This window comes from Paenibacillus sp. E222, from assembly GCF_013401555.1.
Taxonomy (GTDB): domain Bacteria; phylum Bacillota; class Bacilli; order Paenibacillales; family Paenibacillaceae; genus Paenibacillus.
Genome location: NZ_CP058552.1, coordinates 5132239 through 5189909 on the forward strand (window position 1 = coordinate 5132239; position 57671 = coordinate 5189909).

Genomic DNA, 57671 nt, shown 5'->3' on the forward strand with positions numbered 1-57671 from the left:
CAGGCAGATCATTTCCGTCCGCGGAATCATAATTTCACGGGCGGTTGTTGCCGTAAAATCAAATATATTATCAACAAGCGCCAATTCAGTATTGTCAATTAAACCGCTCTTATTGCTTTCTTTCATCAGAATGCGTATTTCATCTTCACTATGCGCTGAGTCATGCTCCGAGGCCGGTGCCATGCGAAATACTCTCAGCAGGCTGTTCGCCATACCATTCAATGCCCATATAAAGGGATACATTAATTTGTAAAAGAACGTAAGCAGCGCCGCAGACCATAACGTGATCGTCTCTGATTTGCGGATAGCCATCGTCTTGGGAGCAAGTTCCCCGAGTACAATATGCAAAATCGTAATAATAACAAAAGCAATCGCAATGGAGATGCCGTGTACGTATACTGGACCCAGTCCAAATGCAGTAAACATGGGCTCTAACAGGTGAGCAATCGCTGGCTCTCCCAGCCACCCGAGTCCAAGTGAAGCAAGCGTTATACCCAATTGGCACGCGGACAGATAAGCATCCAGGTTGCGTACAATATTGGAAGCATAAATCGCATTTTTATTACCTGTCTCCACCAAAGCTTCAATCCGGCTGCCACGAACTTTGACCATCGCGAATTCTGCCGAGACAAAGAAACCATTCATCAATACAAGCAAAGCAATTAAAAATAAATTTAATATACTCGGTAAGGGGTCACTCAAATTATCATCCTATTCGCCGTCATTCTTCGGCAAATAGGTCCACCTCCTTCGAAAATGTAGGATATTTGCCATTCTGCCGCTCATATGCAGTTTCAACTTCCCAATGCGTTCACCTCCACCTTCTTCTGTCGAATAACAAGGATATGCTTCTTTTATTATATTATTCTACACTACACAGTCAATCCGTGTCCTATGACAACGAAATGATGCATACGGGCTATTTCGTTAACAAATGTATCGAATACGCCGTTTTTTTTACGTTTTACTAACAAATATATGCATCTTCTTGCTTACGGTTTAATTTTTCTCTTACGCTCAGTTAATCATTCAGCTATATACTTCCAAATAGAACAACAAATTGATCTCGGAGGTATGTTCATGAAAAGCCATCATGCTATGAAATGGAATGCTCTACTACTCAGCGCGGCTGTTGCGATTACAGCCTTGCCTTGGCAGGTCAATGCTGAACCCGTATCTGCCCAGCAACAGACGGCCCCCGCCGCATTTACCATTTTACCTATTGACCGCGCTCAGATTCTGGCAGGCCAGAAGCTCGATTTTCGGGTTGAGCTGAACGGTGCCAAGCTGAAATCGAATGACATTAAAATCCAGGTTAATGGCTTGTCTCCGGACAAATACTTCGGCAAGTCCGGAACGTGGACAAGCAGCACCGACTTGAGCACGGAATACACCATCCGGGATGTTACTTTTAAAGAGAGCGATTCCATTGTGGTAACCGCGGAAACGATTGCTACAGGCAAGCGTACATATTCAAGGGTCGTATACCAAGTGTTTGATCCTTCCAAAGACACGGCCCTACTAACAAACGGTGAGCAAGCCAAAAATGTCGTTCTGATGATTGGCGATGGCATGAGTGCCAATATTCGCACCGCCGCTCGTGTTGTATCCAGGGGTATTAACGAAGGCAAATTCAAGGGTTGGCTGGAGATGGAGCAAATGGATGCTATGGGCATGGTCACGACGTCTGGTATGGATTCCATCGTCACCGATTCGGCCAATAGTGCTTCCGCTTATGCAACTGGCCACAAAACGGCAGTCAATGCCGAGGGGGTCTACCCGGACAATACACCAGACCCTTTTGACGATCCGAAGGTGGAAAACATCGTTGAGCTGGTCAAACGCACCCGTGGCATGGCTACTGGCCTTGTAACGACTGCGGATGTGACAGATGCAACACCTGCTGCAATGGCTGTACATACACGTAAGCGCGGTGAACAAGAAGCGATCGCAAGTATGTATCTGAATGAAGCGAATCGACCAGATGTTATTCTGGGCGGTGGACTGGAGTGGTTCCTTCCAGCAGCTGACGGCGGAAAACGCAAAGATGGACGCAATATTGTGGAGGAGTTCAAAAAAGAAGGATATACCTATGTTACAGATGCAACGAATCTGGACAAGTCTGCCTCTACCAAATCTTTGCTGGGATTATTCCGCAAAGGCAACATGAACGTATATTATGACAGAGAATACACGAAGCCCAACAATACCGATATTGTGGGCAAGGACACGGACCAACCTACATTGATGGAAATGACCGACACAGCCCTTCAGGTACTGGAACAGAATAAAAACGGATTTTTCCTGATGGTCGAAGGTGCATCGATTGATAAACAGGCTCACACGATGGATTTTGAACGTTCCGTATGGGATGCAATTGAATTCGATCAAACGGTGGGTCGGGTTAAGGAATATGCGAAAAAACACCCGGATACGCTCGTCATCGTCACATCCGACCACGGTCACTCTCTTACCCTCAACGGAACGTATAATACGGAAGCCGCCAAAGGTAAATCGGGCGACGAACTCCGTGAGTTGATCGGCACATATGCTGACTCCAAGTTCCCGACGTACGTGGATGCAAACGGAGATGGCTTCCCGGACAATCCGGATTCCGAATGGAAGATTGCTGTTGGCTGGGGCAATATGCCGGATAACAATGAGGACTATCTCGCTAATCCGGTACCAATCAGTCCTACCATCCAGGACCCTAATGTGAAGGACAAAACATGGTATATCGCTAACCCGGACAAAGATCCGGACGGTGTTCACTACACGGGTAATCTGCCTCATGATGAAGGTCAGGAAGTCCACACATTCGACGATGTGCCAATCAATGCCTCGGGACCCGGGTCACGCCTGTTCTCAGGCTATCACGATAATACGGACGTGTTCCGCAAAATGGTAACCGCATTGAAGTTGGATGCGTCCAAGTAGAATACGGTTGAACTAACAAAAGAGTATCCTAGCTCATGCTCAGGCATGGCGGGATACTCTTTTTTCATGATTTTATGGATAATGAGATCAGATGCATGTTAGCTTACCAATTAATGTTCACTGCCACTACTGCTTTTACTGCTTTTACTGCTTTTACTGCTTCTATTGCTTTTATTCAGTTTCTGATTGCATCCATCATTCTCTATAAAATCACTACGTTCTCATTAACGGTGTCCCAGCGCCACGGCGTGTCTTCCCCTTCGCCTATTTGAAGACCGCCAATCCAGGATCTATCTTGTCTTAATCGTGCCCAATCTGCTTCCCCGCTCAGCACCTGAATACCGAATTCGGTCAAAGACAAGACACCATGGCGGAATTCGTCATGATGCTGCTGGAAGGTAGGAAAAGCTTGTACACCCCTTATTTGAAGTAAAGCATGAGGTTCCTCCGTCATTCTCTTCAGATGAGCCCAGTACTCCAGATCACCCATTCCCAAGATATGCAATTGATCTCCAACATGCTTGAATAATGAATAAGGGCTACCCACGCCCTCTCTTACGGCCTCCAGTGTGGATTGCTCAATTATGCCCAGTCCGTTCGATACAGAAGGCAGACGGGACAGGTGGGCCTTGAATGCAGCATGTGCAAAAGGGAGCACCGATGTATTTTTCAGCAAGTAGTCCTTGTGATCCTGAATGTCAGATGATGCATACGCTGTCCAAAACTCACTGCCAGCCTGAATTTCCTCTGCCCCCATCACGTGCCAGGTACCTGATAAACGTCCGATCTGTGAGGGTGTAAGCTGCCCAAGCCCCCGAAAATGTTCTATTTCCGGATAGGTATCGATGCATAACAGATTCAGCTTGCTATTCTTCAGGTCCTGTCCCTTGAAATAGTGCAGCAAGTACGATAGCATTGCCTGATCATAGAGGTCATACTCAAACCACAGGACGATCTCCTCATATTGATGGAAAGAGCGAAGTGTCTGCTCAAGTTCCTTGATTTTCAGATATTCCGTCTGCGGAATGCCCAAGTGCTGCTCCAAATATTGTGCACGTTCACTTCGATCCTTCTCATTCCTCATATTTCTCGTTATCGGTCCAAATGAATAGAGCTCTCGCCAGACCAAAATTTCACCTTGAATTCCGCTTTGTCTTAATCGTTCTGCCGCATGATCACCATTCATAATGTGAAGCATTCCTTTTCCTCCTTCGTATAAATCACTAAATACTGAAATCACATCCGCCACAGGCAATGCACGTCTGAGCCTGGATCTGGCGTCATACAACCGTTTCTTTAGAGCCGGAACATGAACCCCGAGGAATTCCGACATCTCCTTGAGGGAGTAGCCCTGAAAATAAAACAGTTCAACAGCAAGCTGCATGGAGGTTGGCAAAATGGAAATCGAATCTCGCAGAAGGCGATGCACCTCTCCTTTCAAAGCCTGTTCTTCGGGATTATGAGTCTGATCCTCTTCTTGAATTACATCCTGAATCTCCAGAACCGGGACAGTGCCATGCTGCTTACGCCTCATTAGACGGTAACACTGTCTCTCCACGATAACTTTGAACCACCCGGGAAAAGCATCGGGATTGTCCAGTTTGGACAAATTCGCAAAGGCCTCTGTGAACGCCTCTTGTACCACATCTTCGGCCAGGAACGTATCCCCTAATTTTTGATAGGCGACAGCCAGTGCCATCCCGCGAAATTGCGTCACCAGCTGTTCATAAGCCTCGGCTTGCCCCTGGATTGCTCCCTCGATCCATGTCTTCAATATGTTTTGCTCCTTCCTGTGCGCTTGCTGCTTGATGTATTTATCTTTAAGTGCCTTGATTTGAGAAAAAGGTTACTTCTGTTTAGGTTCATTTTTTATTTGTTTATTTGTTTATTTGTTTATTTCTTTAATGCTCTATACCATCATATAGGAAAAGCTGCCCCGTTTGCGTAATAACATCCGCATTCGAGACAGCCTGTGTATGGCCGTATTATATTATGTTCTCTTTTCCCTGCTAATTAACGTCTGCTTGGTTGTTGCGGATAGTTCCCGATCACACCTGGATATTGATACAACAACGGCTCATCGAATGTGGCGTAGTCGAAATTGACCATCAAAAGCATGATCCGTTTTCCAGTGTTCGGGTCACTGATAATGATATGGTCACGACCAGCTGCTTCCAGAATACCTTGGAAAATGCGGGCATTCCACTCTTTGTTTCCTTCGTAAGTCATGTAGAATGTTCCACATTTACCCAGGTTAAGCCGTAAAATATTTTCGATGTAGGATTGTTCAAACTGTGGCGCAGTTGTGGTTGCAACTCCACCCGTAGGTGTCATTGGAGCACCGCTTGATACGAGCGGAGGTACGCTTGTGGAGCTAGGTGAAACCATGCCTGGAGTTGGCGACATCATCGGCATTCCGTTACCAATTTTATAGGATGTTCCTTGGACTTGCGAATTGGCCTGTTGGCCCATAACCTGTGTTGGTTGATAAGGCTGGTTAATCATCATGATTCCTCCCAAAATTTAATATACGGATGGACAGTCTTCGCCTGTCGGACTGAAGAAACAATGCGCCTTGAAGCGGCCTGTATTTTGCTGGTTATACCAGGTTGGAGGGCATTCCCCCACGGGACGGAAAAACCACAGAGAGTTGCTGGCTGGCCAGAAGCGTTCACCATTAATGACACGCTGTGCCAAGCGTATTTCTGATTGTCTTGCCCGTTGGTAGAAGTACCCTTTTTGCGTAGACTCGAAGCCACCCGGATTCTGAAACACCATTCGATTAATGTCCCGAATATCACCGAAATCCAAGCAATCACCAAGCACCCGGTTTACCCCTACATTGCCTACAAGCAGCATGCCTTGTTCGCCGTCACCTTCAGCCTCCGCTCTCATCAGTCTAGCGAGCAGCTTGACGTCTTCCGAGTTGGCTTTAATAACAGCCATATCCTGTTTCCTCCCTTGTTGAACCTCTTCATCACCGTATATAATATTGTGCAGATGCCCATTCGGTGACACGATTTTATTTTTTTACCATAAAAAAAGCCCGGAACCTCACCTTATGTGAAGTCCCGAGACATAACATTTCCTATATAACCTGCCTATTCAGGGCTTGGCTTGAATCCAGTAATCGTATGCATGTACAATATTGCCTTTGTAGGCTTTATACTCGCTTAACAGATCTGGAAGCAGTGCCAGCTGACGCTCCATCTCCGCTGCTCCCTTATCATAAAATGAAATATGTCTACCTTCAAAATTCTCTTTCATCTCCACCGAGATCAACAGCGGTTTACCCAAACGATCCGCAATTTTCATTTCCTGACTGACCACGTCGGCAATTCCATTGGAGCCTTCGGCAATGTTGCGGAATGCCATCAGAGAGACGTGATCCAGCGTTGTGATCATGTATTCACTGACAGACATGTCTCTTCCCGGTAACGGGAACGTATCCAGCCAAACGGCCAGATCGGCACTCGTTTCCAGATCACTGTCCTTTTTCGTCTCTTCATGGAAATAAGCAATATTGGCAGCCCATTCGGTCAGCAGCGTATCCCGATCATTTTCCCATTCAGGTAAGGTGTATGGCTCAATATCGAGATGGATTCCCTTAAAACGTTCATCCGGTTCCGATTCGGCGTTATAATTTTTCACATAGTCGATCAAGCGTTGTATCCGTGGCCGATTTTCCTTTTTACCCCAGATTGGATGGCCGCCCATAGCGTGAACCTCAATACCTTGAGCCTGTGCACGTTTCACAAAACTACGATAGCTGGAATACGGTTGATCCAAATCAAGCCGGACGTATAACCAATTAATGTTTTGCGCTTTGGCGAACTCCAGAATGTGATCTCCACCGTCATTCGTAACCTGAGAAGCCTGCCAGATATAGGTTCCTCGGATTTCAGGTTGATTGGATGGATTCTCTGGTAATGGTACTTCCCCTGGCTCCAGCTGCCCCCAGTACACGATGTCATGCACAGCTGAACCTGCATAGGAAGCATGATCTGTGAATGCAGATGCCACTTCACTTAAGACACTCTCCAATTGCGCCGCACCTTTGCCAGCAAAAGTCGTGAACTCTTCTCCAGGCATCGGCTTGGTGTTTACGCCAACGGTAATCGAGCCATTTCTGGCGTCAGCCCATATCATTTCTTGTTCTACCAAACGTATAATTCCATTGTTTCCTTGCGCACTGTCACGGTAAGCGAGCAGCGTAATATGATCAAATTGTCCGATAAACCAGTGTGACAACGACTCGTTATCCGCATCGTCAGTCGTTCTGCTACCCGTCACCGTGTAAGAATCCAGCCAAAAAGGCAAGTCGACATTCACTTCAACCCCATCCTGTTTCACCTGTTCCAGCAAGAGCTTCATATTGACCACCCAGGACTGGACCAGTGGCTCGGCATCTTCTTTCCACTGTGGCAATACATAAGGTTTGATATCCAGGTGGATGGCGTCAAATCGCTCTTCCGGCTTTGCAGCCAGGTTATAATTGCTCACCCAGGACGCCAATTTGAGCATTGGACCTTCACGACCACTCACTGCCCATGAAGGATCTCCGCCAAGAGCTTCAACTGCGATTCCCGCCTTGCTGGCTTTGGATATAAACGTATGATAGACCTCTTCTGACAGATTCATATCCACATTCACATATAGTCTGTTAATCTTATGTTTAGCCGCATTGTCCAGCAGCTCATTTCCTCCATCACTGACAGACTTGGCCTGCCATACCCAGGCTGCTCGTATATCTGCGTCAGCTTCAGCAGTAGATTCAAAGCCTGTCATTATAATCCCTCCAATCAGCAGTAATAGCCAAAACACTTTCCGGGATGAGTTCCCGAACATAATCTCCCTCCATTCCTGTACTGTGGTAAAATCACATTTATTATAGCAACCGAGTTATCAAAATCAAATAAGCCCAAGTGCTTAACTTGGGCTTATTTCTGCTATGTTTTCAAAAGTTTACAATTGACCGGAGAAATCCCGGTACTAGTCCTCATATATCATTTTTCGGGTCATGCCCCCATCAATAATCAGGTTGGTCCCTGTGACAAAGGTATTGCTCGGATCGGACAAATATAAACAAGCACGGGAGATATCCGAAGGAACGCCTACACGTCCTGCCGGGTGCTGTTCATGGTCCTCTGGCTTCAATTTTTCAACATTGCCTGTCTCAATCCATCCCGGACTGATACAATTGACCCGAATTTTGTCCTTACCCAAGGAGACCGCCATCGCATGCGTCAACGCCACGATCGCACCCTTGGATGCAGCATAGGCCTCTGTTTCCGGCTCTGACATGAAGGCACGTGTTGAGGACATGTTCACAATCGCTCCACCATTTTCGTTGTGCTTCATATGTTTGGCTGCTTCCCGACTTGCGAGAAAGCAACTTCGCACATTGGTATTGAGTATATCGTCCCACTCTTCCAGCGTTAACTCATAGGGAGATTTCCATCTGGAGACACCTGCATTGTTTATGAGCACATCAATCTTCTTGAATTCATCCATTGTCGTTTGAATGAGGTTCGTTATATCCTTCTCTTGACGTACATCACATTGAACAAAAATCGCTTCTCCACCTTCATTGCGAATCGAAGCTGCCGCCGCAGCCCCTTCCGCTTCCTCATAGTCGGCAAGTACGACTTTAGCCCCTGCAACCGCATAGGCCTCAGCTACACTTCGACCGATTCCTTGAGCTGCTCCCGTCACAACCACGACTTGATCTGTAAATGACATCATTAGTTCCTCCTCTATTGGGATGGTCCATTCATCATATAAGTCTACATCGACTCACCGAATATGAACCATAATATGAATAAAGTCTCTTCTTATATACAAACATGTTAGCCCCATTAAGAAACGCTTGTCCATAAAAGAATATTAAAAAAAGCTTACGCCACTATGGCGCAAGCCAGCCGGTTTATCCGCGTACACGCTCTGAATACAAACGATTGTAGCGTTCAAAGCCTACATAACGCGTTCCCTTGAAAGAGAGTCGACCTTCATCTCCCTCGGCGCACAAGCCGTACTCATCACCATTCACCTTGAATTCGAGCCGATCCCCGCTCTCCACTTCAAAAGTGATGTAATAAAGCGTACGGGCTGTACTTCCTGGTTCGGAGTGCGACTGACTCATCTGCATTCTCCTGCTGGTAATCCGTGAAGGTACAGTAAGCAGAGGCTCTGAGTTATTGCGTCCCCATCTCCATACCTCTTTCCCTACCGACAGAAGAACAATACCTATAATCAGGACAAATACTACCGGAAAGACGGTTCCAAAAAAATCAAACATCCAGGATGATTCAATGCCCATGTCTCTCCCCTCCGTTCATCAAACCTAGGACAGCCGGAGTCTTGACCCGTCTCCTGTAATATATATGCACGTTAACAGGGAACTTGTTATTCCGATTCAAATTGACGGGAGATCTGATTAACCTATACGTCTTTGTTCAAACCAAATGAAGCCAGTTATGTAGCCAGATCATCTCGTTCAGCTTTCCTTAAAGATCCAACGTTGGCTCCAACTGAGATAACAGCCTGATGAAAGACCGGTATCTCAGTCAAGCTAACCGATGTTATCATTCTGAATGGCGATCTAAGCAGATCCCAGACAAGCAATATAGATTTTGATCAAGTTTAAGCTAATTGTGTGATGACAAGATGTGCCGATACCGGTCTTGTTCCGCCTGCAAGAGGAGTAATCGTTAACGCTGTTGAATTACCCGCGGGGTTCCGTACGGTCAGTATTGAGTTAATAACGGTTGTTTGTACTAAGGCTACCCCTACAATCTGAGATGTTCCTGTTGCACGTCCAACGACCGTTGGAGCCAAGTCAGCACCATTGAGGGTTAGTATGAGTTGCCCCGCTTCATTGATACTCACTTGAAATAGTACTTGATAAGTGCCTATCGCTGCCAGATTGAATGAGCTAGGTCCCGTACGAGTAATTGTCGTTCCACTAGTTGGACCATCTTGGGGAAAACTTACATCCGTACCTGGAGCAACCGTTGCGGCATTATCAGGGGGCATCAGTGCAAAGAAATCAGCAAATCCCAGAACACCTCCGGCTGCACCTGTAGCTCCAGTAACACCTGTAGCTCCGGTGGCACCCGCTGGACCCGCAGCACCAGCTGCGCCTGTGACTCCGGTGGCACCCGCTGGACCCGCAGCACCAGCTGCGCCTGTGACTCCGGTGGCACCCGCTGGACCCGCAGCGCCGGCTGCGCCTGTCACCCCAGTAGGCCCCGCTGGACCTGCCACTCCTGCCACTCCTGCCACTCCCGTAGCTCCAGTGACACCGGCTGGACCCGCAACACCAGCTGCGCCCGTGGCCCCAGTCGCACCAGGAAAGCCTTGCGGTCCAATAGCGCCAGCTGGGCCGGGCACACCCTGAGGTCCTTGTGGACCCACAAGTCCTTGTTCCCCAGGAATACCCTGCACGCCCATCGGTCCGGCTGGACCAGCCAGTCCCTGTGGACCCATGGCTCCCGCTGGTCCCGGTTGACCTTGAGGTCCTTGTGGACCTGGAGGGCCTCCGGCTGGACCCTGAGCTCCAGGTGGTCCTTGCACCCCTTGCTGGCCCTGAATTCCCTGTACGCCCTGAATTCCCGGAATTCCCTGTGGTCCTGTGGGACCAGTAACCGTAGGCGTAATAATTTTCACTTTAGGCGGCGGACATTTAACCTTAACTAATTTCTTTGCCACCTTCACTTTGCAATTTTTTCTTTTAGATTTGCAAGGATATACCGTTACCTTTTTTCTCCTAGATCGCTTCTTTTCTTCTGAACTGCTCATCGTTTGGACACCTCCCTATAGACATAGTTTAATGTACGTATGTCGTTAGTTTAGTGTATGGACGGAAAACCATTCTCAACTAAACTACAACCTATATTTAGGAAAAAAAGGCTATTTGCTTGGTAGATTAGCCCTTTTTAAGAGGAATAATGCAAAAAAAGACTCTGACAGCGTTAGCCGACAGAGGTATAACATTCCATATTAATAAAGCCAAGCCTGTATAGAGTTGGCTGCGGAAAGGCCTCTACACAATCCAAATTTATAACAATTCATATGAGCTTATCTGAGAAGTAAACAAGCAGTGACACTCAAGCTTATTGTTTATTCAAACACCCAAAAAGAAACGTCCCCGTTTAGAGACGTTTCTTAATGAATTGACGGTAATATTAAGAATATTGGATACTCATCCTATGAGTCTAAGCGTACATCAGATCCATCTTACTGCTCTTTTCTATCTGAATTCAACTGTAGTCTTCATCACCACGTACAAGTTTAACTCGTCTGCTTTGCCTGTCGATTGATTCCACTACTCCCTTTATCTCTTCATCGTCGAACGGATTGAATACAGTCAATTTGATTGACCTGCGTTCCTGATACGATTCGAAGATAGCTTCTTCAATGAGCTGGATCTCCTGTTCGTCCGGTACCGGCTTTCCTCGTCTTTCCTGCACAACTCATTTCCTGAAGAAAGGCCTCACGATGTTCGGGAAGAATAATTCGAGATCCTTCAAAAATACCGTTACCTGTCAATTTACTAGCCATACTACACACGCCCCTTAATACTCAGTCCAGTAATTTATATTCGATGAATTGGTTGGCGACATTGCCTTGGGCAGCTTAGGCTTTTTCCTCTTCTCGCTCCCATCCCTCCAGGATCACAATATTGGCCGTATTAGACTTATCCTCCCAGCGTATGGATACGTCGTTTTGTGATCTTGCCGCTTTGATCCTCATAAATAATCTCAACCAACCCAAGTATTTAACTGGCATGTTCATCCTTTCGATAAGAACATTTGTTTGCATTATATGCGAACTCACGTTCTTTATACAACAAGAAAAAAGCCCCATTAACTTAGAGCTACTACGATGTAAGTTTCGCTCTAAATTATATGTGACAAGGATAATAATATTGTGGGCTAATCCTATTTATACATCATTATTTGCCAACTAAGACCCAAAGTAAACATCGAGCTTCCCAGTAGGAGGAGTTGTTGCCATCCAAACTGCTGCCAGATTGTCCGGAGCATATGTTGTAGCAGTAATATAATCTCCTATCAACACAGTCGGTACTGGAGAATTGCCATTGGGATTAAATGAGGTTGTCGTGAGTCTGCGGTTCGCAAAGGTAGCTCCTCCGTCAAATGATTCAGCAACATAAACGTCTAAAAGAAACCCATTGATTTGATTCGAATAATAAATGACCCTTATTGTTCCCGTGAATGGCGACACAGTAATGGATGGAAAGAAATTTTGTGAACCTGCTGGTGCTCCGGTAATACTAACGGGATCTGACCATAAAAGTCCATCTGGAGATTTACACAAGAAAATATCGGTGTATCCATTCCTTGCATCGTTCCAGGTCGCATAAACAGAACCACTGTTTGGCCCATTGGATATATCAGCACCCAAACTCAAATTTGTCTGCACTCGAAAAGCATAATCGGGAACGGGTAATGGCGAAGGTGCGGGTACCACGGAAGAAATTAATGTAGATTGTCGATTAACCGGCGGTTGGAATGAAGCTCCTCCATCATAAGAGATTCTTAATAAAGCATACGGAGTATCCGGGCCTGTAGTAATATATCCTGCGTATACTTCGCCACTAAATCCAACTGCAATAGCCGCTCTATCATGAAAACCTCTGGGGCTTGAAATTCGGCTTGGAGTTTCCCATGTTACTCCCTGGTTCAAAGATCTTTGCAAAAAAATAGATGAGGCCAACGTAGCAAGAGGGGTGTAGCCAACATAAGCATTCCCTCTGTACGGACTCCCTGGAGAGCGATCTACTGCAATAAAAGGCTCATCATTATGAACAATAAGGCCATATCCCTTGTTCACAAATACTGGAGGTGACCAAGTCACTCCATCATCCAGGGATGTATAGCTAATAATCGTACCATCATTGTCTCCGTTAAATATGTGAACCGTCACAATAAACGTGCTCGGAAAGGTATAATCAATGGTTGGGGCTTCTGCACCAGCATATCCTGCAGGCTGCTGTAAAATAGTAGTCGACCATGTCTGTCCAGTATCGGTAGAGCGATAAAACCCTATAAGTGTAGGGCCTGTACTTGTATCAACAGCAACGGCACACATAATATTAGGAAGTAACTCGTTGGAAGCGATCGAGGGTTCAAATTGATTCCCACCGAGTGCACCTGTAATATTAACAACTGGCAAATCGCTTACCTCCATTTCGTTAATTAAGGGATGTTGGTAAATCTATCAACCCATATCATTTCAGACTGTAACACACGTTGAATAACTCCACCTGTTGAATCTACACCGTATACATGAATAATTGTACTCGTAGCACTAAAGTAGTCACTTTGAACTTCATAAAACGCTGCTGTAATGAGCGGGTAAACAAGTGTCCGGGAGACCTGAGGTCCAATTTGGAATAAATCATGACCGATAGGAACTCTTGCATTTTGAGTTGTATCCCATTTAAATACTTCTAGTTCAATGTTTGCAGGAATATTAAGAGAGTCGTTTATACAAGTTACAATAATCTGGGTGGCCATACTTCCACTTGTTGGCGAGTTATAAATCAATCCCGTAGAGTTTGGCATTGGAATTAACCTCCTCTCATTTGAAAAAATGAGAATTTTATTACAATAATATTGTACGTCAACATTCATTTGAGTGGCTCGGCTTCTGTATAGATACAGTATTTAAATACCCCCTGCTATCCCTGTAGGGGGGCATGCTCACAAGTACAAGTAGGAGGTAGACCCATGAATTAAATATATGTTAAAAAAATTTAAAAGTGCCACAAATTTTTAGATTGGGAATGCAACTACCTTGAAGTACAACAGCACAGGAGACATCACTTACATTTATGTGAAGTAGGGCAGATAAATATTATCAAGCGGTCCAGATCCTCAAACGATTACTGGGCCGCAAAGCTGCAGCTGAGCTGCGGTCAAACAAGCACCGGACGCGTTATGTGATTAAACAATACATGTAGAAAAAAATGGCCATCTCCCAAGATACCGTCCACCAAGTGCCCAACCGCGACCATGGCAAAAATAAAGACCTTCGGGCAATCCCGATAAGGCCAATTTTACTCTTAAGTTTTCCAGTAGCTCCACCTGCAGCAACACCCGTCAAATAATCAAGTATTACAAAGAACAGCAATACTCCACGCACAGCAGACCAACCCCCAAATTATGCCGCTATTGAAGCTGTGCGTTTCATCATAACCAAGTCAATAGTCAGTACATCTTAAATCTAAAAGTATGATTTATATGCTATTTAGCGTCCATCATTTTGTTGATGAAGCATAAATTAGTTTTATAGTTCAATGAAACTTCTTGCCTTTAAGCGGATAACTCTTTCAAACCAGAAACATATGATATTTCAAAATAATAGATTGGAGGAAAACATTATGGTTCGTACGCTTGACGCCCGGACTTCGCTTGGGTCTAACGGCGTTGCTCCGTTTAATGTCCCGCTCGTTCCAAATACTCCTACTTTGGTGGGTATCGTTGGTCTGAACATTGTTAATCCAGGATTAGTTATTCGCACTCAATTTAACGGAACCTATCGGATTTCGGTAGCAGATTTGTCCTCACAACCTTCTTCCATTCGATTTGAAATATTCAGAGGCTCGACTCATACAGGTACCCCGATTTATGTCGTTTCCCAACCTATATTTCCTTCTGAGGGAAGCATACTGGCAAGCTTCGATGGTTCTGATTTCAATGTGCCTCCTCCTCCTACCGGGCAGCTTATCTATTCTTGTTTTGTGACATTTGTTCCGGCATCTCCATCAGAGCAAGCCAGCCGCGTTGGCCCAGAATGCTTCAATGCGGTTGTATACAGCGACGATTAACTCAATGCTAAAAGGACTCTATGAAAATAAGGAAGGAGGAAATTTCATGGTTAAAACGTTAGATGCACGGACTTCCCAAGGCTCCAACGGACAGAACATTGTAACCCCCAGCTTTACGAATGGAGTCCCACAATTATTCGCTCAGGTTGGACTACAGGTAAATAATCCAGGGATGGTTATCCGGACGTTTTTTTCGGGTATTGTTGAAGTTACTGCCGATCAACTGCCTGTTAACGGAAATCTTGTCATAGAAGTTTACCGAGGATTGGGTAGTTCTCAGCAGCTTGTTTATCGTGCGGGTACAATCGTTCTGGACAACCCATTTTTCAGTCCTTGCGTGTTAAGCTTTTCCGGTTCAGATTATAATGTGACACCACCCGTGAATGGGCAGCTTGTCTATTCTGTGTACGCTATATTCACTTATAATCCAATTTACAATGTTAGCAACCTGCGCCTAGGACCTGAAAGTTTCAATGCTACAGTTTATTCCAACGATTAATATAAATTTCAATAATAGTTAGGAGTTAATTTCGCGATCATTTTCTCACTTTGTATTTATTAGTTCTAAAAAGGAGAGCTGAACTCATTATCTCTCCTTTATACTGTAATTCATTTTCTAACAAACAGATTCCTTACTAAACTCAATGTCTTTCAATAATTCTAACGCCAATGCGGTTGCTAAGATTTTAATTGCCCCAAGCTTAATTCTTCTCAATTGATTTTGCAACGAGTGGGTCATCGAGATGAAAAAAATAACTCTGGGATTATATACTCATGTCACTCAGAAAATGCAAAATAATGCGGACCAAAAATTAAAAAAACATTTTGCTGAAGTGTTAAAAATGAGTGTGCTGCAGGAAATGTGATTTTTTTTAGTGATTTTTTAAAATAAGAAAGCCCCCTGTTGGGGGCAAAACGTTGATATATCAGCTTTTTTTGATCAGTTTTGATAACTAAGCGTACATCAGATCCATGAACCCTCGGGTTACTTCCCCACCATCCGTCTGCTCCGGTTCATCTGCCTGTGCGTATTTCGCCATGCAGGCTTTAACTTCTTCCTCGGTGGTACAACGGTTGGCATCATCACATGTGTAGCATAATTGGAGCATGTATCTGGTTAACTCGTCCGCTTGCGTGAATTGAGCTTGTTCATTCGTTCTCATGTTCATCACTCCCATCTCTTCTTGAATTCAATATAACATCATTTGAAGGGATTTATTGTGATTTAATTCACAAGGTAAGTGAAATGAAAAGAAACCCGCAGGTTCCTCTTCTAAAGACGTTCTATTCTAGAGCAATTATAGTACTTTCCAGCGCACACCGCCGTCTACGGTTTGCAGCAACAGCGATCTTTTGGCATCCGTATTTTCGACCAAAATCCAGCCTAGTTTCGAAGAAACCATTTGGAGCTTGACGATCTCCGGGTATTCTTTGAGAATGTTTTCCAATACTTGACTTGCAGGAAGTGCCTTCCATGTCTTGCCAGCATCTTTCGTATAATAAGTCTTTTCATTCTGCATGACCCAGCCTTCCGAAGAATTCAGAAATGTAGGAGTCAGACCACGATTGATTCCGGTTTGTTTATTCAAACTGAACGTTGATAACTGCCAGCTCTCTCCACCATTGGTTGTGAAAAAACCGTTGAATTTGGTGCTTTCCCCTTGAGAACAGGATATCGACATCCAAGCTGTTTGAGCTTCCCGTCCAAAAAACTGTGGAGAGCTGATATTAAAATTACCACATCCGTTAAATTTGTTTCGGTCAAAGAACGACGGTCCCGCCTTCCAATGCTGGCCACCGTCCGCTGTAACGTACAATTTTGGCGTACCGAACTCTAGAGCGGTCAAGAACCCGTGATCCGCGTCCGAGAAAGTCAACCCAGTCGTATACCCCCGTGTAGGGATCTCCGCAGATGCTGGTTTGCCGTCCTCGTCACTGGATGTCATCTGATTCCAGGTAATACCGCCATCTTCTGTAAGATAGAGTTTCTTGTCTTGCTTGCCTATGGAAGTATCCACTGTAGTCAATATCCAGCCTTTTTCAGGAGAAACAAATGTAATGGCCGTCACCTTATCCGTCTTCGACAAAGAGGACAGGCTCCAGCTCGCTCCTCCGTTGTTCGTGCGCAGCACCATTGTATCTGTTCCGCCCATTCCTTCACGAACAATCCATCCATGTGTACGATCTACAAAATAAATGCTTTGTCCATATTGCGGATTAGCAGGAAACTGTACATTTTCCGAAGGTGAGATGTTAGTCCAGGTACTTCCCTGATCCTGAGTATAATACAGACGCAGGGCGTTCCGCGTCACTCCCCATGCTAATCCACCGTTACCATTAAGCAACTGGAAATCGGTTAAACGGGTCTGAATTTGATATTTGGCTGTATCCGCAGCTTGTGTACTGTTTGCGGGGGGAACAACAGTTAAGGTCTGGCCCATATTCCCGTTATCTTCTTGCTCCTGCGGAGGCTCTGCCACCGGGGTCTCTACCGAATCGGTGCAAGCCGCGAGCAGTGCAGCTATGCCGATAAACAGCAGTGCTGTCTGCGCGATTTTGATCCATTGCGAACGCAAGTGGTTTCCACCTCTCTCATCCAATAAGCAGGCGCGCATGCCTGTCCATTCATGTTGTTTTTACGATTCATCTGAATCCACTTCTCCTATTCTACCACAAACGATGTCGAAAAGGTTCATCTCCACTCCCTGGAAGCAGACAGCGATCTTTTTGCTGCATCTGTTTTTTCTATAAAACATAAACCAGGTTTTCGACGAAATTTTCCGTAAAAAGACATGAAATGTGAAAAAGTTTATAGACACGACTCGCTTTTCGCACGCTTTTCCCTTAATATGAATGGAAGTATACCCCAAAAAGGAGAGGATATGAAAATGGTAAACAGTGCAGCGCTCAAACCAAGTCGTGTCGTTATTGTAGGCATGGGTGCGGTGGGAACAACAACAGGATACACGCTGATGTTAAGACAGCGTTCGTCCGAGTTGGTATTTGTGGATGTGAATCATGATAAGGCTACTGGCGAAATGCTGGATATGAACCACGGTCTCCCTTTTACCGGAGGCGTTAAAGTCTGGGCAGGCGATTACTCCGACTGCAAAGACGCAGACATCATTATTATTACAGCGGGTGCTTCCCAGAAACCAGGAGAAACTCGCATTGATCTGCTGAAGAAAAATGCAAGCATTTTCAAAGAGATCATTGAACGTATTACTGAAGTTAATTCCCATGGTATTCTTTTGATTGCAACGAATCCTGTAGATATTTTGTCCTATACCTCATGGAAACAAAGCGGATGGCCTGCTTCTCGCGTAATTGGTTCCGGTACGTTACTGGACAGTGCACGTTTCCGTTACCTGATTGGTAAAAACAAAGGAATTGATCCACGCAGCATTCACGCTCATATTATCGGGGAGCATGGCGATTCTGAAGTACCCGTATGGAGTCTCGCCAACGTTGCAGGAACGAATCTGGAGCTGGATGAAGAAACACAACAAGATATCTTCGACCGGACCAAAAATGCGGCTTATGAGATTATTAATGCCAAAGGAGCCACTTCCTATGCAATTGCGCTTGCTTTGGACCGAATTGTAGCTGCCATTCTGGGCAACGAAGGCTCCGTACTGAACGTATCCACATTGCTGGAAGATTATAATGGCGTATCAGATGTATATCTGGGTGTTCCATGTGTGGTTGATCGCAACGGCGTGCGTGAGATTCTGCCACTGCCTTTGAATGAGACGGAGAAAGTCGCTTTCCAGGCCTCTGCTAACAAATTAAAAGAACAAATCGCTGGATTGGAATAGTATACTTAAAAACCAGTAAGCACCTGAATTCCCTTAATAACGGATATTCAGGTGCTTACTATTCATATAATCCACAAATAAGTTTACATAATATATCTTTTGTTAATCTTTAATTTATATATTTTTGTTCCCTCCTAATTATCAAGATGCTACCACACTGTAGCTGATAATATTTACCAACTCTCAGTTACTCTAAATACCACATCAACTGTGTTCGAACCTGCACCACCAATATTCGATACGGCTAAAGTTACAACCTGATTTTCCGGAAGAGTGAAATTCAAAAGTTCTGAAGAGGCCAATATTCTGGTATTCCCTGCTCCCCCTCCTGTAATGCCTTGAAACACCACTTCTCCTCCTGTAATTGTTGTAGAGATATTGTTGACCAGCAGTGCGGTTTCGCTATCAGGAATAATGGTTGTAGCCGTGGGATAATTAACAAAAGATCCATTTAGCGTCCCCCCCACAAGAACTTGGTAACTTAGATCAACGGATGAAATAATATTGATTTCTTCCAAATTCACCTGTACCGAATTCGTTCTAGCTGAACCTGCTGGAAACACAGCTTTTCTAGTAAATGAAATGACAGGCGTTATTGTTGATGTCACATTGGTAATTCTTCTTCGTTCGGAAGTGACTCTATAGGTTGGATCATATTTTCCAATAATACTATATTGTCTTCCTCCAACAAATATACTATAAGCAGCACCGGTTCCATTATTAGCGATTTGTGCTCTTAATGGAAGATTCGGGTCCACAAAACTTGTTTGACCTGTTGGGGAGAATCGATGAACGGTTATTACCTCTTGCGCTAAAGTTACGGGGTCAGGTATGACAACTCTAAATTCGATCACTCCGTAACCATACCATGTGAACATGATTTGAAATATATTGCCTTTAGACAAATTTAATGTCGCTCCGCTTGGTCCTGTCCCGTTTAATGGATCTACGTTCCATAAACTTTGAGGAACTGTTGTATCAACTCCAGCTCTACGTACGGATACGAAAACATTTGTACTATTCACTCCAAAAAAGGCTCCGTTTTGAGTATCAAATAATCCCCATTGTCCAACTTGGCTACCCGTAGGTAGTGAAGGGATACGAACGCCTATTCCTGCCTCCCCTGCATAACCTGGTTCATATCTCCCCCGCAATACACTTTCTAAAATGGCTGAGTCTATTCCACTGGCAGTGTTGCTTAAATTATATTCAGTCGCATCATTTGTAACCGTGCCAGCCCCAGTAGTCGTTACTACATCTCTTAGAATCGATAGGCCATATACAGAAGTTAACTCTACGATCGGAGTTTTTTGTGTTACGCGCAGCTCATCGAATTGGGAACTGACATTTGGTCCAATATTGGAGATGATAATGTCTGACAATGTTTTTCCTCCTTTGCAGAAAGAGGGAGAAGAAGTGAATATTCTTCTCCCAGCTTTTTATTGACTACCATTCTTCAGTGACACTAAAGGTTGCTGTGACAGAATTCGTACCGCCACTTAAGTTGGCTACAGCCAGTGTGATAAATTCAGTGTCTGGTAATTGAAAATTCAATAATGAAGCAGAAGCTAAAATTCTGGCACTTCCTTCAACTCCAGCTGCTAAGCCTTGCAATAGTACTTGACCTCCAGTAATGGTCGTTAGCGTACTATTTACTAACAGACCTGTCTCCGAGTTTGGAATATTCGTCGTTGCCGTTGGAAAAGCTGCAAAGGCTCCATCAATTGTTCCACCTAATATGATCTGGTAGTAAATATCATCTGATGTTACAAGGTCGATCCCTTCAAGTTTTACACTGACTGAATTCGTTCTGCCCGAACCTGCTGGGAAGGTTGTTTTTCTTTGGAAGGCTAATATCGGTGTAAGGGTTCCTGTTGCAGTTACGGTTCTTCTTTCAGAAGTAATTCTGAATACGGGACTATATCTACCCACAATACTATATTGTCTTCCTCCAACAAATAAATTAAGTGCAGAGGCCGTTCCACTATTCGAAATTTCTGCACGGAGAGGAAGATTAGGGTCGGCCAGACTCGTTTGCCCGGTTGGTGAAAATCGCTGAACGGTAATTACTTCTTGCGCTAAAGTCGTAGGATCAGGAATAACGACTCTAAACTCAATGACACCATACCCGTACCAAGTATATAGAATTTGAAATATATTTCCCTTAGCCAGACTAAGCGTCGCTCCACTAGGACCTGTTCCATTTAATTTATCAACATTCCAGGATGCTTGAGGGATAATGGTGTCAGAACCTGCTCTTCTAACTGCTACAAATATTCCATTTGCAACACTCTGACCAAAAAACAAGCCATTTTGGTCATCAAAAAATCCCCATCTTACCACTTGTGTCCCAGTAGGCGCAACAGGTAACCGGACACCTATCCCTGCTTCTCCAGCATACCCTGACTCGTATCTTCCTCTCTCTGAGCTTTGTAGAATGGCAGTATCTGCTCCAGATGCTGTTGTGCTTAATTGAAACTCAGTATTATTACTTCCAACCGTTGCAGCTCCCAGTGTGGTTACGATGTCTCTTAGGTTAGATAGACCATACACCGAAGTCAATTCAATGATCGGCGTTTTTTCACTTGTTCTTAATTCGCTAAACTGAGAGCTAACATTTGGGCCTACCCCCACTATAGCTACAGTAGGATCAACTGTGCCTGTTGAACCAGTAACCCCAGTAACTCCAGTAGCTCCAGTGACCCCGGTAGCCCCGGTGACCCCGGTAGCTCCAGTAACCGCAGTAGCTCCAGTAACCCCAGTAGCTCCAGTAACCCCAGTAATCCCAGTAGCACCAGTAACTCCAGTAACTCCGGTGACCCCGGTAGCCCCGGTGACCCCGGTAGCTCCAGTAACCCCAGTAACTCCAGTAACCCCAGTAGCTCCAGTAACCCCAGTAATCCCAGTAGCACCAGTAACTCCAGTAACTCCAGTAACTCCAGTAACTCCAGTAACTCCAGTAACTCCAGTAACTCCAGTAACTCCGGTAACCCCAGTAGCTCCCGTTACCCCGGTATCTCCGGTTACCCCGGTAGCTCCAGTAACTCCAGTAGCTCCGGTAGCTCCAGTAACTCCGGTAGCTCCGGTAACTCCAGTAGCTCCGGTAGCCCCAGTAACCCCCGTTACTCCACTAACTCCACTAACTCCAGTAACCCCGGTAGCCCCAGTAGCTCCAGTAACCCCGGTAGCACCAGTTACTCCAGTAGCTCCCGTTACTCCGCTAACTCCCGTTACTCCGCTAACTCCAGTGACTCCGGTAACCCCAGTAGCTCCCGTTACCCCGGTATCTCCGGTTACCCCGGTAGCTCCAGTAACTCCGGTAACCCCAGTAGCTCCAGTATCTCCAGTAACCCCAGTAGCACCAGTAACTCCAGTAGCACCAGTATCTCCAGTAACCCCAGTAGCACCAGTAACTCCAGTAGCACCAGTATCTCCAGTAGCACCAGTATCTCCAGTAGCACCAGTAACCCCAGTAGCTCCAGTAACTCCAGTAACCCCAGTATCTCCAGTAGTACCAGTAACTCCATTATCTCCAGTAACTCCGGTGACTCCAGTGATCCCGGTAGCTCCAGTTACTCCGGTGACTCCGGTGACTCCAGTGACCCCGGTAGCTCCAGTAACCCCAGTAGCTCCGGTAACTCCGGTAACTCCAGTTACTCCGGTTATACCAGTAGCCCCAGTTACTCCAGTATCTCCACTAGCACCAGTATCTCCAGTAGCACCAGTATCTCCAGTAACCCCAGTAACTCCGGTAACCCCAGTAACTCCAGTAACTCCAGTAACTCCAGTAACTCCGGTAACTCCGGTAACCCCAGTAACCCCAGTAGCACCAGTATCTCCAGTAACCCCAGTATCTCCAGTAGCTCCAGTAGCTCCAGTATCTCCAGTAGCACCAGTAGCTCCAGTAACACCAGTAGCTCCCGTTACTCCAGTAACACCAGTAGCTCCAGTAACCCCAGTAACCCCAGTAACCCCAGTAACTCCAGTAACCCCAGTAACCCCAGTAGCTCCCGTTACTCCGCTAACTCCAGTGACTCCAGTGACCCCGGTAGTTCCGGTTACCCCAGTATCTCCGGTAGCACCAGTAACTCCAGTAACCCCCGTTACTCCCGTTGTGCCATTTGCTCCTAACAATTCTGAGGATACGATACGGTGAGGCGTTACAAGCTGTCCTGCAGAATTTTTTCCCCATACTGATATTTCTATTTGCTGTTCTGCGACACCACTTGTTGTAAAGACAAATTCAAATACATCTAGATTCGCAAAATAGTTCTTCGTAATTGCTTGATTTGGATTTATACTAATTAGTTCAAGTGCGTACAGAGTTCTGGTCCCATTCAAATAAAATCCTTGAATCAAAATACTCGCATTATTGACCAGATCCCTATTATCGATCTTAATCGTCAACTGTTGCGTTGGCCTTACGCCACTAACCGGATTATTCTCAATAGGTCCAGTTGATAAAGTAGCCATATTATACCCCTCCCCTCTTAACCATTTCACTCACTCAAATACCTCAACTTATTTCATAAGGTATTCAAATTTTTGCTAAGAGTGAGACCATCGCATAATTCAGCATTTGAGAAGTAAAAAAGCCTGTCACTTGGACAGGCTTCTTGAACTGACCCCATAACGTGAGACAAATCAAAACACCTTCAAGAGAATGAAACCTTGTCGTAAGATAGGGAAATCATCTTGGAGGTGTTTTTGTAATGGCAACCAGAGTGAGTTATCCCGTGGTGGATAAGCTCGGAATACGAAATAAGACACAGTTAGAAACGTGGATGAGATGGTATCGAAATGGAGAATTGTACCGCTTAGAGCAACCGGTTGGAAAGCAATATAGCTACGGAAAAGGTCCAGAACACACGACAGAACTCGAAAAAATCAAAGCAGAAAACCGATTTTTGAAACAACAACTGAATTTGCTAAAAAAGTACAAGGAACTGGAAAAGAGGTGGAAGCAGAAGTCGTTATTGCTTGGATCGAGTCCATTCGAAAAGAAGTAACCATATCGGAGGCTTGTGCATGGCTTGGAATTGCTCGAGCGACTTACTACCGGTGGAAAGCAACCGGGGAGAACAAGCGTCCAGATCCGATGGTGGAGAAAGTAATTCAGCTTTGTACTCAGCACAATTTCCGGTATGGATATCGAAAAATCACTGCCTTGCTCCGGATTGAAGGCCCCATAAATCATAAACGAATACAGCGGATTATGCAGTACGAGAGCTTACAGTGCCAAGTGAGGATGAAAAAACGAAAGAACACGGAGCAACCTGCAAAACCTGCGGAACATCTTCTAAAACGCAAATTTCATGCAGAAGCTCCTTTGCAAAAACTGGTGACCGACATTACTTATTTGCCGTTCGGTAATAAAATGTTATACCTTTCAAGTATTTTGGATCTGTACAACGGAGAGATTGTCGCTTACAGTATAGCGGACAAGCAGGATACATCCTTGGTTTTGGATAAGCTGGATCAACTTCCAAAGCGGACAAATATGCTGCTCCACAGTGACCAAGGTAGCGTGTATACTTCTCAAGTTTACCAGACGGTAGTAGAGGAAAAAGGCATTACCATGAGCATGTCCCGTAAAGGAACGCCTAATGATAATGCCCCAATGAGTCGTTTCATTCCACACTAAAGTCTGAAACGTTCTACCTCGAAGATCTCATGTGTACAACGACGGCCATCGTTGAACAGACCGTTCGAGACTACATCACCTACTATAACTTATTTCGGATTCGAGCGAAACTAAATAACCAGTCTCCGATAAATTTCCGAAGACTGGCTGCTTAAACTTGCAAGGTGTTGGATCCCTGTCTCACAAAAGGGGTTCAGTCCCTCTCTACCATTACTTTCTTCTATTATATAAACAAGTTTCTCTTTTACATATCAGCCACAAACGCGGGAAGTTTGACATCCAGCAAGGCCATCGCTTCTTCCTTCTCACGACTGGTTACGTGGGTGTACACCGTGGTCGTTTGAATGGAGGAGTGACCCAGCAGCTCCTGAACCGTTCGCAGATCTGCTCCACGTCTAAGCATCATGGTCGCGAATGAGTGACGCAGTTTATGACTGGAGTAGTTCACACGCTGATTGGAGGCTGATTCCTGCTGAAAGCGTTCAAAGGTTTCGGTCGATATAAGCTGAATACTGCGAATCGACAATCGTTTCCCCTTTTGCGAGACGAATAATGCCTCTTCTTTCGCCCGCCATGGATCCACTCGCTCCTGAAGAGCCTGGGATAACAGTTCGGCAACGGTCTCTGGCACAGGCAATGTACGCCATTTTCGGCCCTTACCGAAAACGTCCAGCGTGCGCCGTTCCGCATTATAGTCTTTGCAGTTCAAGGCATGCACCTCTCCGACCCGCAATCCCATGTATCCCATGAGTAGAAAAATAGCCAGGTTTCGTGTACGATATTTGCCCTCCACCGATTGCAAAAATCGTTCCAAACCGCTTTCGTCAAGGAAGACGGGGGCACGATTTTGCTCGGTTTTGGATTTCTTGATTCCGAAAGCCGGGTTATTGGTCACCAATTCAAGCTCAATCAATGACTTATAAAAACAGTTCACCGCTGCGTGTTTTCGATTCCGCGTCGAGTCACTGACCCCTCTTTCCCGAGCTCGGGATAAGAAAGATAACACATGAAGTTTTTTGACCTGCTCCAATGACTTCCCATGAATAGAGACGAGAAATTCAGCAACGTCACCTGTGTATGATTTTACCGTATGTCCCGTGTAGCCCGCATCTTTCATCCATATATGAAAAGCTTCAAGCTCATCGGCGTATTGCTCCTGAATCTCTTCGGTCATCATTTGTGTTCGTCACCACACTTCTATTTATTAATCTACAATTACGACATCTATTAGTGGGATGATCGCCTCGGGCTGTCCCTCGGTGCGGGTGAGTACAAATGAAGGCAGTGGATTTTCGTGCAGTCCATTCACTGATTCACAGATCTGAACATACAAGTCCATATGCAACGTCTCCCCTTCACCCGCAACATCGATGACAGGCCATGCTTTCTCAGTACATGATGGCCAGTATGCCAATTCGTTTATCGGTACGATACTTAATCGTTTACTTTCAGGATGCACACGGTATATTCCCGTGGTCTGAGGTTCATCACCCAGCTTGTCTACCGAAAGTATAGTTCTCGAATGTTCATCTGGAGCTGAATATATTGAATAACACCATGGTGTTACTCCCCAGGCAATCGCCATGAGACCGTCCTCCAGCAAGGTGTCCGAAAGGTCACCCTGACTGAATTGTTCAATCAGATTATGGTTTCCAGAACCGATCAGATCTTCTACACGTTTCGCCATACGAGGCAGATCTGCGAGAATAAAGCCACCACTGCCGTAGGAGTCAAACACATGATTATCCCGTGTCCAGACCTTCTCGGGTACAGCGTTCATCTGTACAACTTCGGCTGGAAACAGACATATCGCTACAGTTACCACCTGAGCATATTTCACCATGGCTTGCTGCTCGGGCTCCAATGGTCCCTCTGCGATGCGGGGTGTTTTGACATGCAGTGAAATTCGCAGCTCATACTCCCCTTCTGCAAAGTCACCCCAATTCAATACGATCGGATGATCTATTCCTTCAATGGGAATGAGTGAGCATGTACTGTCTGGTCGCAGGGTAACTGCATATTGTGCAAATCCCAGCTCTTCCCCATATATGATAATGGCATCTTGCCGATCCAGCGGTGTATCCATATGCTGTGCAACTACCGATACTTTGCGTCCATCCTTCAAACGGCGCTGCGGATCAATATCCAATTGAAATTCGTATGTATCCTCTGAATGTGAAATGATTAGCTTCGCCTCGGCAAGTACAGATGAGTCAGCCAATGCAAAACCGAAATTCGAATTTTGGTGATGTTGATTGGTATGTAATGGTGTGTTCATGATACATCCCCTCTCCTATGTCTGATGGCATGTCACACCCCCAAATATATGTCATATTTGCCCTGACCGCAACCCCGGTTCCGCTCACAAGGACAGATATATTACTTATTAGATACCCATATATAACCTTAAATATTACCGTTTTTTTTAAATCAAACGAACAGCTCACAAAAAAAAGCCCCATACCGCGCCGCTTTGGCGATGCAGTATGAGACAATACAGTTGACTCTATTCACGTATAGTTCCAGTGTTACAACTTAATTTACTAACTTTTCACGATATCTCTACAATATAGGAATCAGCTATGACAGCTATTTCCCCTTTGTTGTTTTGAACGAGTCCGATATACGCCGTGCCGGATTCAAATGACTGTGATGACGACCGTAGGCAAAGTAGATGATTAAACCAATAATCAACCAGCCGAAAAACGTAATCCAAGTCAGAGCCGCAAGACGTGTCATGAGATACATACAGCCAACAGCACTTAGAATAGGAATCAGTGGAACCAAAGGCACGCGGAATCCCCTTGTCAGTTCCGGGTTGTTTTTCCGCAATACGATAATCCCCAGACTCACAACCGCGAAAGCGAACAGTGTTCCGATGTTGGTCAACTCTGCCAGATGGCCAAGTGAGATGAATCCCGAGAATAAAGCGACGATGATTCCAGCAACCCAAGTTCCCGTAGCAGGTGTTTGGCTTTTGCCACTGACTTTGGAGAATACCGGAGACAACAGTCCGTCCCGTGACATGGAATAAAGCAAACGTGTCTGACCATACATCATAACAAGTAATACCGTGGTAATTCCCGTAATCGCTCCAAGCGAAACAATCCAGGACAAGCCCTTCAACTGCACAAATTCAAAGGCAAAAGCAACCGGATCGCTCACATTCAACATGTGAAAGGGCACCATTCCTGTCAGGATTAACGATACCACGATGTAAAGTACGGTGCAGATTGCAAGGGATGCAATAATACCGATCGGCAAGTCCCGTTGAGGACGTTTCACTTCTTCCGCAGCTGTGGATACCGCATCGAAACCAATGTAAGCAAAAAATACTGTTGCTGCCCCTGCGGTTACCCCTGAGATGCCAAACGGAAGAAACGGTTGCCAGTTATCTGGCTGTACATAGAACACACCCACACCGATAAAGATCAGCACCACGATAATTTTAATCGCTACCATGATTCCGTTGGCACGAGCAGCCTCTTTCACCCCACGGGTGAGCAGGAATGTAATGATTAATGTGATCGCCGCTGCGGTGACATCAAAATAGGTTCCTTTTTCGGGACTAAATGCACTGGTGAGCGCATGGGGGATTTGCAACCCGAATCCGGACAATAACGTTTGAAAATATCCAGACCAGCCGCTGGCAACAGCCGCACTCGCAAATCCATACTCCAGAATAAGATCCCACCCAAGAATCCAGGCAATGACTTCGCCAAAAGCGGTATAGCTATACGTATACGCACTTCCTGAAGCAGGCACACTGGATGCAAACTCCGAGTAACACAAAGCAGCGAAGGCGCAGATAATACCTGCCAGCAGAAAAGACAGTACCAAACCGGGACCTGCATATTTTGCGGCAGCAACGCCTGTGAGTACAAAGATACCCGTACCGATAATCGCACCTACCCCTAGAGTCATCAGATCCAATGGGCCAAGCACCCTTTTCAACATATTGCTTTCGTTATCTCCGGTGGCAATCGGCTTTTTTCTAAACAGGGAAGATCGATTCTGGTTTTGATTCATACACAGTTTCCTCTCGTGTTGAAAATATGAATGTGTCCTATACTTTACGAATTTTGTTTTGTTCATCTGTTCTATGAAAAAGCCCTTTGTTCTATCTTACTAGCCAACTACAAAAATCTATTGATTTCTACACTTTGTCGCGTTGCTTTGTTAAATTTATTCTGGGAAGATCGTATATTTTGTGCGATTCAGGCGGAAATTATCATGATCTGTTGGACAGGGACGAATATGAAAATCGATTTAAACGAAAACTGCGTATAATTTATATTATGCGCAGTTTTTTAACCCCTTTTTTCTATAACAAAACATTATTAACTCGTTGTTACATGCAACTATGTAAATAGAGTGACTTTTCGCCTCTTTTTGCGGTTTATTTCTTGCTCCCTCTGTCATGACGCACCATAAACAGGTACGCCAAAGAGCCGCATATCCGTATGCGGCCCACACTCGCAACACTATTAGATCCATAATTCAGATAAGGACATCCACTCTATTGAATTCTGAAAAAGAATTACTCTTTCATTCACATGGATCATCTAACTTATGAAAATACAATTCGCTCTGCATCCGACATCCGATATTGAGATAGCAGATATTCCTTGCTGTCCAAAGCCTTCCGACGAACCTCGTTCAGATCGACATGCAGCAGCTTGCCTTCACGCTTCACGGGCCGACCTGCTACAAACACGGTATCCACATTCGATGGATTGGCAAATTGAACGACGGCTCCAACCGGATCATGCACCGGGAACAAATTAAGGTCGGTGGTTCGGATCATAATCAGATCTGCTTCTTTACCTGGCGTAAGTGTGCCTATCTTTCTTTCAAGTCCCAGAGCCTTTGCTCCAGCAGAAGTTGCAAATCTTAGCACTTGACTGGATTGCAGATTTAGCTCCCCAGGCATTTCACATTGTTGCAAAAGTTGTTCATTGCCTCTGGAACGCTCGGCCTGAAGTGCAAATTTCATCTGGGAGAACATATCCCCACCTGTTGATGTTACAACATCCACTCCGAGCGTTGGAGTTCCTCCATGTTCGAGAAAGTACCCCGTTGCCGGATACCCGTGCCCCATCATCATCTCCACTTCCGGTGTAACAGACAGTGAGGCGCCGCTATCGGCCAACATTTTATACTCATCCGTATCCATCGTATTACCGTGTACGACGTTCAGACTTGGGCTCAGTAAACCAGCCTCATACATTTTACTTATCGAACGATCTACAGATCCCCAGCTTCCAAAGCCAACATGCATGGAACATATCGCATCCAGCTCTTGGGCAAGCTGAATTTCCTTCACTGTGGTATCCCAATGGCTGAACTCCGGTCCACGAATAGCTAGGCCGAACGTAAGCAACTGATCCCGTGAGGAAAAATACTGTTCCTTGATTCTTCTCACATCATTCGAATACGTCAGCTGGCTCTCTCTGTTCCAGTAGGTAGTCTCACCCGGTACACCATAAGCGAAAACCGACCGAATCCCCGCATCCTGAAGTCCGCGAATCAGTTCATCCGTGTGCTCCGGTGAATACGGCATACTCCAGTCAAGTAGCGTGGTCACTCCTGCGTTAAGCGCTTCCAATGAACCTAGCAAATTGGCGATATAGCTGTCTTGTGGCCGGAGTTTACTTCCCATCGCCCCATAGTAGAGATTTTGCAGATAGACCGGCAGTGACCAGTTCGTTCCCGCTGTTTTTACAAGCGACTCCCACACATGCCTGTGCGTATCTACAAGTCCAGGGAGTATGATCATCTCCGATGCATCTATCACTTCCGCTTCCGTGCAACTCAGATCAGGCTGAATAGCAGTAATAAGAGAATCCTCAATGAGAACGTCCGCCCGCTTATATTGACCCACCGACGAATCCATAGACAATACACAACCATTTTTCAGTAGATAACTTGTCCCCACAAGACACATCTCCAATCATTGTTTTTTTGTTGGATATACGCTTGAATCCCGAGTGTTAATCTCTGACTGAATTGAATTGAATTGACTGAACTACTAACTGAATTATTTTAAGTACATATATATTATATAGCAGTTATTGGTAACATGCAATTTCTGGATTTAAATATTTTCTTTGGAGTATTTTCCTGGTTGTCGCAAAGTACAGCAAATCACACTTTCAGTGTATACGCCTACTCTTGCTGCTGTTCCTTCTTCCGTTTTGCCCGAAACCTTCTAACCTTCATCAGATTACCACACATCTTGTCATCACAATATTTCTGGGTTCTACTGCGTGTATCGTCATAGAAAATCCAGCGACAATCTGCATTGTCACAGATACGAATTCTTCCCCCATCCCCTTCAACTACTGTGATTGCAAAATCGGCTGCGACCTCTGCCATGACCTGCTGCCAACGAGTTCCCACAGGAATAAGTGAAAGTTTCAGTCCCTCATCTCCAGCGTTCAGTCTTCTTATGACTTGACCTTCCTTCATCTTGGCGTTAAGCCATTCCTGATCTTTGCTCGATAATGGATTTCCTTCAGATAAACGAGTTGCAAGAGCCTGCAATTCATTTCTAAAGTTTCTCAAGGCTTCCTCCTCTTCAGAAGAAGCAGGTACAGATGCATTCAGTTGCCATTGTTTAAGAAATCCTTGCTGCCATTCGGTTTTGCCAACCCTGTCCTCTGAACGATCCCCACCACGCCAGTCGTGGTAATCACTGTTCACAAAATCAGTCCATAGTCTATCCATACGTACCTCCGCTAAATTGTAACTTCCTAAAACGAAAAAGATAGTTACAAACATTCATGTTTGGGTTATATTAATTGTAACCACATTTTTGCACTTTAGCTAGTTACCATGAACTTATTTTAGGGAGGAAAAATCAATGACTACAACAGCAACAGAACTATTGCTCATTCAGAAAGATGATACCTGGGATCAATGTAACTGGATTGTGCCTTTATCCAAGGCAATCGAAGGACTGACTGCTGAACAGGCAACCTGGGTTCCATCATCCGGTGGATTAAGCATCTGGCAGTTGGTCAACCATATGTATTACTATAATCATCGTTTGTTGAGTCGCATTCAGGGCAAAACACCCTCCGGTACACCTGCCGAAAACAATGAATCCACCTTTGGAGATCCTGGCGACCCTTCCGATACCACTGGCTGGAGTACACTTATGCAAAATACAACACTATTAGCCGGACAGCTTCGTGATCAGCTCGCTTCATTAGAAGAATCTGATCTTGAAGCCTCTTACATGAATACGGATGAAAAATGGGCACATGCACTTGCCCGCTGGCTGCTCCACGATGCGTATCATGCAGGACAGATTGTATTACTACGCAGACAACAGGGAAGCTGGAATATCATATTCTAAAAAAACACTTGAACTGCTAGCGCTTACAGGAATAAGATGGACTTATTAATGTTACAGCTTGTTCAATACACAATATAATTGAATAGGATCTTCGGGGTAGGGTGCAATTCCCAACCGGCGGTGATGTTCTTCGGAACCAGCCCGCGACTCGCTGTTTGACCCAATGTAGGGATTCAGCGACTGACTTGGTGTGACTCCAAGGCCGACGGTACAGTCCGGATGAGAGAAGATCAACACATTAACATGCCGTTAACGAAAGGCTTATTTTCGTACGACATGTCAATGATTGAGCCCCCGTTTATTTGGTGTATACCAAAACGGGGGCTTTTGTCGACTTTGCCAACTGAAGATTCCGTGTTCTGACGAAGGAGTCCTGAATATGGAAAAGACCCAACATGCATCAACAGTTTACCTCAAGGAACGAAGCAATACCGGATTCTGGCTCGTCGTGCTTGGCGCCGCCCTCTGGGGTGTAGATCCGCTGTTCCGCATTATTTTGCTTAAAACGATGACCTCCACTCAGATTGTACTGGTGGAACATATTATTGTCAGCCTTGTAGCTATTCCCGTGTTATGGAAGTTCCGGGCTGATCTGAAAAACCTGCGTGCACGGCACTGGATTGCCGTGATCTTTATCTCCTGGGGAGGATCTGCTCTCGCTACAGTATTGTTTACCCTTGCGCTCACGCATAACGATCCCAACACGGTTTTGTTATTGCAAAAGATGCAGCCGCTATTTGCGATTGTTCTGGCTAAGCTTTTGTTGAAAGAAACATTGCCTCGTCGCTTCGGTGGACTGTTTATCATAGCACTTGCAGGAACATACCTGCTCACGTTCGGATTCACTCTTCCCCTTGGCAACTGGAACAATTGGATTCATGCAGGCAGCCTGTTATCACTGGGTGCAGCTGCCTTGTGGGGCGGTTCAACGGTTATGGGGCGGCTGATGCTGGGGCAAACCCGTTATGAAACGGTCACCTCCCTGCGCTTTGTCGTAGCCTTGCCACTGCTGATCTTTATGACGTGGAACGAAGGTGCTGCCTGGACATTCCCTTCCGCTACAGGTGAACAGGCGGCTGTGGCACTTAATATTCTGGGTCAGGCCTTACTGCCAGGCTTACTGAGTCTTCTGTTATATTACAAAGGTCTCTCTTCCACCAAGGCCTCAGTTGCAACACTTGCAGAACTGAGCTTCCCGATGGCCGGTGTACTGGTAAACTGGATTGCATTCCGTACTTTAATTACCTGGGAGCAGCTGTTGGGTTTCATCCTCATCTGGATCGCCCTATTCGCCATCTCCAAACAGCAAGAACGCTCAGCGACTCCGGCTGATGGTGCACCAAAGCTTCGTACAAATTAAATTTTATATAAAAGCCAATCAATTAAGGCACTGCACATCCTTCAAGATGTACAGTGCCTTTTGTCTTTTCGCTATTCCGGTGGTACGATGACTTATGAAATAGTAGATCAAGTTAATTTAGAGAGGAACGATCATCATGTCTTCATCTTCATCATTTTCATATACATCCTACGATGCCATAGGTTTGGCTGAGTTGGTTCGCGCACGGGAGATATCCCCTGTCGAATTGCTGGAAGCGGCGTATGCACGCCTGGAAGAAGTGAACCCACAGCTTAATGCAGTCATTCGTACATATGAAACACGCGCCCGTCAGGAAGCGAGTATGGTTCGCCCGGGAGAGCAGCCCTTTGCCGGCGTGCCCTTGTTATTGAAAGATATCTCTCAATCCCTAGAAGGTGAAATTCTCACCTCGGGTTCTCGTCTTCTCCGTGAGCATCATGCACAGCGGAATTCCAATTTCGTATCCCGTCTGCTTGATGCAGGCTTCATTATCATTGGACATACCAATACGCCAGAATTTGGCCTGAAAAATATTACTGAGCCCCGCCTTCACGGTCCAAGTCGAAATCCATGGAATATCAAGCACTCGCCAGGCGGTTCAAGTGGAGGCGCCGCTGCCGCAGTAGCTTCGGGTATTGTACCCCTTGCGGGAGCCAGTGACGGTGGTGGTTCCATCCGAATCCCTGCTTCATTCAGCGGCCTGTTCGGACTCAAACCTACACGTGGGCGGACACCTGTTGGACCGGGAGTTGGTCGTCAGTGGCAGGGTGCTTCGATTGATTTTGCGTTGTCCCGTTCCGTTCGCGACAGTGCTGCTTTACTGGATACACTGCAAGTGATTCAACCCGAAGCTGCGTTCCATGCCCCCCTCTTTCCAGGCAGCTACTTGGCTGATATGCACTATCCTCATCAACGCAAATTGAAGGTTGCATACACGACAGCTTCACCTGTAGGTACACCTGTGAGTGATGAAGCCAAAGAAGCCGTTTATAAGATGGTTCGTTGGCTGGAAGAACAAGGTCATGAGGTTGAAGAAAAGCTGAGTCCGGTTAATGGTGTCAAACTGATGGAGAACTATTACATGATGAACAGCGGCGAAATGGCGGCGATGATCTCTTCCATGGAACGTTCTATGGGTAGAGCTTTAACCTCTGATGATATGGAGATCGAGTCCTGGGTTCTGGCAGAAGCCGGCAAAAAAGTATCCGCTGCCGAGTTCGTACATAGTTTGGCCGAATGGGATGTTGCCGCAGCTCAGATGTCCACATTGTTTGAACGGTATGATTTTTATGTCACACCTGTAAATGCTTTTCCAGCACCCAAAATCGGCGAATTAACGCCTCATAATGAACAGATTGAACATCTGATGCGTATTAGCGATTTGGACAAGATCCAGCAGCAGCAGTTGATTTATGAGATGTTTGAACCAAGTTTAACATACACTCCGTTCACTCAGCTCGCGAATCTGACGGGTCAACCCGCCATGAGTGTCCCTGTGCATCTGACTCCTGAAGGTCTACCCATGGGTGTGCAAATTATGGCAACGAAAGGCCGTGAGGACTGGTTGCTTCATCTGGCTGGTCAGCTGGAAACATCCGAACTATGGGTCGGCATGAAGGGTAATCCACTGTTTCCAGTATAAACACTGAATACAACCTATATCATTTTCAATGTGAGTTTTATGTTTGCCAAAGTGCATGAAAGCCATATCAGCTCCGCATACTGAAAGCAAAAACAGCGGAGGATGTGACGAATGAATATGAATACAACGGAACGCCATAAACAGTCTGTTCGTATCCCGGCCAAAACGGGTTATGCCGTCAAGGTAACTAAAGGTTCATTAATTCGGGTGACCGATTTGGAGGGTCAGCAGGTCGTTGATTTTGTTGCATATGATGCTCAAAATGCCAATAATCGACTAGACCCTGGTGTAACGATGGATGTGCTGCGGTCCTACCGGATCAAACCAGGACAATCCGTGTATTCCAATCAATATCAGCCACTGCTCAAGATCGTTCGTGACACGGTTGGTGTTCATGATTTCTTCAACTCCGCCTGTCGTCCGGAAATGTATGAAGTGTTATATGGCAAAAAGGATCATGCCAGCTGCTATCATAACCTAAATCAGGCACTTGAACCGTTCGGGATCTTGCCGCCGGATCAGCATTATCCGTTTAATCTGTTTATGAAATCAGTCGTAGATGATCTGGGCAAAATTGATGTCGTAGCTCCAGATTCGCGCGCCGGTGATTATGTGGAGATGGAGGCATTGACCGATCTGGTTATCGGTTTATCCGCCTGCCCATGTGAAGAAAGCTCATGCAACGGATATCACTGCACAGCCATCCAGCTTGATGTAGAGCCGATAGCAGATTAAGTGATACACGGCTTGTTCTAATTTGCTCCAGACGGGAATACGATGACTTGTACCCATATGTGTGTGACTTACCGGTACAATTCGTTGTCGAACCCGTTAAGGAGTGAACGCGTATATGTCTGTACTGTTTAGTTATATTATTCTGGGAATCTCACTATCCGCTCCAATTGGTCCGATTAATGCCGCTCAGCTGGATCGCGGAGCCCGGCACGGTTTTATGCATGCCTGGATTTTGGGACTGGGAGCCATGTTTGCCGATTTGGTGTACATGCTTCTGATCTACTTTGGAGTTGCACATTTTCTGGACACGCCGTTCATGCGCTCGTTTCTTTGGTCTTTTGGCAGCTTTATTCTGGTGTATACCGGTGTGGAAACACTGTCCAAGTTAAAAGACGGCATCCAGACCTCTTCTACAGCGGAAGCAAAGGTTGGGAAATCCTTTGTCTCTGGCTTTCTCATGGCTTTGTCCAATCCCCTGAATATTTTATTTTGGCTGGGCATTTACGGCTCAATTCTCGCTACAACGGTGAAGCATACCGACACCGCTCATCTGCTACTATACAGTTCTGGTATTTTCATAGGAATCCTTGTCTGGGATGTCATCATGGCTGGCATGGCCAGCCGATTTCATAAACGCAGCAACGAAACCGTTTTGCGCTGGATCTCCATCATCTCAGGTATCTGTCTGATCGGTTTTGGCCTGTACTTCGGGCTTGAAGCAATACGATCCATCTTTTTCTGACATAAAAACTACACTGGACAGTCACCCAACGCCTTCCGCATTAATACGTTAACGGTATCATGTGGAATGGAGTTGGGGAATTCATGGCAGAGCTGTTCAGTGCCGATGAAATAAATGCATCATTCAAAGGTCTACCCGAATGGCAGCAGGACGCATATTCTAAATTTGCCAATATGATTGCAGATGAGGGGAATACGTATCCTTGTGTACCCGGACGCATGGGTTTTCTTTCAGGACATCTAAGATACGGATTCACAAGGGATCCACGTACACAAGCTTCTGCTGAAGACATGGCGGAATTGCTTCGTCAATATGGGCCTGTTTCCCGGGATACGGGACACTATGCTTCTTTGGTTGTCATATGCGAAACACCGGATGATTTGAGAAATAACACAACGGTAGAGCAGTATCAGTCCTTGTTCTGGGAGATGCTTAACCGGGTAAGCTCACTTGATACTGCCTCCTGGCCTGAACATATTTCGACTGATCCGCATGAAGCCACATGGGAATTTTGCTTTGGCGGGGAGCCATACTTTTGTTTCTGTGCCACTCCCGCGCACGAGCTTAGAGCCAGCAGGCACTTCCCTTATCTTATGTTTGCTTTTCAACCACGGTGGGTATTTGAATCGATTAATGACAGCACACCTCTTGGCCGGAAAATGAAAACCTTGATTCGCAAACGTTTGGCAGCCTATGATGCCGTTCCCGCTCACCCTTCGCTCATGTGGTATGGACAGCAGGATAATCTGGAATGGAAACAATATTTCCTGCCCGATGACGAGCAGATCCCTTCCAAGTGTCCCTTCATGCGTATGAAGCAAGCCATGAGTAAATTAACGAAATAGCTGATATAAGACACCCATTCAGGACTTGGATGGCTCAGTAGAGGGTGACGGTCGCGGTTTTCGTACTTTGTTTACAATGTAAGTAATCAAGGCAATCAATGCAACAAGACCTATACTGGCCAGCAGACCTCTTCTGCTGGCTTTTTCCATGGCTGTCCCAGCTACTGCAGCTAGGATAAGAATCATAGCAGTCCATACTTTGATGCGATTCCAGTTTGTTGGCTTCATTTTCTTGATATACGTGATACAAATCAGAAGCCAGGTATACATTAATACCAAGCTGCCTGCGGTTGTTACATATTCAAACAGGCTCTTAGGCATCCATAACGCCAGGAGAGTAGAAAGGATTAATCCGGCCGCAGTGCATCCTAATGCATATAGGGGCATGTTCTTTTTTCCCCAAGTCTTCGTAAACATCTTCGGTGCATCTCCGTCTTCACCCAGTTTAACCAACATGGACGTAATCGCATAGATTGAAGCGACCATCGTGGAGAACCCGGCGATAATCAAAATCCCATTCAGAATATGAACCACGACCGTAAATCCAATCGATGACATCGCTTTGACGAGAGGACTCTCGTCCGGTGTTAATTTAGCAGCAGGAACCAGAAGAAGGATTAAGGCAATCGCCACAACATACAGCGTACTGACGGTTAACAACATCACTCTGCCTGATTTCACTGCGTCCTTAGGTTCTTTCAGCTTGGCTGCCATTAAACCCATGACCTCAATCCCGGCAAAGGCAAAAAAGGCATAAATAAACCCGGTCCACACGCCTTTTATTTGGTGAGGGAACCATTCATTCGTTATTTTCTGCGGTGTAATCTTCACATCTAACCAGCCCAGACAAGCCGCTGCTGCAATCGCGATGAAAGCAACCGTTGCGGCTAACTTGATTAAGGCCAGCACATTCTCCGTTTGAGTTAACCCTTTCGCTCCCAATGCGGCGATGAATAATCCAATGCATGCATATACCGCAACAAACGTCCATAATGGGAATTTGGGAAACCAAAATTGAGAGAACAATCCAAGCGCCGTTAATGAACTGCCCATGATCAGCATTTCGGAAGACCAATACATCCATCCGCTTCCGAAACCGGCCCACGGGCCGAACGCTTCACCGGCATATGTTCGAAAAGCCCCTTCTTTCGGATCTTCTGCCGTCATCTGTGCCAATGCTCCAAATACAAAATAGGTCCCCGCGGCAGCCAGCACCAAAAGTACAAGCACGGATAAACCGGACCAATGAATAGCCAGACTTGTTCCGAGGAAAAATCCGGTTCCCAGTGTACATCCTGCTCCAAATAAGGAAAGACTAATCCAGCTCAGCTTCTCTTCTTCTTTTTGATGCACATGATCTTTCTTCATATGTATCCTCCTTCATGCGTACCCCATTACGGTTTACATATGATGGAGGTTTTATGTCATTAAGGCAGAAAGAAATGAAACTGGAATTTCATTTGGTTTACATAATAATAGTTTCGTTAACCTAATCTATTTCTTGCCCAACAATTGTTGGAGCTCAACCAGTTCTATCTTCGCTTCCGGTTGGAAGTCCTCACTTTTTACATATTGTGCAAGGCTGTAAAGTAATTGGCGCCCTTCTGTATGGTTAATCAACTTATCATAATTTAGTGCCCCAACCAACAGCTTGCCTTTTCCAACCTGGCATTCAAACAGCAGCCCCAGCTTATGATTACGTTCAAAATTATCAATGGTTTGAACGAAAGGCTGAACATTCTCTGCGACGTTATCCATAATAATAGACCGTGAATTCATAACGATATGCCACCAAGGATACGTGGAATACGCCTCACTTGGGAAGTGCTTCAATGCCGGGTGCGCGTTATCGATTAATAGACCAAGCGTGCCAACGGGAACTTGCTTGTTCATGCTTTCCGAAATGGATCGGAACATCGGATAACACCAGAAGTCGGTACAATATGTGCCTTCGATTGAATGTTCGTTATCCTCCAGTGTTGGGAGTAACAGCACACTCTCGCCTTGTTCCAGTAAGTGAATGACTTCATCGGACAATTCCTTATAAATATGGTCATGTTCAATAGCTGTCACATCATGATCAGGGTATACCCATAGGTCATACTGCTTCCGAATATCGGTACCTGGAATATACAGGGATAGAGTGATTGGCGTCATCCTTTTCACATCAGGCAGCTTGAACTTTATTTGGCCAATCTCAAACCAAGTTTCTCCAAAGATAAAGGAAATATCGTCTTTTCCTTGTGCAATCAGCTGATCCGAATCACGCATCTCCCACTCCACGGTATGACCCTTCAATGAATCTGTTCGGTAGTACCTTAATTGAATGTGGGCATTGAAATCTTCACCCGAATTGTAATTGTATTTTTCGAATCGGGCCAGAAGGACAGCATCCGAGCAATACGTCCTCCACTCCTCGGGAGTAACTAGCCCTTTCGAATCCATGAAGGCATCCAAAATACCTACCAGTGCTGTTCCCTGCCCACTAAAATCCTGAAGATCGAGCAATTGAAATCCTGCCAGATGATTGGATCGAAATGCCGCCTCAAGCTCCTCCTTATAGCAGGCTACTGCAAGTTTGCCAGAACTTTTGAAAAAGGGTTCAGCCAGATGTCCCATCCCTTTGGATTGCAAACGTTCCCGAAACACCTCGAAGTTTTTTGCCTTCAGTGACCCGGTATACTTCTCGATTTCTTCATAATTCGGATACATGGCATATTGTCCAATTTCGTGGGAAATGACGGGCAGATGTGGAATGAGCTGTTCTTCAACAGAAGCGGCTTTCACGGTCTTGGCTTCCGTGCCATATTGAATTTGAATCTCCGATTCTTCTCCTTGAATTCCCTCACTCACCAAAGCTGTCCTATCTGGCAAGATCATGTCGTCGTAGTCCTTCAGGGTACCAGGCACGTCGGTTTGCACATGACCCAACGGGGCATCACACATGGCATAGGAGCCGCGGAAAAGTCTATCTTTGGAAAAGCGTACACCACAGTAAAAATCTTCTTCCTCTAGAATAACCGGAGTGAACTGAAAATTGTTTGAACCCTGGGTGTACAGATGGCGTGAATCAAATGCTCTATACGCTTTGATAATGGCATTCAGTCTTTCTTTACTGCCCCAGAGTTCATTACCAAGTGACATCATTACAAAAGAAGGATGATTCCCATACGCCTTGAGCATAGCAAAACCTTCACGAATGAGATAGTCCTGTTCAGCCTGATTATGCTGTGGGTCAAGTTCATCCGTGATCGTTCCCCAGAATGGCAATTCAGGCTCCATATAGATGCCAAGCAGATCTGCAGCAGTGAACGCTGCTTCAGGCGGACAACAGGTATGGAAGCGATAATGATTTATACCATACGATTTGGAAATGCTCAGGATTCGCAGCCATTCATCCACATCGGTTGGCGCGTAACCTGTAAGCGGAAAGATTAGACCATCATGTTTTCCGCGAAGAAAGGTCTTCCGACCGTTGATGGTAAAAGCATCTCCATTAGCTTCAAAATCTCGCAGTCCTGCTATGATTTCGGTTGTATCCAGCACATCGCCATGTTCCCCCAACAGAGTAAGGGTCAGCACATACAGATGTGGGTCTGAATCACTCCAGAGCAATGCGTCGTCTCCCATCTTGTAGAGCACATTAACTTCGTCCTTGCTGCATGGATAGGTTTGCTCATTCACCACATGATTTCCATCTGATGGCTTATATCCATGAGTCTCTTTTAAAAGGGGCTTGAAGGTTTGCGCAGTAACAGACAATACAGTACCTGGTATGCATTTGGACAATGTACTTGTGATTCTGAAGGTTCGCTCTTTAGCATCGGGATAGATCTGTACCTCACCCATGTGCACGTCGTCGTAAAAATGAAGCTCCAGCTTTCCGGTTATTCCGTTCCAGTTGGTCTGGGTATCAACGGATGTAAGATGTCCGCCTTTCGTCGGATAGTCCGTATTGTCGACCCGGATGGTGAGGGTGTGTTTCCCCTCCGATAACCCTTCCGGCAAGCTGTACACATGAGGGGTGTTAAGGCTATTCTGCGCTCCAACTTCTTCACCATCGACCCATAACTTGGTGATGCGCGTGCGTTCCAGATACAAACTGCATTTCTTGCCAGCAACCGTTGCCGGTATATCAATCTCCCGTTTCAGCCACACCCAACCTTCAAAAGAATATTCATCGGTTAAAGACCCAATGTGAGCTACATGATTCTTTCTTCCTTTACGTGCATGAGAAGTCGTGTTCGGCAGTGTTATGGTATCGTCAAATGGGCCTTGTACGCCTTGTTGATGTTCATCCAGTTGAAGCTCCCAGCTTCCCTGTAAATTCATTTGGGTTAACATGATCTTAGCTCCTCTATACTTTATGTATGCAATCTATTCTTCTGGTTACGTATTTCTATTATATAACTGTAATCTTAGTCCACCCATATAATAAAATTTATGATGAGTATAACAATATGGAAATAATCCAAAGGCTGCAGCTAACAAATTCGTCTATATTAATGACATATAAAATCTAAAAAAGTCGCCTTAAAGGCGACTCGTTCTACTTGTTTGATTGACTCCATTCGTATACGCAGCTAGATCAGACAATACGAGCATGTTTATTCCGTTGTAAAGGTCCCTGATTCCTCATACAAATCGGCTGGCAAGGCCTGTATGAAAGGCGACCAATCGCACGTCGTGTATAGATGAAGGCGATGCATAGCGCGCGTACACGCCGTATAAAGAAGCTTGCGTTCATTTTCTCGACCATAAGCTCCAGAGGAAGCATCATACACCAAGACTGCATCGAACTCTACACCTTTGGCGAGGTACACAGGGATGACCATTACACCTTTTTCAAAGTTGAACGTTTCCTTCGTAACGAGCTGCAACGTTTCGCCTCCTTGAACCTGTAACGACTCATGGGCCTTGAGGCTTTCGGCGGCGGTCTTCGTAATAATAGCGATGGAATCAAAGCCCTCGGCTCTTAGCGCCGCGATATCTGCCACCATTTGTGCATCCAACCTCTCTCTGTCGTTGCTTCTTGTCAGCAGGGGCTTTAGGCCTTTTCTTTCAAAAGGTACAATTTCATCTCCGTCTGGAAGCATCGCTCTTGTAAATTCAACAATCTCCTTCGTAGAGCGGTAACTGCGTACTAGGGAGAAAAGGCTTGTTTCGGCTTCACCGTAGAGACGGACCAGTGGTGAATCAGCTGCGGTCAAATGGGTAGCCTGCGTGAAAATCGCTTGCCCGAAATCGCCGAGCACGGTCATGCGGGCTCTTGGGAACAGCTTTTTGAGATATTCATATTGAAATGTTGAATAATCCTGACCTTCATCAACGAAGACATACTTGATTTCTGTGTTCGTTCGGACACCTTCAATCAGTTCTTTAACATACAAATAGGGAGTCGCATCCTCATGGAATAACTCGTTCCGGAGCAGGCTGTCCTTGGTTTGACTGCATATCTCAGGCCATAGCGCAGGGATAACCGCAGCATTCGTTTTCTGCCGATAAGTGGCTTCGTCAACAAACAATTCGCCATATATGCCTTTGATATCAACAAAAGAGAATTTCTTGATACCTTTTCTTAGTGGGCTAAAACGTTCTTTCACGATCTTGCGGCTGAGCAGGTCCTCCTCCTTCTGGGCAAAGTCAAAATCACCTTCATCTTCCCGACGTTTTTTGCTTATTTTCTCGCGAATTTGAGCGTATTGCTCCGCGATATCGAATACTTCCTTATCTTTATGCAGCATTTCGAAGATATCCGCATACTGATCAGTGTCTAGATAATTCAATTCTTCTTGCACCCACGCTTCTTCACGTTCCATCCGTTCCAGGGAATCCAGCTCTTTCAGCAGCCATTCCTGCAAGAGTACAACGCGATTTAGCAAGGGCAGGGAACGATCATAGCCGTAAAATTTGGCTCTCATTTGCTCCGCAGTAATCAAATCGCGGTTCCGGAAGCGTATGCTGTTGAATCGCATGCCTTCCTGCCCCAGCCAGTTTCCATAGTTCTGCAAGGCTTGCAGAAAAGCATCGGAGGCTTTATATTCAATCCCCTGAAGCCGAGCCTCATAGCCTGGAGCTTCATGCGCGGTCAGTACATATTCAATCTGATCAAACACATCCTCCGGACGCAACGAAGAGCCGAGCCAGTAGTCGAGATATTGTTGAAAAGTAGTCTGCTGCATATTATCTTCACCGAGCTCCGGAAGAACAGTGGAAATATAACTGCCAAACATCGGATTCGGTGAGAACAGGACGATCTGATCAGCACTGATCGTCTGGCGGTGTTTGTACAATAAGTACGCCACTCGCTGCAAGGCTGCGGAAGTTTTACCGCTACCGGCTGCTCCTTGTACGATAAGCATTCGGCATGTGTCGTTACGGATAATGGCGTTTTGTTCCTTCTGAATGGTTGCCACGATGCTTTTCATTTGTGAATCCGCACCTTTGCCGAGCACTTGCTGCAACAATTGGTCACCAATCGTTTCATTTGCATCAAACATGTTGTTGATTTGTCCGTTTTGGATCTGAAATTGCCTTTTGAGCTCTATTGTGCCTTCGATTCTTCCGATCGGCGTCACATAGGACGCTATGCCGGGGGAAGAGTCATAGTACATGCTCGCAATCGGTGTACGCCAATCATAGATCAGAAAGCTCAATCCGTCTTCGTCGACAAAGGAAGATACGCCGATATAGATCTGATCGTTGTGGGCCAGACCTTTCTCTTGAAAGTCGATGCGGCCAAAATAGGGGGACGGGAGCAGACGTTTCATGTTATTCCATTGCTGCGTCAACCGCATGTGACCCCGTTCCCGCTCGGCCAATACCGCGGACTGCTGGTTAATGGTGTAGAAGGTCTCTTCGAAATCTTCTTGGGTGCTAGTATTGATCGTTACTTCTTCCCAAAAGCGCTTGCGAATTTCCGAAGCCTGGTCCCACATCCCGGCAACCTCTGGCTCCAATTCTGTGATTCTGGCCTGTAGTTTGTTCCTTACAGAGTCCAGTCTTTCCTGTTCCAGCTGCCACTCTTTTGTTTGCATCTCTCCGAACCACTCCTTTTCCTATTTTTGGGATGAAAAAGAGCATTGACAAATCAAAATTCCAGATGTAAAATTAAAGTAGGGATAAAAACAAGTACATACTTTATTTTTTTTGTCAATGGCGCTAACGATTATATCATAGCGTTATTTTTCGTTCAATTCTTTTTTTTCGTTTGCCAAAAGATGGCCTTTGAAATCATCAGGGGTCATCTTTTTTTTACGTGTGGATTGGGTTTTCCCTCTCCTCCTTCCCTAACCGGACAAATTAAAGCACATAATGACAGGTTCTTGAATCAGTTTTCATCTATTATAGGAATCAAGGAGTGGTTCATCGTATGAACTGGATCGAATCATTACAACTAGCTATTGCTTATATCGAAGATCATTTGTTCGAAAATATGACTATGGAGCAAATTGCAGCTCAAGCTCATATTTCTCCCTTTCATTTTCAACGTACGTTTGCCTTATTAACTGATGTTACGGTAGCCGAATATATCAGACGAAGACGGTTAACCTTGGCAGCCAATGAACTTATACAAAGTGATCAAAAAATCATTGATCTGGCGCTCAAGTATGGTTATGACACTCCTGAATCTTTCTCCAAAGCTTTTCGGAGGCAGCACGGAATTGCCCCCAGTGAAGCGCGTAAGAACAGTACTTCTATCAAATCGTATAATCGTTTGGTTATTCAATTAAGTCTAAAAGGAGCAGAACCGATGAATCACAGAATTGTTGAACAAGATGCCTTTACCGTAGTTGGGATAAAGCAGGCTTTCTCTTATATTGATGGGGAAAACTTACGAGGCATAGCCAAGATGTGGCAGGATGCGTATACGAGTGGTACAGAAGATCGTTTATTTGAATTGAATAATGGTGTAATTAAGGGGTTGCTAGGCGTCTGTGTGGATCAGAACGAAATCCAGGTGAAGCAGATGGAATACTGGATTGCTACGGCGTATGATGGTGAAGTACCTGAAGGGTTATCCTCATTCACCTTTCCGGCTTGCAAATGGAGTGTTTTTGAAATCGAAGGTCCGATGCCAGAAAGTATGCAGCGCTTATGGAAGCAGATTATCTCCGAATGGTTCCCTTCCAATCCTTACGAGCATGCAGGTATACCCGAGCTGGAAGTATATCCAGGACCGCACCAGCCACCTCAAATTTGGATACCGATAAAATAAAAAGAAATCCAATTTGGGTTTTGATTCATTACTCTGTCCGATCAGAAAAGTATCCGTTCTTGTTCTCCATTCGGACAAGAACGGAATCCATCTCTATTGAACTCTTACTTCATTTTAATGATGACCTTCCCTTTGGCACTTCCCCCTTCGAGATACTGAAACGCTTGCCCGACATCTTCAAAATCATAAACCTTATCAATAACCGGTTTAATGAGACCTTCCTCCACGTAACCCTTTATTCGCTCTAATTGAACCCCGCTTGGTTTCATAAAGAGAAAATGATAACTTGCTTGGTTTTTCTTCTCAAGAGTTGTAATCTTATGGCTCACAATCGATAGCAGTGTGGTCTTTAACCAGCCCAAATTGGCTTCTCGCCCGAATCTCGCGTTTGGCAAGCCGGAAATGGATACTATTTTTCCATGGGGCTTAAGTACTTGAAAGGATTTTTCCAGTACCTCGCCTCCTAATGTGTCATACACCGCATCATATTCCGACAGCATTTCTTCAAAATGTTCTTTACGATAATTGATAATACGGTCCGCACCAAGGGATTGGACCAATTCGTAACCTCTATCGCTGGCAGTAGTGGCGACGTAAGCTCCCATTAATTTGGCCAACTGGATGGCGAACGTGCCAACCCCTCCTGATCCTGCATGAATTAATATTTTTTGGCCTTTCTGAAGCTTCAAAATATCGTAAAAAGCTTGATATGTCGTAAGACCGACCAGTGGTATGGATGCTGCTTCTTCAAAGTTTAAGTTTTGGGGCTTCAGCGAGATGTCTTCTTCATGGACAGCAATGTATTCAGCCAAAGTTCCAATTCGGTCTTTACGAGGTCTGCCATATACCTCATCTCCAGGTTTATAAGCGTTCACCTGTTTACCAACCTTGACCACAACCCCGGAAAAATCATTCCCAAGAATCAATGGCATCTTATAATTCAACAAGAGCTTTACCTTGCCCTCTTTTATTTTAAAATCAATCGGATTTAAGCTTGCTGCATGGATTTCCACCAATACATCATGATCTCCGATTTGAGGAGCAGGCATTTCTTTCTGTATCAAGGGAACATTCTTCCCGTATTTCTCAATAACCATAGCCTGCATTTAAATCACTCCATTACGTTTAAGAGTTTAAACATATGAACATATTATATCTAAGACGTTAACAAATCAAGCATAATATCAGGATATCCAGACTGGAAGCTGAGGTCAGGTTTACCTCTCTTCCAGTCTGAAGTCAAAAATCCACGTAATACATGTTAAATAACCAACCATGGTTTTAGGAGATAAGGAGTTGCCGATCATTTTAATTCAAGTCAGCTAGCGGTAAACATCCTGTTAGAACTGCTCCACCGTCAGGGTGGTTGCTTACCATAAGTTCGCCTCCATGTTGCTTCATCATTCGTTGTGAGATCGTTAATCCTAATCCACTGCCTCCAGTTGCACGACTTCGAGACGTTTCCCCGCGATACAGAGGTTCAAAAACGCGCTCTAATTCTTCGAAAGAGAAACCAGGTCCGGTATCACGGATCATAAACCTGATTTTATTGCCGTCTTTACAGCATTGGACTGTTATTGAGCCACCTGATGACGTATATCTAACCGCATTCTCCAATATATTGTTCATCGCACGCTCCAATACATACGAATCTCCGTTAATCAAACAACCATCAGTTAATTGCTTTAAGATAGAAATATGTTTCTGCTCAGCTTGTGGACTCACACTCTCTATCGATCTTCGGAGGATCTGTGTTAAATCAAGCGTTCTCGTGTTAAGTTCACTTTCCAAGTACTCCATTTTTGTAAAAGTGAAGAGGTCCTCAACCAATCGATCCAATTGGGCGGATTTCTCTTTGCATACGGCAATATACCGTGTGACCTTCTCCGGCGACTGAGCTATACCTTGTTCCAATCCATCCAAATACCCCCGCAAGGCAAACAACGGTGTGCGTAAATCATGTGCAACGGCAGCGATGACAAATCTGCGTTCTTCCTCGAGCTCCGCTTGTTTCCGGTGGGATTGCTCGAGTCCTTTTACCATAACCTCAAATCCGTCCCGAACTTCGGCGATTTCCGTAATTCTGGAGTTGGGTAACTGCACTTCCCAATGCCCTGCTGCAATTTGTCTGGCCGCCTTGCTCATCTTCTCAAGTGGTTTAAGGAGGAATCGTCTCATTTCAACTCCAACCACAAAGAAAGCAAGCAGCAGCCCAATAAATGCTGCAAGCATTGGAACTCCGTTGGATTTGGGAAGATAAAGAACTACCCTTCCCAGTAATTGTCCATCTTTTATGACAGAAAACTGCTCAGTCGACGATAATCTACTATGATACTTTTGGGCGGAACGATATATTTCCGAATTGGACGCAGATTCAATCACCACATCCATCTTTGCTTTGCTCAACTTGGTATGAAGTTCGTTTTGCCAACCGGTATCCGTCCATTTATCCGTACCCGCTTCAATCGTGTGAATCATCTCGCTCAGATGTCTTTGCAGCGTTTTATTTTGCTGTTGGCTAGTTGAGATGCTAAACGACTGAGTGTCCATAAAGTGAGCCGTGACAAAAAAAATCCAAGGCATCGTAAGCAAGAAGAATAGGCAAAGCATAGTAAATGTACGAATGCGAAGTTTTCTCATGTTACACTCCCTCAAAGCGGTATCCTACTCCCCACACGTTGATGAGGAATTGTGGATGGTTTGGGTCGGATTCAATTTTTTCACGAAGCCGGCTCAGATGAACGCGAATGGTGTGCCTGTCGCCTACACCCTCCCAAAACTTTGCAAGCAGTTGTTCGTAGGAGAAAACCTGCCTCGGGTGTTCCGCAAATAATCGCAACAACTCATATTCTTTCGGTGTAAGCTCGACTTTCACCCCTTCAATCAGGACCTCTCTTGCTGTCAGATTCAACTGGATGCGTCCATAATCCAAGATCTTCCCTTCCATGGGATGCCTGGAAGTAGTGCGTCTCAAAACGGCTTTCACTCTGGCCACAATTTCCCCAGGCGAAGCAGTTTTGACAATATAATCATCCCCGCCGAGTGTCAAACCACGGATCTTGTCCACATCATCACTGCGGGCACTCAAGAATAGGATTGGAACATTGCTGTCCCCTCGAATTCGACGGCATAACTCAAATCCGTTTTGTCCCGGCATCATGATGTCCAGAACAATACAATCTATCGAATGTTGTTGAAGTATGGTCCACGCTTGCTCCGGTTCACAAGCAGTCTTTACATGGAAATGATCGTTCTCTAGAAAGTCTCTTAATAGTTCGACGATACTCTCGTCATCATCAACAACAAGTATCGTATGATAATTACTCATGCTTATCCCACCTCTGCCATCTAGTTTATCATTTTTTCTTCCATTACCAAGATGAAGCTGTACTCTGTGATGATTTGTTTATCGTTTTGTGACCTTTCTACGACTTTCTTTGAGATATTCATTTGTTATGATTCTACCTGTTAGCAAGAACGACCTGTATCCTACTTCGTCCAGTCGAATGGCTAAAGGAGAAATTGACGACAAGGAATATCACTTGCTGAAAGATCTTTTGACAAAATATAGTTAAGGGGATGGGTTAATGTTAACTGTTCAAATCGTCTTATTTGACGGCTTCGACCTAATGGATGCTATTGCACCTTACGAAGTATTTTGCGCGGCTTCCACGTATACGGACAAGGCACTCAAGGTAGAACTGGTCACGGCTGAAGGACCAAGAGCTGTGACAAGCGGTGTGAATGGATTGACAATCGAAGCGATCGACACACTGGACCCGGAACGTGAGGGTATCATACTTGTGCCTGGTGCAGCTGGTGATGTTGAAGGAGATGGTCCAGACTCGATTCCAACTATTCTGGGCAAAGCCATGAATACGGGATTGACCACTAAGGTCAAGGCAGCTCTCGAACACAAAGACATCGTAATCGCTACCGTCTGCGGTGGTTCCCTTTTGTTAGCCATGGGAGGAGTCCTGGAAGGCAGACATGCGGTAACGCATCATTTGGGTATGGATTTACTTGGTGCGACTGGGGCAATTCCTGTCCCGGCACGCGTAGTGGATGATGGTAATCTGGTTACTGGTGGCGGTGTGACCTCGGGACTCGATGTTGCGCTGTATCTGGTCGAACGTGAACTGGGACCGCGTATTGCACACGAGATAGAACAGTTGTTTGAGTATGAGCGAAGAGGAACCGTTTGGAGAACGAAAGGCATGATACCCAGCACTCACAAGTCGTTAACGGACAACGAACCAAGCATTGTCATGAATCAAACGACAGTAATCTCGGACATATTGCCTAACGAGAAAACACAGACATCCATCTTTGACGGTAATTGGGACACAACAATCGCTACACCTGTAGGTAAGCTGGAGGTCAAGCTCTACATAACGACAAGTTCCAATGTGATTCAGGGCACGGCCACACAAGGTGATGAAACAATCCCTTTTGTGAACCCTGTACTCTGCGACAACAAGTTGACCTGGTCCCTGCCGATTACCAAACCCATGCGTTTGAATCTGAAATTCGAAGTTGCCGTGGATGGAGATCAGATGAGCGGATTCGCTAAAGCTGGCCTTCTTCCTGCTTCCAAATTAACTGGAAAACGAATAAACTAGCCTGGTTGTCATATTGCACAAAAAGGAATCTTGGGGGTTGTAGGTGAATATGAAGAAACGAGGAACATTATACGGATGGCTGGCCTGTGTCAGTATTTTATTTATTGTGTATGCTTTGGTGAAGAACTATTGGATAGACCCACAAGCCTCAGACTTTTTAAGCCACAAGACGGGTTTAAAGCGTGAGCTTCATCTTCCGATCTGGCTGAATGTCATGTACGTTCATGTTGCATTTGCATGTTTGGCCATGGCGTCTGGACTGGTCAACTTCTCTAATCGGATTTTTAAAAAGAGCCGCAGGTTCCACCGTATAAACGGTTATGTTTACATTGTATCCGTAGTGCTTGTTGTACTGACTTCCGGTTATATGGCACCTTACGCCACTGGCGGGAAAATAAGCAGTATGGGCTTCAATGCGCTTAATATCATCTGGCTGTTCATTACGATTACGGCTCTCATTCAGATTAAACAGAAACGAATGATCCAACACCGGAACTGGATGATTCGTAGTTATGCCTTCTGTTTCACGAACATGTTGATTCACCTCATCACTTCCCTTCTTCATCAAGGTTTCGGGTTGGTTTATGCTGCAAGCTACACTATAAGTATTTATGGCTCTATTGCTTTGCTGCTAGTTATTCCAGAATTCATTATCAGAATGAACTTCAAATTAAGAACAGCCCCCGAATAATTTTTCGGAGGCTGTTCTACATTCTAGCTTTAGTAGAATAAGTGAGAATACATTGGTGATCCTTCTCTTCTCTATTTCAATTCGTCAGACTTGCTCTTATCTCATTCCAGAGTGGATTGTCTGCCGTACCGCGTGCAGGCTGCTCCCCTTTTTCAATGGCATCCCAATACTTCCAGTTGGGCTTCTCACTGCCTAATTCATAATCCATCCCATCCCACGTATCTTCGCGAAATGCATAGAAAGCCCAATGCCATCCGTACTCATTAAAGATAGATATCAGATCCGACATGTAGCGATCTGCACCGTGAACCATTCGGTTCGTTCCGAATTCGGAACCTATAATCCGGTTCGCAGGTATGTTATGATCGGACGCCCACTTGGCGACAGGCTCGACAAATTGTTTCAGAGTCTGACGGTTAAACACTTTTTCCGTCTCATCATCTCCAACCTTTACGTTCCCTGGATAAGAATACGTAAATCCTTTTTTCTGGTTCTGGCTTGTCATCTCATAAGGCTCATACATATGAAAAGCATACAGCACGTTAGGATCATCAATCGGCTTCAGGTACGTAAAAGCCCAAGGTGTTGCGTAGAGACCCGAATCTACAATGATGGGAGTTGTCTGGTCTACCGTCCTGATCTCTTTGGTTATCGTGTCATAGAGTGAATTCAGATCAGCTGCGGTATGTTCCACTTTGGCATACCACTCCAAATAATCCTGCGTCCAGAAATCATGAAAACCCGTACCCGTTTCCGGATGAGGCTCATTAATCAGGTTATAGCCGATGACGGCAGGATGATTCTTCAATCGTGCTGCAAGATCCTTCCAAAACTGAGCGGCCTGATTGTGATATTCAGTATCATTCCAGATCCGATCATCATTCTTGGCCCCGTTGAACTGCCGCCAGCGATCACCCGGTAAGCTAAGCACTGTAATAATCACTTTCATCCCTTTATCCTCGGCGGCGTCAAGATCCGCTTTGAGTCGGGCAAAATCCGCTTCCACGATACCTTCGTACTTATCCGAGCTGCCTATCAAAAAGTCTGCGTTAATATGTTTATCCGGCTTATCGTTGAACAAAAAATCCCGATCCTTACTCCACTTATCGGGCGCAAGCCGGACGAACTCTATGCCCTGTTCCTTGGCTGCTTCATAGTTGACAGGAAGAGAGGTGGAGTTCATAAAATTGGTCCCTTTTCGCTGCTCATTCCAGTAGCTCATTTTCTCCGAAGGAACAGCCTGCTTCTCCTCCTGACTGCTGTTCATCCCTGATATCTCCAATGGCTTTGTCGAAACAGAGTTAGAACTGCATCCACCTAGTGCAACCAAAATGACCGCCGAGAGTAAAACATTTTTTCCGATGGGCCAACTCGATTTGGTTGATATTTTATTCATGATCAATCACCTCGATAGCCATCTTACCTGTTGTCTGTTACGCCAATATGACAATATGATCTATTATCCAATCGGTATTCCGTCAGGCAGCTCGATATCTGGTTTTAACAGAACGACATCCCCTTTTTCGGGTATTCCTCCCAGAACCAATACTTCTGATTTAAACCCGGCTATCCGGCGCGGTGGAAAGTTCACTACCCCTATGACTTGTTGTCCGATCAGTTCCTCTGCTGCATATCTTTTGGTAATTTGTGCACTGGAGTTTTTCATTCCAATCTCTTGTCCAAAATCAATCTCAAGTTTGATCGCAGGCACTTTCGCTTCTGCAAAAAACTCAGCTTTTGTAACGGTTCCGACGCGAATATCCAGTTTCAAAAAATCATCAATAGTAGCCATATATATTCTCCTCTTCTACTTGTCTTATCGTTTTCGTTGTATAAATTCACGTCAAGTTCGAACTTTAGAAATGGTGTATCGCCAGGATTTTGCCCAAAAATACACCCCCATGCCAAGTACAGTCACCATCCCGCCTATAAACTGAAACAGAGAGATGGTTTCTCCCAGAAATAGAAAGGCGAGTATGATCGCAAGAACAGGCTCTCCAATAATGCCTACAGAAAGCGTCGTTGCACCTAAAGATTTCAATAATAGATTAATAAGAAATTGTCCAAAAATGGTTGGAATGATGGCAAGCAACAAGAAATACATCCAATCTGAAGTGTTATATCCGGTCAGGGGGATATGATTGATTAGACTGTAGATAAGCAAGACAATCCCCCCAAGGAAGAAGACAATAACGCTGTACACATTTGCATCGATTTTGTGACTGACTTTTTGTCCAGCAAGCATATATGCCGAAACCGCGATGGTGCCCAATAAAGATAATCCATCTCCGATCAGTGCCTCTCTAGATACTCCGATGTCACCCCATGCGATAATAATTGACCCTGCAAGGGCTGTAACCAGACATAGAATCGTAACCATGTTTGCTTGTTGCTTGAAGATGAAGTATGACCCCAACATTACAAATAAAGGCTGCAACGATAAAATGACCATGGAACTTGCAACGGAGGTGTGCACCAATGACTCCATCCAGCATAAGAAATGCAATCCGAGAAAGAGTCCGGCTAACAACACAACACTCCAATCTTTTTTGCTCATCATAAGGTTTCGAAGACTTTTCCAAGGTACAAAAGGAAGCATTAGTATTACCGTTATGAACAATCTGTACATCCCAGCTACAGAGGTTGGTGTCTCTGAGGACTTTATCAATATGGAAGATATCGAGATGGACAAAATGCTGATAAAAAGCAACAGGTACGGATGAGGCGGATACAACGATTTATTCATTTTCATACTTACTCCTTCAACATGTTCTATCCAAATTCTGTGCACAGGATTATAGTGATAAAACAAAGATTGGATATAATAATATCATCGTTAATGTTTTATTTGTGTAATAATATCGCTATATTGTATATAAATATCACCATTTGAAAGGATACATTTAAATGTCAAAGCAGCTTCACGAGACGATTCTTTTCCCTGATGCTTCATTTCCATACATTATGTACACAGCTAATTCCGAGAAAATTATTCCTGAAGGTAGAGGATTTAATGACTTGCATTGGCATGAAGAACTACAGATTACATTGGTTACTCAAGGAAGGTTGGTTATACAGGTTAACGGTGTTGATCATGAGTTACTGGCGGGTCAAGCTATCCTAATTAATAAGGGAGTCCTGCATGTTACAACCCATCTGACCCACAACGGTCAATATGTGAGTTTTAATTTCCCTGAAAAGCTGTTAGCCTTCTACGCAGATAGTGCCATGGAGAAAAATTATGTTTTACCTTATACAGACTCTTCACTGGTGTCGCTGGTAATCAAAGGGGATGTAGAATGGCAACAGAATGTGCTAGATATGTTATGGGATATGAAAAAGAGATTTGATATGACAAAAAAGTGGGGATGGGAATATGAGGTTTCGATCAAAACCGTTCAATTGTGGCTAATTTTGATTCATAATATTACGCTTCCCTCCGAGGAGGCGCCCAAATATGTAAAGCTTCAGCAAGAGCGCCTTCAACTCATGCTCAGCTATATCCATCAGCAGTATTCAACGAATATCACACTGCAAGAAATTGCTGATACAGCACATCTGAGCATCTCGGAGTGCACCCGGAGTTTTAAGAAAACCATTCATATGACACCGTATGATTACTTAATTAAGTACCGGATCAAGAAAAGCGCGGAATTACTAATTTCAACTGATTATACAGTAACCGAAATAGCTCATAGGGTTGGTTTTAATCATGTAAATAACTTCATTCAGTCTTTCAAAAAACATCAAAACCAAACACCTAAGAGTTTCCGGAATTCGAGTAATGAGATTAAATAGTAGATATACGAAAAAGGAGACCATCGAAGAGACTTTCACTTATGAACTGAATCCGGCTATTTTAAAGAAATAATTAAAAAAAGAGATTAGGTGGCTCATAATTAGCCACCTAATCTCTTTTCCATTAACCTGATTAGTCTTACTCACTTCTTCGTTTAGAGAACATCTTAATTTGAGGCCATTACGATTTCTTTTTCTTGCGTATGAAACGCAAATCAATATAGAGAATAATAAGAAAAGTCAGTACGCCGAGCAGCACAGGAATGAGAAACGCTTCCAAGGAAAAGGCGCTGCCCTTCAGGTTCAGGTGATCGGTCGCACGATATTCAAGGCGCTTGGCAGCAAATTTCGCGGTTCGGATGTCCTCTTGTTCTGCCAGATCTTCGAAAGCAGGTTCCATTGCAAACCGTTCTGATGCATCACGATGCAGAAACAGCAGTTCCGCACGATTACCACTGTTTCTCCAATTATTGATGTCCTCAGCGGCGACAGAATCCGCATTTGCACCGACAATAATCATTTTCTCCAGCTTCGGCACGTTTTCAATCTGATAGCGCGCCACGATGTTCAGTCCATGCTTCGTTACAATGGGGTCATTTTGGTTGGAGACGGTCAGTGTCCTTGTAGTACCGGAAGCACCATACGTATCAAAAGCGGAAGACAAATCCAATTCATCTGCTCCGTTATACAACAGCACCCCGGCCTTCACCTTTTTCCATTGAAAAGCATTATTCATTATGTACGAAATATCGCTCAACTTGGCATTAAACGGCTTCATATGCGGGTTTAAGACGTAATCATATGATGGATAGTTCATCTGCTCTGCTACCTTCTTCGCAGACGCATCACCCAATTGATCCGAAATTACACGAAGTGTTGCATCAATACCGGAAGTTAGACCCGCGGAAGATATAATCGAGCCATGTTGAACATAACGCTGATCCTTCACCCACTGGATTTCGGGATATTTTTTGATGAGACGGTTAACGTCACCCCAGTGCGTTGCGGCAGACTTGCCATCCAGCAAACCCGTATCAGCCAGGTTTTCTGCTCCATTGCAAATGGAGAGTAATGTTGTGTTAACACTTGAGTGCTTCTGAATCCACTCACGTACAGGTGCGTATTGGTTTTCGTCCAACATTGGCATAAATGGAATGACAATGATGTCCGGACTTTTTCCGAGCAGCGTATCCATCTCAGCAAAAGAATAATGCGGGATTACATCAAGTCCCCCGGTTAGAGATTTAATTTCCCGATTGGGTGCAACACCGTACACATTGTAAGCTTCCGTCATCGCAAACATCTCGTACGGAACGAGAAAATCAAATACTTCGGTGACCTCGTTTGCCAGCAGCACAGCCACTGTCGGTTTGCTGGCGTCATATTCCGGCACTTGTACATTGTTTAATTCAGGAGCGGATGTATCGTAAGTCGACATTCCTGAATTCATCGTGCTGATGAACCCGATTGTTCCTCCCCCTGCCACCACAACAACTATAATGATCAGATAAATCATGAAACGTAATACAGACTTCATTTTGGATTCTCCTTCTGGTTATAAATGATTTACCTATGGAATTATATCAATCCAAAATGAAGTTATCGTCTGTCTGTGGTCGGTTAGAGGAACTCGACTAATGTCGGGTGTTACTACTAGACTCTAAGCTATTTACTTTGTAGTAAACGTACCCATTAACTCATCTTCAGCATATTGCTATGACTTAAATCCAGCATTAAGTCCATATACCGGATGAGGTACATACGGTTCTTCCAAGCTTGCCATTTCTTCTGATGTTAATGCAATCGACAGAGCTTCAACTGCATTTTCGAGATGGGATGTCTTCGTAGCGCCAATAATCGGAGCTGTAACCGGATTCTTGTGCAGCAGCCAGGCAAGAGCGATTTGTACCCGGGGAACGCCGCGTTTTTCAGCGATTTCTGCTACCTGCTCTACCACTAATCGATCGGTGCTGGCTGTTGCATCGTATTTTGCCCTTTGAACCTGATCCGTCTCGGAACGCTGTGTGGTTTCCTGCCAATCTCTGGTCAACCGTCCAGAAGCAAGTGGACTGTAGGGAATTACACCGATTTTCTCTTCCTGACAAAGAGGCATCATTTCCCTTTCCTCTTCACGGTAGATCAGGTTATAGTGGTTCTGCATCGATACAAAGCGGGTCCAACCATTTCTCTCGGCGACATATAAAGCCTTTTGGAATTGCCATGCTGACATGGCTGAAGCACCAATATATCTTGCCTTGCCTGCCTTCACCACATCATGTAATGCTTCCATGGTCTCTTCAATAGGGGTATGGTTGTCCCAGCGGTGAATTTGATATAGATCTACATAGTCGGTTCCCAATCTCTTGAGGCTTTTATCAATCTCACTCATAATTGCCTTTCGAGAAAGTCCGGCGCCATTCGGACCATCATGCATACGGGAAAACACTTTTGTCGCAAGGACAATTTCATCTCGATTAGCGTAGTCCTTGAGAGCCCGACCCAGGATCTCTTCACTTGTTCCGCCTGCATATACATTAGCTGTATCAAAGAAATTAATGCCTAACTCCAACGCTTTTTGAATGACGGGACGACTATTCTCTTCATCCAATACCCATTGGTGAAACCCTCGTCCCGGTTCACCAAATCCCATGCAGCCAAGACAAAGTCGAGATACATCCATGCCTGTATTTCCTAATTTCACATATTCCATTGGTTAATCCTCCTCAGCTTTTGGGTTGCGACAACGTGTAACGCATGAGACAACAATAACAAGAAAATAGATGCATTTCTTTGCTGCTAAGCTCATGGGATTTGTTTATTTAGCTCATTTTTTCGAATAATGAAAAAAAGCGTCTCACGATATTTATCGCGAAGCGCTTTACTCAACAGTGGTACAACGTTTCTTGTTTATAAAGTATGGACAGATTAAGCTGGCTTTATGTGATTTTTGCCTTGCTTCGTTTGCATTGCTGTCTAAACTCCGAGGGCGGAAGCCCGAACTGAAGCTTAAACACTTTGGAAAAATGGGCAACGTTTTCGAAACCTGTTGAGAAACAGACATCGGTGACGCACAATGATGTCTCTGCCAACAGTTTCTTGGCTTTATGCAGCCTCTGATTACGAATCCACTTCAAGGGTGACGTGTGGTATAGGGCCTGAAAATCCCTTTTGAAGGTAGACAGGCTTCTGCCAGACAAATAAGCCAGATCGCTTATAGAAATGGGATTCGTAATATTCTCCTCTATTATTTTGCCGAAGTCGCTGTTTTTATCATGATTTGGTTGCAGAAGTTGATGTAAAAATCGATCATTGGCGTGTGCCAGATGAAACAGGAGTTCCATGAATTTAAGCCGGATCAGTCCGTCTTGTACCTCGTCTGGATTTTCGAAATAGGGTTTC

46 protein-coding genes, 2 pseudogenes and 1 riboswitch (2 of these 49 only partly in view) are annotated in these 57671 nt (G+C 45.0%); of the genes and pseudogenes, 15 read left to right on the forward strand and 33 right to left on the reverse strand.

The genetic code is table 11. From position 1 onward, the window contains the following. Positions 1 to 702: the 5' portion of a hemolysin family protein gene (locus HW560_RS22870; RefSeq protein WP_090898111.1), read on the reverse strand. Its footprint begins 615 nt before the window's first position; 702 of the gene's 1317 nt are visible here — the first part of the coding sequence; its start codon is at positions 700 to 702; the stop codon falls past the left edge of the window. 378 nt (positions 703 to 1080) lie between these two features. On the opposite strand from HW560_RS22870, the gene HW560_RS22875 reads away from it, so the two are divergent. Next, entirely contained in the window at positions 1081 to 2937 is a 1857-nt protein-coding gene (locus HW560_RS22875; protein ID WP_179264837.1) for an alkaline phosphatase, read from the forward strand. Between the two features lie 202 nt (positions 2938 to 3139). On the opposite strand, the gene HW560_RS22880 is transcribed toward HW560_RS22875, so the two are convergent. From HW560_RS22880 to HW560_RS22930, 11 genes and pseudogenes are all read right to left on the reverse strand, one after another. After that, positions 3140 to 4711, reverse strand: coding sequence for a sigma-70 family RNA polymerase sigma factor (locus tag HW560_RS22880; protein WP_090898105.1), 1572 nt, complete (start codon positions 4709 to 4711; stop codon positions 3140 to 3142). Between the two features lie 239 nt (positions 4712 to 4950). Further along, the gene (gene gerQ / locus HW560_RS22885; RefSeq protein ID WP_371129161.1) at positions 4951 to 5442 is read right to left on the reverse strand and encodes a spore coat protein GerQ; all 492 of its coding nucleotides are present in this window, start codon (positions 5440 to 5442) and stop codon (positions 4951 to 4953) included. Between the two features lie 18 nt (positions 5443 to 5460). Next, on the reverse strand, positions 5461 to 5883 hold the full coding sequence (locus tag HW560_RS22890; RefSeq protein WP_090898102.1) for a cell wall hydrolase: 423 nt from the start codon (positions 5881 to 5883) through the stop codon (positions 5461 to 5463). A gap of 159 nt (positions 5884 to 6042) precedes the next feature. Next, the gene (locus tag HW560_RS22895) at positions 6043 to 7725 is read right to left on the reverse strand and encodes a hypothetical protein (protein ID WP_257031411.1); all 1683 of its coding nucleotides are present in this window, start codon (positions 7723 to 7725) and stop codon (positions 6043 to 6045) included. Positions 7726 to 7929: 204 nt separating this feature from the next. After that, complete coding sequence (locus HW560_RS22900) at positions 7930 to 8679, reverse strand: SDR family NAD(P)-dependent oxidoreductase (protein WP_179265891.1); 750 nt, start codon at positions 8677 to 8679, stop codon at positions 7930 to 7932. Positions 8680 to 8863: 184 nt separating this feature from the next. Beyond that, positions 8864 to 9256, reverse strand: a complete 393-nt coding sequence (locus tag HW560_RS22905) for a DUF2500 domain-containing protein (protein WP_062319566.1) — start codon at positions 9254 to 9256, stop codon at positions 8864 to 8866. 323 nt (positions 9257 to 9579) lie between these two features. Continuing rightward, complete coding sequence (locus tag HW560_RS34290) at positions 9580 to 10737, reverse strand: collagen-like protein (RefSeq protein WP_179264839.1); 1158 nt, start codon at positions 10735 to 10737, stop codon at positions 9580 to 9582. A gap of 461 nt (positions 10738 to 11198) precedes the next feature. After that, complete coding sequence (locus tag HW560_RS22915) at positions 11199 to 11408, reverse strand: YolD-like family protein (RefSeq protein ID WP_256222058.1); 210 nt, start codon at positions 11406 to 11408, stop codon at positions 11199 to 11201. Positions 11409 to 11904: 496 nt separating this feature from the next. Then, a complete protein-coding gene (locus HW560_RS22920) occupies positions 11905 to 13137 on the reverse strand; it encodes a sialidase family protein (protein WP_090898053.1) in 1233 nt (410 codons plus the stop codon). Between the two features lie 23 nt (positions 13138 to 13160). Continuing rightward, positions 13161 to 13529: a hypothetical protein gene (locus HW560_RS22925; RefSeq protein ID WP_090898051.1), complete on the reverse strand. Its 369-nt coding sequence runs from the start codon at positions 13527 to 13529 to the stop codon at positions 13161 to 13163. A gap of 398 nt (positions 13530 to 13927) precedes the next feature. After that, positions 13928 to 14127 (reverse strand): annotated as a pseudogene (locus tag HW560_RS22930) (phage holin family protein); the annotation flags it as partial. Between the two features lie 220 nt (positions 14128 to 14347). Between HW560_RS22930 and HW560_RS22935 the strand changes: the two are divergent. After that, on the forward strand, positions 14348 to 14794 hold the full coding sequence (locus HW560_RS22935; protein ID WP_090898048.1) for a hypothetical protein: 447 nt from the start codon (positions 14348 to 14350) through the stop codon (positions 14792 to 14794). Positions 14795 to 14840: 46 nt separating this feature from the next. Continuing rightward, positions 14841 to 15293: a hypothetical protein gene (locus tag HW560_RS22940; RefSeq protein ID WP_090898045.1), complete on the forward strand. Its 453-nt coding sequence runs from the start codon at positions 14841 to 14843 to the stop codon at positions 15291 to 15293. A 454-nt stretch (positions 15294 to 15747) separates the two neighbouring features. On the opposite strand, the gene HW560_RS22945 is transcribed toward HW560_RS22940, so the two are convergent. Together HW560_RS22945 and HW560_RS22950 are read right to left on the reverse strand one after the other, a co-directional pair. Continuing rightward, positions 15748 to 15957 carry a hypothetical protein gene (locus HW560_RS22945; protein WP_090898042.1) on the reverse strand — a complete coding sequence of 70 codons (210 nt, stop codon included), beginning with the start codon at positions 15955 to 15957 and terminating at the stop codon, positions 15748 to 15750. A gap of 135 nt (positions 15958 to 16092) precedes the next feature. Continuing rightward, the gene (locus tag HW560_RS22950; protein ID WP_090898039.1) at positions 16093 to 17370 is read right to left on the reverse strand and encodes a VPS10 domain-containing protein; all 1278 of its coding nucleotides are present in this window, start codon (positions 17368 to 17370) and stop codon (positions 16093 to 16095) included. A gap of 312 nt (positions 17371 to 17682) precedes the next feature. Here HW560_RS22950 and HW560_RS22955 point away from each other — a divergent pair, with 312 nt between their 5' ends. Next, positions 17683 to 18612, forward strand: a complete 930-nt coding sequence (locus HW560_RS22955) for an L-lactate dehydrogenase (protein WP_090898036.1) — start codon at positions 17683 to 17685, stop codon at positions 18610 to 18612. 173 nt (positions 18613 to 18785) lie between these two features. Here HW560_RS22955 and HW560_RS22960 read toward each other — a convergent pair whose 3' ends face one another. Continuing rightward, positions 18786 to 19994 (reverse strand): hypothetical protein, encoded by a 1209-nt coding sequence (locus tag HW560_RS22960; RefSeq protein WP_090898033.1) that lies wholly within the window; start codon positions 19992 to 19994, stop codon positions 18786 to 18788. Positions 19995 to 20058: 64 nt separating this feature from the next. Beyond that, positions 20059 to 23085, reverse strand: coding sequence for a beta strand repeat-containing protein (locus tag HW560_RS34295; RefSeq protein ID WP_179264840.1), 3027 nt, complete (start codon positions 23083 to 23085; stop codon positions 20059 to 20061). A 239-nt stretch (positions 23086 to 23324) separates the two neighbouring features. Here HW560_RS34295 and HW560_RS22975 point away from each other — a divergent pair. Then, positions 23325 to 24411: pseudogene (locus tag HW560_RS22975) on the forward strand (IS3 family transposase). An 89-nt stretch (positions 24412 to 24500) separates the two neighbouring features. On the opposite strand, the gene HW560_RS22985 reads toward HW560_RS22975, so the two are convergent. From HW560_RS22985 to HW560_RS23005, 5 genes are all read right to left on the reverse strand, one after another. Continuing rightward, complete coding sequence (locus tag HW560_RS22985) at positions 24501 to 25433, reverse strand: tyrosine-type recombinase/integrase (protein ID WP_179264841.1); 933 nt, start codon at positions 25431 to 25433, stop codon at positions 24501 to 24503. Between the two features lie 27 nt (positions 25434 to 25460). After that, complete coding sequence (locus tag HW560_RS22990) at positions 25461 to 26534, reverse strand: hypothetical protein (RefSeq protein WP_179264842.1); 1074 nt, start codon at positions 26532 to 26534, stop codon at positions 25461 to 25463. Positions 26535 to 26845: 311 nt separating this feature from the next. Next, positions 26846 to 28285 (reverse strand): branched-chain amino acid transporter BcaP, encoded by a 1440-nt coding sequence (locus HW560_RS22995; RefSeq protein WP_090898013.1) that lies wholly within the window; start codon positions 28283 to 28285, stop codon positions 26846 to 26848. 541 nt (positions 28286 to 28826) lie between these two features. Beyond that, positions 28827 to 30194 (reverse strand): amidohydrolase family protein, encoded by a 1368-nt coding sequence (locus HW560_RS23000; RefSeq protein ID WP_257031412.1) that lies wholly within the window; start codon positions 30192 to 30194, stop codon positions 28827 to 28829. A gap of 230 nt (positions 30195 to 30424) precedes the next feature. Beyond that, complete coding sequence (locus tag HW560_RS23005) at positions 30425 to 30985, reverse strand: CGNR zinc finger domain-containing protein (protein ID WP_179264844.1); 561 nt, start codon at positions 30983 to 30985, stop codon at positions 30425 to 30427. 136 nt (positions 30986 to 31121) lie between these two features. Here HW560_RS23005 and HW560_RS23010 point away from each other — a divergent pair, with 136 nt between their 5' ends. From HW560_RS23010 to HW560_RS23035, 6 genes are all read left to right on the forward strand, one after another. After that, positions 31122 to 31619, forward strand: coding sequence for a DinB family protein (locus tag HW560_RS23010; RefSeq protein ID WP_090898005.1), 498 nt, complete (start codon positions 31122 to 31124; stop codon positions 31617 to 31619). 83 nt (positions 31620 to 31702) lie between these two features. Further along, positions 31703 to 31854: riboswitch (FMN riboswitch) on the forward strand. Positions 31855 to 31998: 144 nt separating this feature from the next. Further along, on the forward strand, positions 31999 to 32979 hold the full coding sequence (locus HW560_RS23015; RefSeq protein WP_090898002.1) for a DMT family transporter: 981 nt from the start codon (positions 31999 to 32001) through the stop codon (positions 32977 to 32979). Positions 32980 to 33115: 136 nt separating this feature from the next. Then, complete coding sequence (locus HW560_RS23020; RefSeq protein WP_179264845.1) at positions 33116 to 34621, forward strand: amidase; 1506 nt, start codon at positions 33116 to 33118, stop codon at positions 34619 to 34621. 111 nt (positions 34622 to 34732) lie between these two features. After that, complete coding sequence (locus HW560_RS23025) at positions 34733 to 35356, forward strand: DUF1989 domain-containing protein (RefSeq protein ID WP_257031413.1); 624 nt, start codon at positions 34733 to 34735, stop codon at positions 35354 to 35356. 115 nt (positions 35357 to 35471) lie between these two features. Then, positions 35472 to 36098 carry a LysE family transporter gene (locus HW560_RS23030; protein ID WP_179264846.1) on the forward strand — a complete coding sequence of 209 codons (627 nt, stop codon included), beginning with the start codon at positions 35472 to 35474 and terminating at the stop codon, positions 36096 to 36098. Between the two features lie 83 nt (positions 36099 to 36181). Beyond that, a complete protein-coding gene (locus tag HW560_RS23035) occupies positions 36182 to 36943 on the forward strand; it encodes a YqcI/YcgG family protein (RefSeq protein WP_179264847.1) in 762 nt (253 codons plus the stop codon). Positions 36944 to 36961: 18 nt separating this feature from the next. Here HW560_RS23035 and HW560_RS23040 read toward each other — a convergent pair whose 3' ends face one another. The 3 genes from HW560_RS23040 to helD all read right to left on the reverse strand — a co-directional run bounded on the left by HW560_RS23040 (position 36962) and on the right by helD (position 43980). Then, positions 36962 to 38311: an amino acid permease gene (locus HW560_RS23040; RefSeq protein WP_179264848.1), complete on the reverse strand. Its 1350-nt coding sequence runs from the start codon at positions 38309 to 38311 to the stop codon at positions 36962 to 36964. 126 nt (positions 38312 to 38437) lie between these two features. Then, a complete protein-coding gene (locus HW560_RS23045; protein WP_179264849.1) occupies positions 38438 to 41287 on the reverse strand; it encodes a glycoside hydrolase family 2 TIM barrel-domain containing protein in 2850 nt (949 codons plus the stop codon). Positions 41288 to 41550: 263 nt separating this feature from the next. Then, complete coding sequence (gene helD / locus HW560_RS23050) at positions 41551 to 43980, reverse strand: RNA polymerase recycling motor HelD (protein WP_179264850.1); 2430 nt, start codon at positions 43978 to 43980, stop codon at positions 41551 to 41553. Positions 43981 to 44315: 335 nt separating this feature from the next. On the opposite strand from helD, the gene HW560_RS23055 reads away from it, so the two are divergent. Beyond that, positions 44316 to 45161 (forward strand): AraC family transcriptional regulator, encoded by an 846-nt coding sequence (locus HW560_RS23055; protein WP_090897978.1) that lies wholly within the window; start codon positions 44316 to 44318, stop codon positions 45159 to 45161. A 104-nt stretch (positions 45162 to 45265) separates the two neighbouring features. Here HW560_RS23055 and HW560_RS23060 read toward each other — a convergent pair whose 3' ends face one another. The 3 genes from HW560_RS23060 to HW560_RS23070 all read right to left on the reverse strand — a co-directional run bounded on the left by HW560_RS23060 (position 45266) and on the right by HW560_RS23070 (position 48489). Beyond that, positions 45266 to 46267 carry an NADP-dependent oxidoreductase gene (locus tag HW560_RS23060; protein WP_090897976.1) on the reverse strand — a complete coding sequence of 334 codons (1002 nt, stop codon included), beginning with the start codon at positions 46265 to 46267 and terminating at the stop codon, positions 45266 to 45268. 202 nt (positions 46268 to 46469) lie between these two features. Further along, positions 46470 to 47801: a sensor histidine kinase gene (locus HW560_RS23065; protein ID WP_179264851.1), complete on the reverse strand. Its 1332-nt coding sequence runs from the start codon at positions 47799 to 47801 to the stop codon at positions 46470 to 46472. 1 nt (position 47802) lies between these two features. Further along, on the reverse strand, positions 47803 to 48489 hold the full coding sequence (locus HW560_RS23070) for a response regulator transcription factor (RefSeq protein WP_090897970.1): 687 nt from the start codon (positions 48487 to 48489) through the stop codon (positions 47803 to 47805). Between the two features lie 259 nt (positions 48490 to 48748). On the opposite strand from HW560_RS23070, the gene HW560_RS23075 reads away from it, so the two are divergent. Together HW560_RS23075 and HW560_RS23080 are read left to right on the forward strand one after the other, a co-directional pair. Further along, a complete protein-coding gene (locus HW560_RS23075; protein ID WP_179264852.1) occupies positions 48749 to 49783 on the forward strand; it encodes a DJ-1/PfpI family protein in 1035 nt (344 codons plus the stop codon). A gap of 49 nt (positions 49784 to 49832) precedes the next feature. Next, a complete protein-coding gene (locus HW560_RS23080; RefSeq protein WP_179265893.1) occupies positions 49833 to 50474 on the forward strand; it encodes a DUF2306 domain-containing protein in 642 nt (213 codons plus the stop codon). Positions 50475 to 50550: 76 nt separating this feature from the next. Here HW560_RS23080 and HW560_RS23085 read toward each other — a convergent pair whose 3' ends face one another. The 3 genes from HW560_RS23085 to HW560_RS23095 form a co-directional block, all read right to left on the reverse strand. Then, positions 50551 to 51741, reverse strand: a complete 1191-nt coding sequence (locus HW560_RS23085; protein ID WP_179264853.1) for a glycoside hydrolase family 5 protein — start codon at positions 51739 to 51741, stop codon at positions 50551 to 50553. Between the two features lie 192 nt (positions 51742 to 51933). Continuing rightward, complete coding sequence (gene csaA / locus HW560_RS23090) at positions 51934 to 52266, reverse strand: chaperone CsaA (RefSeq protein WP_179264854.1); 333 nt, start codon at positions 52264 to 52266, stop codon at positions 51934 to 51936. 51 nt (positions 52267 to 52317) lie between these two features. Further along, positions 52318 to 53226: a DMT family transporter gene (locus HW560_RS23095; protein WP_179264855.1), complete on the reverse strand. Its 909-nt coding sequence runs from the start codon at positions 53224 to 53226 to the stop codon at positions 52318 to 52320. A 155-nt stretch (positions 53227 to 53381) separates the two neighbouring features. On the opposite strand from HW560_RS23095, the gene HW560_RS23100 reads away from it, so the two are divergent. Then, entirely contained in the window at positions 53382 to 54272 is an 891-nt protein-coding gene (locus HW560_RS23100; protein ID WP_090897953.1) for an AraC family transcriptional regulator, read from the forward strand. Positions 54273 to 54453: 181 nt separating this feature from the next. Here the strand turns inward: HW560_RS23100 and HW560_RS23105 are convergent, their stop codons facing one another. The 3 genes from HW560_RS23105 to HW560_RS23115 form a co-directional block, all read right to left on the reverse strand. Next, positions 54454 to 55809, reverse strand: a complete 1356-nt coding sequence (locus tag HW560_RS23105) for a DJ-1/PfpI family protein (RefSeq protein ID WP_179264856.1) — start codon at positions 55807 to 55809, stop codon at positions 54454 to 54456. Positions 55810 to 55986: 177 nt separating this feature from the next. Continuing rightward, positions 55987 to 56982: an aldo/keto reductase gene (locus HW560_RS23110; RefSeq protein WP_179264857.1), complete on the reverse strand. Its 996-nt coding sequence runs from the start codon at positions 56980 to 56982 to the stop codon at positions 55987 to 55989. Positions 56983 to 57208: 226 nt separating this feature from the next. Beyond that, positions 57209 to 57671, reverse strand: partial view of a helix-turn-helix domain-containing protein gene (locus tag HW560_RS23115; protein ID WP_090897944.1) — the 3' portion only. Its footprint extends 446 nt past the window's final position; only the last 463 of its 909 coding nucleotides appear in the window; the start codon falls outside the window, past its right edge — the gene reads right to left on this strand; it ends in the stop codon at positions 57209 to 57211.

Excerpts from the sequence above, each read along its gene's own strand:
- HW560_RS22875 (WP_179264837.1), top strand. The coding sequence starts at position 1,081 with ATGAAAAGCCATCATGCTATGAAATGGAATGCTCTACTACTCAGCGCG.
- gerQ (WP_371129161.1), bottom strand. The coding sequence starts at position 5,442 with ATGATTAACCAGCCTTATCAACCAACACAGGTTATGGGCCAACAGGCC.
- HW560_RS22890 (WP_090898102.1), bottom strand. The coding sequence starts at position 5,883 with ATGGCTGTTATTAAAGCCAACTCGGAAGACGTCAAGCTGCTCGCTAGA.
- HW560_RS22895 (WP_257031411.1), bottom strand. The coding sequence starts at position 7,725 with ATGACAGGCTTTGAATCTACTGCTGAAGCTGACGCAGATATACGAGCA.
- HW560_RS22900 (WP_179265891.1), bottom strand. The coding sequence starts at position 8,679 with ATGTCATTTACAGATCAAGTCGTGGTTGTGACGGGAGCAGCTCAAGGA.
- HW560_RS22905 (WP_062319566.1), bottom strand. The coding sequence starts at position 9,256 with ATGGGCATTGAATCATCCTGGATGTTTGATTTTTTTGGAACCGTCTTT.
- HW560_RS34290 (WP_179264839.1), bottom strand. The coding sequence starts at position 10,737 with ATGAGCAGTTCAGAAGAAAAGAAGCGATCTAGGAGAAAAAAGGTAACG.
- HW560_RS22925 (WP_090898051.1), bottom strand. The coding sequence starts at position 13,529 with ATGCCAAACTCTACGGGATTGATTTATAACTCGCCAACAAGTGGAAGT.
- HW560_RS22935 (WP_090898048.1), top strand. The coding sequence starts at position 14,348 with ATGGTTCGTACGCTTGACGCCCGGACTTCGCTTGGGTCTAACGGCGTT.
- HW560_RS22940 (WP_090898045.1), top strand. The coding sequence starts at position 14,841 with ATGGTTAAAACGTTAGATGCACGGACTTCCCAAGGCTCCAACGGACAG.
- HW560_RS22945 (WP_090898042.1), bottom strand. The coding sequence starts at position 15,957 with ATGAGAACGAATGAACAAGCTCAATTCACGCAAGCGGACGAGTTAACC.
- HW560_RS22955 (WP_090898036.1), top strand. The coding sequence starts at position 17,683 with ATGGTAAACAGTGCAGCGCTCAAACCAAGTCGTGTCGTTATTGTAGGC.
- HW560_RS34295 (WP_179264840.1), bottom strand. The coding sequence starts at position 23,085 with ATGGCTACTTTATCAACTGGACCTATTGAGAATAATCCGGTTAGTGGC.
- HW560_RS22985 (WP_179264841.1), bottom strand. The coding sequence starts at position 25,433 with ATGATGACCGAAGAGATTCAGGAGCAATACGCCGATGAGCTTGAAGCT.
- HW560_RS22990 (WP_179264842.1), bottom strand. The coding sequence starts at position 26,534 with ATGAACACACCATTACATACCAATCAACATCACCAAAATTCGAATTTC.
- HW560_RS22995 (WP_090898013.1), bottom strand. The coding sequence starts at position 28,285 with ATGAATCAAAACCAGAATCGATCTTCCCTGTTTAGAAAAAAGCCGATT.
- HW560_RS23005 (WP_179264844.1), bottom strand. The coding sequence starts at position 30,985 with ATGGATAGACTATGGACTGATTTTGTGAACAGTGATTACCACGACTGG.
- HW560_RS23010 (WP_090898005.1), top strand. The coding sequence starts at position 31,122 with ATGACTACAACAGCAACAGAACTATTGCTCATTCAGAAAGATGATACC.
- HW560_RS23015 (WP_090898002.1), top strand. The coding sequence starts at position 31,999 with ATGGAAAAGACCCAACATGCATCAACAGTTTACCTCAAGGAACGAAGC.
- HW560_RS23020 (WP_179264845.1), top strand. The coding sequence starts at position 33,116 with ATGTCTTCATCTTCATCATTTTCATATACATCCTACGATGCCATAGGT.
- HW560_RS23025 (WP_257031413.1), top strand. The coding sequence starts at position 34,733 with ATGAATATGAATACAACGGAACGCCATAAACAGTCTGTTCGTATCCCG.
- HW560_RS23030 (WP_179264846.1), top strand. The coding sequence starts at position 35,472 with ATGTCTGTACTGTTTAGTTATATTATTCTGGGAATCTCACTATCCGCT.
- HW560_RS23035 (WP_179264847.1), top strand. The coding sequence starts at position 36,182 with ATGGCAGAGCTGTTCAGTGCCGATGAAATAAATGCATCATTCAAAGGT.
- HW560_RS23040 (WP_179264848.1), bottom strand. The coding sequence starts at position 38,311 with ATGAAGAAAGATCATGTGCATCAAAAAGAAGAAGAGAAGCTGAGCTGG.
- HW560_RS23045 (WP_179264849.1), bottom strand. The coding sequence starts at position 41,287 with ATGTTAACCCAAATGAATTTACAGGGAAGCTGGGAGCTTCAACTGGAT.
- helD (WP_179264850.1), bottom strand. The coding sequence starts at position 43,980 with ATGCAAACAAAAGAGTGGCAGCTGGAACAGGAAAGACTGGACTCTGTA.
- HW560_RS23055 (WP_090897978.1), top strand. The coding sequence starts at position 44,316 with ATGAACTGGATCGAATCATTACAACTAGCTATTGCTTATATCGAAGAT.
- HW560_RS23060 (WP_090897976.1), bottom strand. The coding sequence starts at position 46,267 with ATGCAGGCTATGGTTATTGAGAAATACGGGAAGAATGTTCCCTTGATA.
- HW560_RS23065 (WP_179264851.1), bottom strand. The coding sequence starts at position 47,801 with ATGAGAAAACTTCGCATTCGTACATTTACTATGCTTTGCCTATTCTTC.
- HW560_RS23070 (WP_090897970.1), bottom strand. The coding sequence starts at position 48,489 with ATGAGTAATTATCATACGATACTTGTTGTTGATGATGACGAGAGTATC.
- HW560_RS23075 (WP_179264852.1), top strand. The coding sequence starts at position 48,749 with ATGTTAACTGTTCAAATCGTCTTATTTGACGGCTTCGACCTAATGGAT.
- HW560_RS23080 (WP_179265893.1), top strand. The coding sequence starts at position 49,833 with ATGAAGAAACGAGGAACATTATACGGATGGCTGGCCTGTGTCAGTATT.
- HW560_RS23085 (WP_179264853.1), bottom strand. The coding sequence starts at position 51,741 with ATGAACAGCAGTCAGGAGGAGAAGCAGGCTGTTCCTTCGGAGAAAATG.
- csaA (WP_179264854.1), bottom strand. The coding sequence starts at position 52,266 with ATGGCTACTATTGATGATTTTTTGAAACTGGATATTCGCGTCGGAACC.
- HW560_RS23095 (WP_179264855.1), bottom strand. The coding sequence starts at position 53,226 with ATGAAAATGAATAAATCGTTGTATCCGCCTCATCCGTACCTGTTGCTT.
- HW560_RS23100 (WP_090897953.1), top strand. The coding sequence starts at position 53,382 with ATGTCAAAGCAGCTTCACGAGACGATTCTTTTCCCTGATGCTTCATTT.
- HW560_RS23105 (WP_179264856.1), bottom strand. The coding sequence starts at position 55,809 with ATGAAGTCTGTATTACGTTTCATGATTTATCTGATCATTATAGTTGTT.
- HW560_RS23110 (WP_179264857.1), bottom strand. The coding sequence starts at position 56,982 with ATGGAATATGTGAAATTAGGAAATACAGGCATGGATGTATCTCGACTT.